The 56,073-nt window shown below is 70.7% G+C and carries 54 protein-coding genes and 2 pseudogenes (2 of these 56 running past the window's edge); 30 read left to right on the forward strand and 26 right to left on the reverse strand.

Features of this window, described 5'->3' with window-relative positions; translation table 11 throughout:
* The 8 genes from K7G61_RS21820 to K7G61_RS21855 form a co-directional block, all read right to left on the reverse strand.
* Positions 1-211, reverse strand: partial view of a hypothetical protein gene (locus K7G61_RS21820; RefSeq protein WP_225848611.1) — the 5' portion only. 206 nt of this gene lie to the left of the window's left edge; only the first 211 of its 417 coding nucleotides appear in the window; it begins with the start codon at positions 209-211; the stop codon falls past the left edge of the window.
* Positions 212-254: 43 nt separating this feature from the next.
* Positions 255-1,046 carry a hypothetical protein gene (locus K7G61_RS21825; RefSeq protein WP_225848612.1) on the reverse strand — a complete coding sequence of 264 codons (792 nt, stop codon included), beginning with the start codon at positions 1,044-1,046 and terminating at the stop codon, positions 255-257.
* Positions 1,043-2,791, reverse strand: coding sequence for an ABC transporter ATP-binding protein (locus K7G61_RS21830; protein WP_225848680.1), 1,749 nt, complete (start codon positions 2,789-2,791; stop codon positions 1,043-1,045). Before K7G61_RS21830 ends, K7G61_RS21825 begins: the two co-directional genes overlap by 4 nt.
* A 125-nt stretch (positions 2,792-2,916) precedes the next feature.
* Positions 2,917-4,146: a cupin domain-containing protein gene (locus K7G61_RS21835; RefSeq protein WP_225848613.1), complete on the reverse strand. Its 1,230-nt coding sequence runs from the start codon at positions 4,144-4,146 to the stop codon at positions 2,917-2,919.
* A gap of 126 nt (positions 4,147-4,272) precedes the next feature.
* Positions 4,273-4,440: a hypothetical protein gene (locus tag K7G61_RS21840; RefSeq protein WP_225848614.1), complete on the reverse strand. Its 168-nt coding sequence runs from the start codon at positions 4,438-4,440 to the stop codon at positions 4,273-4,275.
* A gap of 148 nt (positions 4,441-4,588) precedes the next feature.
* Entirely contained in the window at positions 4,589-4,759 is a 171-nt protein-coding gene (locus K7G61_RS21845) for a hypothetical protein (protein WP_225848615.1), read from the reverse strand.
* Positions 4,760-5,159: 400 nt separating this feature from the next.
* Positions 5,160-5,402, reverse strand: coding sequence for a site-specific integrase (locus K7G61_RS21850; protein ID WP_263984678.1), 243 nt, complete (start codon positions 5,400-5,402; stop codon positions 5,160-5,162).
* Positions 5,403-5,638: 236 nt separating this feature from the next.
* Positions 5,639-6,184, reverse strand: a complete 546-nt coding sequence (locus K7G61_RS21855) for a hypothetical protein (protein WP_225848617.1) — start codon at positions 6,182-6,184, stop codon at positions 5,639-5,641.
* 152 nt (positions 6,185-6,336) lie between these two features.
* Between K7G61_RS21855 and K7G61_RS21860 the strand changes: the two genes are divergently transcribed.
* The gene (locus tag K7G61_RS21860; RefSeq protein WP_225848618.1) at positions 6,337-7,332 is read left to right on the forward strand and encodes a winged helix-turn-helix domain-containing protein; all 996 of its coding nucleotides are present in this window, start codon (positions 6,337-6,339) and stop codon (positions 7,330-7,332) included.
* Positions 7,333-7,580: 248 nt separating this feature from the next.
* Here K7G61_RS21860 and K7G61_RS21865 read toward each other — a convergent pair whose 3' ends face one another.
* On the reverse strand, positions 7,581-8,231 hold the full coding sequence (locus K7G61_RS21865; protein WP_225848619.1) for a TetR/AcrR family transcriptional regulator: 651 nt from the start codon (positions 8,229-8,231) through the stop codon (positions 7,581-7,583).
* A gap of 105 nt (positions 8,232-8,336) precedes the next feature.
* Between K7G61_RS21865 and K7G61_RS21870 the strand changes: the two genes are divergently transcribed.
* Entirely contained in the window at positions 8,337-9,251 is a 915-nt protein-coding gene (locus K7G61_RS21870; RefSeq protein ID WP_225848620.1) for an alpha/beta fold hydrolase, read from the forward strand.
* Positions 9,252-9,366: 115 nt separating this feature from the next.
* Positions 9,367-9,764 (forward strand): annotated as a pseudogene (locus K7G61_RS21875) (SAM-dependent methyltransferase); the annotation flags it as partial.
* 162 nt (positions 9,765-9,926) lie between these two features.
* Here the strand turns inward: K7G61_RS21875 and K7G61_RS21880 are convergent.
* Positions 9,927-10,301: a cupin domain-containing protein gene (locus K7G61_RS21880; protein ID WP_225848621.1), complete on the reverse strand. Its 375-nt coding sequence runs from the start codon at positions 10,299-10,301 to the stop codon at positions 9,927-9,929.
* 67 nt (positions 10,302-10,368) lie between these two features.
* Here K7G61_RS21880 and K7G61_RS21885 point away from each other — a divergent pair, with 67 nt between their 5' ends.
* Positions 10,369-10,809: a MarR family winged helix-turn-helix transcriptional regulator gene (locus K7G61_RS21885; protein WP_225848622.1), complete on the forward strand. Its 441-nt coding sequence runs from the start codon at positions 10,369-10,371 to the stop codon at positions 10,807-10,809.
* A gap of 318 nt (positions 10,810-11,127) precedes the next feature.
* Complete coding sequence (locus tag K7G61_RS21890) at positions 11,128-12,393, forward strand: DNRLRE domain-containing protein (RefSeq protein WP_225848623.1); 1,266 nt, start codon at positions 11,128-11,130, stop codon at positions 12,391-12,393.
* 149 nt (positions 12,394-12,542) lie between these two features.
* Here the strand turns inward: K7G61_RS21890 and K7G61_RS21895 are convergent.
* A pseudogene (locus K7G61_RS21895) lies at positions 12,543-12,742 on the reverse strand (DUF397 domain-containing protein).
* Between K7G61_RS21895 and K7G61_RS21900 the strand changes: the two are divergent.
* Positions 12,714-12,863, forward strand: a complete 150-nt coding sequence (locus tag K7G61_RS21900) for a hypothetical protein (protein ID WP_225848688.1) — start codon at positions 12,714-12,716, stop codon at positions 12,861-12,863. The pseudogene K7G61_RS21895 and the gene K7G61_RS21900 overlap by 29 nt on opposite strands.
* Before the next feature lie 66 nt (positions 12,864-12,929).
* Here the strand turns inward: K7G61_RS21900 and K7G61_RS21905 are convergent, their stop codons facing one another.
* On the reverse strand, positions 12,930-13,493 hold the full coding sequence (locus K7G61_RS21905) for a hypothetical protein (RefSeq protein WP_225848624.1): 564 nt from the start codon (positions 13,491-13,493) through the stop codon (positions 12,930-12,932).
* A 115-nt stretch (positions 13,494-13,608) separates the two neighbouring features.
* Here K7G61_RS21905 and K7G61_RS21910 point away from each other — a divergent pair, with 115 nt between their 5' ends.
* Positions 13,609-14,862: a helix-turn-helix transcriptional regulator gene (locus K7G61_RS21910; RefSeq protein WP_225848625.1), complete on the forward strand. Its 1,254-nt coding sequence runs from the start codon at positions 13,609-13,611 to the stop codon at positions 14,860-14,862.
* Between the two features lie 172 nt (positions 14,863-15,034).
* On the opposite strand, the gene K7G61_RS21915 is transcribed toward K7G61_RS21910, so the two are convergent.
* Positions 15,035-15,235 carry a hypothetical protein gene (locus K7G61_RS21915; RefSeq protein WP_225848626.1) on the reverse strand — a complete coding sequence of 67 codons (201 nt, stop codon included), beginning with the start codon at positions 15,233-15,235 and terminating at the stop codon, positions 15,035-15,037.
* A gap of 229 nt (positions 15,236-15,464) precedes the next feature.
* Between K7G61_RS21915 and K7G61_RS21920 the strand changes: the two genes are divergently transcribed.
* Both K7G61_RS21920 and K7G61_RS21925 read left to right on the forward strand, forming a co-directional pair.
* Positions 15,465-16,976 carry a glycoside hydrolase domain-containing protein gene (locus K7G61_RS21920; protein ID WP_225848681.1) on the forward strand — a complete coding sequence of 504 codons (1,512 nt, stop codon included), beginning with the start codon at positions 15,465-15,467 and terminating at the stop codon, positions 16,974-16,976.
* Between the two features lie 208 nt (positions 16,977-17,184).
* The gene (locus K7G61_RS21925) at positions 17,185-18,636 is read left to right on the forward strand and encodes an FG-GAP-like repeat-containing protein (protein WP_225848627.1); all 1,452 of its coding nucleotides are present in this window, start codon (positions 17,185-17,187) and stop codon (positions 18,634-18,636) included.
* Between the two features lie 444 nt (positions 18,637-19,080).
* Here the strand turns inward: K7G61_RS21925 and K7G61_RS21930 are convergent, their stop codons facing one another.
* Positions 19,081-19,530 (reverse strand): helix-turn-helix domain-containing protein, encoded by a 450-nt coding sequence (locus K7G61_RS21930; RefSeq protein WP_225848628.1) that lies wholly within the window; start codon positions 19,528-19,530, stop codon positions 19,081-19,083.
* Positions 19,531-19,618: 88 nt separating this feature from the next.
* Here K7G61_RS21930 and K7G61_RS21935 point away from each other — a divergent pair, with 88 nt between their 5' ends.
* Both K7G61_RS21935 and K7G61_RS21940 read left to right on the forward strand, forming a co-directional pair.
* The gene (locus K7G61_RS21935) at positions 19,619-20,062 is read left to right on the forward strand and encodes a VOC family protein (RefSeq protein WP_225848629.1); all 444 of its coding nucleotides are present in this window, start codon (positions 19,619-19,621) and stop codon (positions 20,060-20,062) included.
* 9 nt (positions 20,063-20,071) lie between these two features.
* Entirely contained in the window at positions 20,072-20,410 is a 339-nt protein-coding gene (locus K7G61_RS21940) for a hypothetical protein (protein ID WP_225848630.1), read from the forward strand.
* Between the two features lie 319 nt (positions 20,411-20,729).
* Here the strand turns inward: K7G61_RS21940 and K7G61_RS21945 are convergent, their stop codons facing one another.
* From K7G61_RS21945 to K7G61_RS21960, 4 genes are all read right to left on the reverse strand, one after another.
* Positions 20,730-22,073, reverse strand: a complete 1,344-nt coding sequence (locus tag K7G61_RS21945; RefSeq protein ID WP_225848631.1) for a pectinesterase family protein — start codon at positions 22,071-22,073, stop codon at positions 20,730-20,732.
* A gap of 90 nt (positions 22,074-22,163) precedes the next feature.
* Complete coding sequence (locus tag K7G61_RS21950; protein WP_225848632.1) at positions 22,164-23,423, reverse strand: glycoside hydrolase family 28 protein; 1,260 nt, start codon at positions 23,421-23,423, stop codon at positions 22,164-22,166.
* A 736-nt stretch (positions 23,424-24,159) separates the two neighbouring features.
* A complete protein-coding gene (locus K7G61_RS21955; protein ID WP_225848682.1) occupies positions 24,160-27,156 on the reverse strand; it encodes a cellulose-binding domain-containing protein in 2,997 nt (998 codons plus the stop codon).
* A gap of 570 nt (positions 27,157-27,726) precedes the next feature.
* Positions 27,727-28,098 (reverse strand): hypothetical protein, encoded by a 372-nt coding sequence (locus K7G61_RS21960; RefSeq protein ID WP_225848633.1) that lies wholly within the window; start codon positions 28,096-28,098, stop codon positions 27,727-27,729.
* Positions 28,099-28,429: 331 nt separating this feature from the next.
* Between K7G61_RS21960 and wrbA the strand changes: the two genes are divergently transcribed.
* The 4 genes from wrbA (at position 28,430) to K7G61_RS21980 (ending at position 31,812) form a co-directional block, all read left to right on the forward strand.
* A complete protein-coding gene (gene wrbA, locus K7G61_RS21965) occupies positions 28,430-29,035 on the forward strand; it encodes an NAD(P)H:quinone oxidoreductase (protein WP_225848634.1) in 606 nt (201 codons plus the stop codon).
* A 111-nt stretch (positions 29,036-29,146) separates the two neighbouring features.
* Positions 29,147-29,941 carry an SDR family NAD(P)-dependent oxidoreductase gene (locus K7G61_RS21970; protein WP_225848635.1) on the forward strand — a complete coding sequence of 265 codons (795 nt, stop codon included), beginning with the start codon at positions 29,147-29,149 and terminating at the stop codon, positions 29,939-29,941.
* A gap of 255 nt (positions 29,942-30,196) precedes the next feature.
* Positions 30,197-30,898 carry a hypothetical protein gene (locus tag K7G61_RS21975; protein ID WP_225848636.1) on the forward strand — a complete coding sequence of 234 codons (702 nt, stop codon included), beginning with the start codon at positions 30,197-30,199 and terminating at the stop codon, positions 30,896-30,898.
* 110 nt (positions 30,899-31,008) lie between these two features.
* The gene (locus K7G61_RS21980) at positions 31,009-31,812 is read left to right on the forward strand and encodes a class I SAM-dependent methyltransferase (protein WP_225848637.1); all 804 of its coding nucleotides are present in this window, start codon (positions 31,009-31,011) and stop codon (positions 31,810-31,812) included.
* An 82-nt stretch (positions 31,813-31,894) separates the two neighbouring features.
* Here K7G61_RS21980 and K7G61_RS21985 read toward each other — a convergent pair whose 3' ends face one another.
* Positions 31,895-33,547 carry an IclR family transcriptional regulator C-terminal domain-containing protein gene (locus K7G61_RS21985; protein WP_225848638.1) on the reverse strand — a complete coding sequence of 551 codons (1,653 nt, stop codon included), beginning with the start codon at positions 33,545-33,547 and terminating at the stop codon, positions 31,895-31,897.
* 165 nt (positions 33,548-33,712) lie between these two features.
* On the opposite strand from K7G61_RS21985, the gene K7G61_RS21990 reads away from it, so the two are divergent.
* Genes K7G61_RS21990 through K7G61_RS22025 form a run of 8 tightly spaced genes read left to right on the forward strand, consistent with a single transcriptional unit; the run spans position 33,713 to position 41,639 of the window.
* The gene (locus K7G61_RS21990; RefSeq protein ID WP_225848639.1) at positions 33,713-34,501 is read left to right on the forward strand and encodes a CoA transferase subunit A; all 789 of its coding nucleotides are present in this window, start codon (positions 33,713-33,715) and stop codon (positions 34,499-34,501) included.
* Complete coding sequence (locus tag K7G61_RS21995) at positions 34,498-35,178, forward strand: CoA transferase subunit B (protein ID WP_225848640.1); 681 nt, start codon at positions 34,498-34,500, stop codon at positions 35,176-35,178. The genes K7G61_RS21990 and K7G61_RS21995 overlap by 4 nt, the downstream gene beginning before the upstream one ends.
* Positions 35,175-36,371 (forward strand): thiolase family protein, encoded by a 1,197-nt coding sequence (locus K7G61_RS22000; RefSeq protein WP_308190678.1) that lies wholly within the window; start codon positions 35,175-35,177, stop codon positions 36,369-36,371. The genes K7G61_RS21995 and K7G61_RS22000 overlap by 4 nt, the downstream gene beginning before the upstream one ends.
* A 33-nt stretch (positions 36,372-36,404) precedes the next feature.
* A complete protein-coding gene (gene pcaH, locus K7G61_RS22005; protein ID WP_374204199.1) occupies positions 36,405-37,166 on the forward strand; it encodes a protocatechuate 3,4-dioxygenase subunit beta in 762 nt (253 codons plus the stop codon).
* Positions 37,163-37,744 (forward strand): protocatechuate 3,4-dioxygenase subunit alpha, encoded by a 582-nt coding sequence (gene pcaG, locus K7G61_RS22010; RefSeq protein WP_225848641.1) that lies wholly within the window; start codon positions 37,163-37,165, stop codon positions 37,742-37,744. The genes pcaH and pcaG overlap by 4 nt, the downstream gene beginning before the upstream one ends.
* A gap of 31 nt (positions 37,745-37,775) precedes the next feature.
* Entirely contained in the window at positions 37,776-39,146 is a 1,371-nt protein-coding gene (gene pcaB, locus K7G61_RS22015) for a 3-carboxy-cis,cis-muconate cycloisomerase (protein ID WP_225848685.1), read from the forward strand.
* A gap of 8 nt (positions 39,147-39,154) precedes the next feature.
* Positions 39,155-40,447 carry a 3-oxoadipate enol-lactonase gene (gene pcaD / locus K7G61_RS22020; protein WP_225848642.1) on the forward strand — a complete coding sequence of 431 codons (1,293 nt, stop codon included), beginning with the start codon at positions 39,155-39,157 and terminating at the stop codon, positions 40,445-40,447.
* Positions 40,437-41,639 carry a 4-hydroxybenzoate 3-monooxygenase gene (locus tag K7G61_RS22025; protein ID WP_225848643.1) on the forward strand — a complete coding sequence of 401 codons (1,203 nt, stop codon included), beginning with the start codon at positions 40,437-40,439 and terminating at the stop codon, positions 41,637-41,639. The genes pcaD and K7G61_RS22025 overlap by 11 nt, the downstream gene beginning before the upstream one ends.
* Positions 41,640-41,682: 43 nt before the next feature.
* Here the strand turns inward: K7G61_RS22025 and K7G61_RS22030 are convergent, their stop codons facing one another.
* On the reverse strand, positions 41,683-43,038 hold the full coding sequence (locus K7G61_RS22030; protein WP_225848644.1) for a DUF1593 domain-containing protein: 1,356 nt from the start codon (positions 43,036-43,038) through the stop codon (positions 41,683-41,685).
* A gap of 473 nt (positions 43,039-43,511) precedes the next feature.
* On the opposite strand from K7G61_RS22030, the gene K7G61_RS22035 reads away from it, so the two are divergent.
* Both K7G61_RS22035 and K7G61_RS37340 read left to right on the forward strand, forming a co-directional pair.
* Entirely contained in the window at positions 43,512-45,080 is a 1,569-nt protein-coding gene (locus tag K7G61_RS22035) for a DUF1593 domain-containing protein (protein ID WP_225848645.1), read from the forward strand.
* A gap of 217 nt (positions 45,081-45,297) precedes the next feature.
* Positions 45,298-47,031: a cellulose binding domain-containing protein gene (locus K7G61_RS37340; protein WP_374204201.1), complete on the forward strand. Its 1,734-nt coding sequence runs from the start codon at positions 45,298-45,300 to the stop codon at positions 47,029-47,031.
* A gap of 114 nt (positions 47,032-47,145) precedes the next feature.
* Here K7G61_RS37340 and K7G61_RS22050 read toward each other — a convergent pair whose 3' ends face one another.
* The 5 genes from K7G61_RS22050 to K7G61_RS22070 all read right to left on the reverse strand — a co-directional run bounded on the left by K7G61_RS22050 (position 47,146) and on the right by K7G61_RS22070 (position 50,632).
* Positions 47,146-48,081 carry a PDR/VanB family oxidoreductase gene (locus tag K7G61_RS22050; RefSeq protein ID WP_225848646.1) on the reverse strand — a complete coding sequence of 312 codons (936 nt, stop codon included), beginning with the start codon at positions 48,079-48,081 and terminating at the stop codon, positions 47,146-47,148.
* Positions 48,078-48,260, reverse strand: coding sequence for a hypothetical protein (locus tag K7G61_RS22055; protein ID WP_225848647.1), 183 nt, complete (start codon positions 48,258-48,260; stop codon positions 48,078-48,080). Before K7G61_RS22055 ends, K7G61_RS22050 begins: the two co-directional genes overlap by 4 nt.
* Positions 48,257-49,279: an aromatic ring-hydroxylating dioxygenase subunit alpha gene (locus tag K7G61_RS22060; RefSeq protein WP_225848648.1), complete on the reverse strand. Its 1,023-nt coding sequence runs from the start codon at positions 49,277-49,279 to the stop codon at positions 48,257-48,259. Before K7G61_RS22060 ends, K7G61_RS22055 begins: the two co-directional genes overlap by 4 nt.
* Before the next feature lie 110 nt (positions 49,280-49,389).
* Positions 49,390-50,184 carry an IclR family transcriptional regulator gene (locus K7G61_RS22065; RefSeq protein WP_225848649.1) on the reverse strand — a complete coding sequence of 265 codons (795 nt, stop codon included), beginning with the start codon at positions 50,182-50,184 and terminating at the stop codon, positions 49,390-49,392.
* Complete coding sequence (locus tag K7G61_RS22070; protein ID WP_225848650.1) at positions 50,174-50,632, reverse strand: MarR family winged helix-turn-helix transcriptional regulator; 459 nt, start codon at positions 50,630-50,632, stop codon at positions 50,174-50,176. The genes K7G61_RS22065 and K7G61_RS22070 overlap by 11 nt, the downstream gene beginning before the upstream one ends.
* Positions 50,633-50,708: 76 nt before the next feature.
* On the opposite strand from K7G61_RS22070, the gene K7G61_RS22075 reads away from it, so the two are divergent.
* The 5 genes from K7G61_RS22075 (at position 50,709) to K7G61_RS22095 (ending at position 55,588) form a co-directional block, all read left to right on the forward strand.
* Positions 50,709-51,656 (forward strand): SDR family NAD(P)-dependent oxidoreductase, encoded by a 948-nt coding sequence (locus K7G61_RS22075; RefSeq protein ID WP_225848651.1) that lies wholly within the window; start codon positions 50,709-50,711, stop codon positions 51,654-51,656.
* 14 nt (positions 51,657-51,670) lie between these two features.
* Positions 51,671-52,540, forward strand: coding sequence for an amidohydrolase family protein (locus tag K7G61_RS22080; RefSeq protein ID WP_225848686.1), 870 nt, complete (start codon positions 51,671-51,673; stop codon positions 52,538-52,540).
* 11 nt (positions 52,541-52,551) lie between these two features.
* Positions 52,552-54,048: a long-chain fatty acid--CoA ligase gene (locus K7G61_RS22085; protein WP_225848652.1), complete on the forward strand. Its 1,497-nt coding sequence runs from the start codon at positions 52,552-52,554 to the stop codon at positions 54,046-54,048.
* Positions 54,049-54,077: 29 nt separating this feature from the next.
* Positions 54,078-54,545: a MaoC family dehydratase gene (locus tag K7G61_RS22090; protein ID WP_225848653.1), complete on the forward strand. Its 468-nt coding sequence runs from the start codon at positions 54,078-54,080 to the stop codon at positions 54,543-54,545.
* Positions 54,546-54,637: 92 nt separating this feature from the next.
* Complete coding sequence (locus tag K7G61_RS22095) at positions 54,638-55,588, forward strand: PaaX family transcriptional regulator C-terminal domain-containing protein (RefSeq protein ID WP_225848654.1); 951 nt, start codon at positions 54,638-54,640, stop codon at positions 55,586-55,588.
* 75 nt (positions 55,589-55,663) lie between these two features.
* On the opposite strand, the gene K7G61_RS22100 is transcribed toward K7G61_RS22095, so the two are convergent.
* Positions 55,664-56,073: the end of a PaaX family transcriptional regulator C-terminal domain-containing protein gene (locus K7G61_RS22100; RefSeq protein WP_225848655.1), read on the reverse strand. Its footprint extends 487 nt past the window's final position; only the last 410 of its 897 coding nucleotides appear in the window; the start codon falls outside the window, past its right edge; the stop codon is at positions 55,664-55,666.

Raw genomic sequence — 56,073 nt, forward strand, 5'->3', positions numbered from 1 at the left:
GGGCGGAGCCGGTGTAGTTGCAGATCAGGAAGTACCGCTGGTTGTACGCGTCGTTCTGCAGGAAGAGGTGCCACCCGCCCGTGGTCGACGGGTCCGGGTTGCCGACGGCAGCGCTCGCGGACCCGCTGAGACCGAGGGCGGCGCCGCCGGCCAGGGCGACGGTGGCGGCCGTGAGGGCGGTGAGGCGCTTGGTCTTCTTCAGATTCAGCATGGTGTGCTTCTCCTTGTGTGGGTGATGGGGCGCCGGGCCGCGGTCATCCCGCCCGCCCGGCCTCCTGATTGCGGTTCCGGCCGAGTCCGAGCAGCAGCCGGGCGGGCCCGGGCTTCGGGAAGGCCGAGACCGCGTCGGTACGAAGTCGGGCCAGTTGGCCGTCCAGCGCCGCGTCAGGAGCCCGGCCCTCGGTGAACAGCCGTTCGTCATGGGCGAGTTCGATGGCACGGTCGAAGACGTCGTGCTGCTCCTCGGTGAGCGGCCCGCAGGCCACCCGGGCTCGCCGCAGCGCCTCGATCCAGAGCCGGCTGCGTACGTCGGGGGGTGACTCGGCGAAGATGGCGCGTTGGTACGCGACCGGTCGCTCGGTCACCTTCTCGTAGTCGCGCGGGAGTTCGTCCCGGTGGGCGGCGGCCCACTCGGCCGCCTCGCGGTTCTCCCGGGCCGCGGCGACGGGCGCCTTCCCGGTCAGCAGCAACCGGGTGGCGACCAGCGCGCCCGCCACCAGCCGGATCGGGCCGCCGCCGTCCCCCCGCCGCAGCCGGCCCAGGGCCGCGACCACCGCGACGGTGCGCCGTGTCCCCAGCCGCAGGAGCAGCGGAAGGGCCATCGCCGGACCGGTCCAGCCGCGTACCTCCTCGCCGCGCACCCGCAGCAGTGTCGGCGCCCAGGGGGCGCTCGCGCCCAGCGCGTCGGCGCGCAGCCGGCGCACGTCGGGGCGGTCGAGCGGCACCACCCGCAGCCGTCCGTCGGCGGCCCCCGCGACCTCCCGGGAGATCGCCCGGCAGGTGCCGCAGGTGGCGTCGTAGGCCAGCAGGAACTTCGGGTCGGTCACCGGGATGCCTCCGTCATCGGCTCGGCGGCCCGGCCGTCGCGGGCCAGCAGACGTGCGTAATACCCCTGCCGGGCCAGCAGTTCGGCGTGGGTGCCCTGTTCGACGATCCGGCCGCCGTCGAGCACGACGATCAGGTCGGCCGAGCGGACCGTGGACAGCCGGTGCGCGATGGTGATGGTGGTACGGCCCGCCCGCAGCCGGTCCAGTGCCTTCTGGACCGAGCGCTCGGTACGGGTGTCGAGAGCGCTGGTGGCCTCGTCGAGCACCAGCACCTTGGGGTCGCGCAGCATGGTGCGGGTGATCGCCAGCCGCTGTTTCTCGCCGCCGGAGAAACGGTAGCCGCGCTCGCCGACCACCGTGTCGTAGCCGTCGGGCAGGGACTCGATCAGGTCGTGGATCTGGGCCGCCCGGCTCGCCGCGATCACCTCTTCCGCGGTCGCCTGCGGTCTGGCGAACCGCAGGTTGTCGCCGATGGTGGTGTGGAAGAGGTGGGTCTCCTGGGAGACCACCGAGACGATCGAGGCGAGGTCGGCGAGGTCCAGGTCGCGCAGGTCCGTGCCGTCGAGGGTGATCCGGCCGGAGGTCACGTCGTACAGCCGCGGGATGAGGTAGCCGAGGGTGGTCTTGCCCGCGCCGGTGGCGCCCACCACGGCCAGGTGGCTGCCGGCCGGCACGTCCAGGGTGACGCCGGACAGGGCCGGCCGGTCGCCGTAGCTGAAGTACACGTTCTCGAACCGCAGATGGCCGCGGGGCTCGGCGAGCCTGACCGGGTCGGCCGGCTCGGGCAGTTCGATCGGCAGGTCCAGGTACTCGAAGATCCGCTCGAACAGCGCCAGGGAGCTCTGCAGGGTGATCCCGACGCCCAGCAGTGAGACGGTCGGCCCGAACAGGCCCTGCTGCAACGTGGTGAACGCCACCAGGGTGCCGACCGAGACGGCCAGGTGATGGTCGTGCTCGGTGAAACCGGCGGCGCAGTAGACCGCGATCGGCATCGCGCCCATGATGATCTGCATCATCACCGCGCGCCAGCGGCCCGCCATGGACGACCGGATCGTCAGCCTGGTCAACTCGCCCGACTGCCGGCTGAACTGGTCGACCAGGGTCTCGGTCCTGCCCATCACCCGGCCGAGCAGGAACCCGCTCACCGACAGCGACTCCTCCACCAGCACCGACAGCAGGGCCTGCTGCTCCTGCCGCTGACGGACGATCGCCCGGCGCTGGTCGCCGACATTGCGGCTGATCACCGCGAAGACCGGCACCATCAGCAGGGACAGCAGGGTCAGCCGCCAGTCCAGCGCCAGCATCGCGACCAGGCTCGCCACGACGGTGGTGACGTTGCCGACGATGCTGCCGGTGAGCGTGGTGATGACGGCGCCCATGCCTCCGATGTCGTTGGAGATCCGGGACTGCACTTCCCCGGTGCGGGTGCGGGTGAAGAAGGCCAGCGGCATCCGCTGCAGATGCGCGTACACGGCGATCCGCAGGTCGTTCATCATGTTCTCGCCGACGCCGAGTGACACGTACGCCTGCCAGACGCCGATCGCGTTGGAGGCCAGCATCAGCGCGAGCATGCCGGCCGCCAGCAGCGCGAGCAGGCCGGTCCGCCCGTGCGGCAGCGCCTGGTCGAGGATGGCGCGCAGCAGGAACGGCGGCAGCATGCCCAGCACCGCCGAGCCGGCGATCAGCACCAGCACCACGGCGAGCCGGGCCCGGTAGGGACGGAAGAGCCGGAGGATCCGGCGCAGCGGAAACTGCGGTCGGGCAGGAACCGCCTCGCCGGAATCGGGCGTCGCCCCATCCGAAGAAGGCGCCGCCCCGTCGGAACCGGACCCCGCCTTCCCGGCCCCGGGGGTCGCGGCCACGGGCCCGCTCACCGGAGTGTGAGGAAGCCCTCGCCCAGCAGCGTCCGGACCAGCGTCCGGCGGCCGGGCGCGTCCAGTTCCCCCGGGATCGCGCCTTCGGTGAACCAGTCCGCGCGCTCGGCGATGAAGCGCACCTCGTCGGCGACCGCGGCCGGGAACCGGACGGTCTTGTTGTGGAAGTGCAGGCCGGCCACGCCGTCCTCGACAGTCAGCAGCCATTGCACTCCGGGGCGGCGGCGGACCTCGGTGTCCGTGCTCAGGCCGGGCATGTCCTCCAGGTCCTGCAGGTGGTGCCGCAGCAACGGGCTGCTCATGGAGACCGTCCGCTCCACCGCGCCGGCGGTCAGCTCGGCCGGGTCCAGCAGCTCACGCAGTGCGTCGATGAGTTCTCCGAGCTGCTGCCGCGCCCGGGCGCGGCGCGCGTCGTCCCGGGCGAAGCCGACCGGAAGAGTGCGGCGGAACCGGACGTCCTGGTCGAAGAGCCTGGACAGCCCGTCGCTCAGCACCTCGGAGGCCAGGACGGGGTGCACACCGAGGGTGACGTGCAGCGAGGCGGTCTCGTTCGCGGCGGCGGAGTGGTAAGTGCCGCGCGGCAAGTACAGCAGGTCGCCGCTGCGCAGCTCGAACTCCCGGGTCGGCTCCGGTCCCGGCCTCGACTTGTCGTTCGGGTGGTTGTAGAGCGGAAGTGGGTAGTCCGCCTCGGTGGTGCGCCAGACCTTGCTGCCGTACACCTGGGCCACGAAGACGTCGTGGGTGTCGTAGTGCACGCCGAAGCCCTGGGAGCCGGGCGGGGTCAGGTAGATGTTCGACTGAATCCGCACGCCCAGTTCGGCGCCGAGCGCGGAGGCCGACCGCGAAAGCGACGGCCAGCGCTCCTGGAGCGAGTTGATCACGACGGTGGAGCCGGCCCGGTACCGCTGGTAGAGCGACTCCAGCGCGTTGGCACGGTTGGCGCGGCCGGGTCCGCGGACCAGATCCGATACGGGAGTCTCCTTGCCGTCCACGACCACCCGGATGTCGTTGAGATCCGCTCCGGCGAGCGTGAGGACCTCGTCGATGGCGTCCAGGGTCAGCAGGTCCGAGTAGTAGTCCGCGTCGTCGCGCTGGATGAGCAGCGGGCGGCGTTCCCAGTACTCCTGCCAGAATTCCTCCAGCGCCAGCGGAGCGAGCAGCCGCGTCAGCTCGGGCATCGGGTAAGCGGGGGTGGTGGTGACTGCGGCGGGCAGCAGGTCGGTCATCGTCAGGGTCCCTTCCGGAGGAACTGGTGTCTGCGGGGAGCCCGGCCCGGTGCGTGCGACCGGGGCCGGGAGGCACGCCGGCCTGGATCGCCAGGCCGGCGCGACTACCACCGGGCTAGGACCTCACTAGCAGCGGGCGCCGCTGTTGGTGTCGTCCCAGCCGTCGTACAGACCGGAGTCGTTGGCGTTGTTGTCGTCCCACGGACCCCAGCTGCAGTCGAACGGGCTGACGATGTTGCTGCTGCTGTTGGTGGTGACGGTGATGTCACTGGCCTCGAGCGACTTCGTGGTCATCTCGTGCTCCTTCCTCGTGATGCGGTTCCGGTCATGACCGGTCCCGCGCCGGTTGGCGGCTGTCACAATTGCCGAGCTCCGGGCCGGGCGTCTTGCACGAATACGACCTGGCGATCCCGGACCGGCGTCCTACCGCGAAGGTCCGAACTCAGCAGGTGCTGCGGTCGGAGTCGTCCACGAACACCCCCGGCCAGTCGGAGCCGCCCGAGTCGTTGCTGTCGTTGTCGTCGGCGTAGCCGTAGCCGCAGTCGAACGGACTGATGACATTGCTGCTGTTGGTGGTGACGGTGATGTCCTTGGCGTCAAGCGATTTGGCCATCTCGTACCCCTGTCCCGTGTCGCAGTGCGCACCGACGGGTGCGCATCCGGATATCGGCGGTCAGCCTTTCCGATACCGAACCGGGTGTCTTGCACGAATCCGACCTGAGAGCCTGACGCTGGCGGGGATCTTGGAATCCGGAGCCGCCGATCATGACGGACAAGCCGAACAGGCGGTCCGTTTCCCCTCGTCAGGGGTCGGTGTGCGGGTTGATCGCCTGGTACTGCAACGGTGTCCGCCGTGACGGGTGGGCAGGTCTCTCAGGAGGCTCTCACGGAGAGGGTGGCACCGAGCGGCGGCCCATAACGAGGCGGGGCAGTGTCGTCACGCCGGTGCACGAAGCCCGCTGGCGGAGCATATCGCTCCAGCTCAGCGGGCTCCTTCGCGTCTACGGTGACTCTCAGCGGACCACCCGCGGATGCCGCTTCGAGCGATCTCGTGGGACCACTTTGGGACCAGGGGCGGTTTCGGGTGTCATCTGGGTGTGGGTTTCGGCGCCGCTCAGGTGCGCGGACAGGGCGGCCCCGGCCAGGTGGATCGAGCGCCGGTCGGGGTGCAGGTAGCGCTGAGTCGTGGTGAGCGAGCCGTGTCCGGCGATCTTGCGAAGGACGTGCAGGGGCACGCCGGCATCGGCCATCCACATCAGGCCCGTGTGCCGGAGGTCCAGTGGACCGAGGACCACCGCGCGGACTTCCGCTGACCGCTACGCCAGGCTGCTGCCCGAGAAGGGCGTCCGCCCCCAGCGGTTGCCCTTCTCGCAGCGGATACGGGCACGTTCCTCGCGCCGAGCGCCGAGCACCGAGCACGTCAGGGCGGCGGCGCTGCCCCGGCGCGGGGAACGGTGAAGGGCCCGGGTCGGACGGGTGAGCCGCGGAAGCGTCATTCCGGGCTCTCATAGAGCACCGTCGTCGCCGCGCTGTGCGCGGCCGCGGCGATGTCCGACGCTTCGGCGCTGACGGCGCCCGTCAGTTTTCCCATGGCCTGCGAGGCGCTGGTGCCCTGCTCGACCGCGTCCCCGCCCAGGTCCTTGGCCATCTGCTCCAGTTCGTTCTTCAGCGCCTCGCAGTTGCCCTTGGTCACGGCCGTGTAGCCCCGCATCATGTCGGCCACGGCGCCTTGCCAGGCCCCGCGGGTGGCGCTCGCGGCGTCCTCGAGCTTCTCCGCCGCCTGCTCCATCCAGTACGCCGCACCCCCCATCGGTGTCATGGGTCCGGGCGCGATGTACACGGAGATCTCCGCCACCCCGTTGCTGTCCCAGTCCAGCTGGCCCAGGGGAACGTCGAACACCGAGCTTCCCCAGCCCTGCTGGTGGTTGGACGGATCGCCGCCCCCTCCACCGGCAAGTTCGAGGAGTGCCCGGCGCAACAGGTCCAGCGACTGGTAGGCCTGGTAAAGATCACGGTCATGCAAGAAGTCGCCGCCCATGGCACCTCTCCTCCGTAAGTGGCTGCTTCCCCTGGCGGCCGCAAGGTCCGGCTGTCCCACAACGGCGCCTGGCCGCCGACAAGCCCTCACCGCCCGCGCACAGTTGCCGACCCACATGGGAAACCGCCCGGCCGGACACACGGGGAGAGACTGTGGCCTACCTCATTCATTTCACGACTGAGGATCTGGCGCGGACGAAGGTGACACAGGCGGCGCTGCCGTTGATGGAATTGGACCTTGCAGCGCGGGCGTTGCAGGACCGCAGCCGGCCCGTGCGTCTGGACGCCTGGCGCCAGGAAGCCCGCGGACGTTTGAGTGTCCATGGGCGCATGGCGCTGTCGCTCATGCCGCCAGTGGGCTGGTCTCCCACTTTCCTGGACTCCTCGCTGAACGGATCGCCCGAGGAACTCCTCCAGCAGATGCGGGCCACTCCTCGCCGGCGAATCCGCAGCGAGCTGGAACTCCTCGTCCATCGGCAGGGGATTCCGGACTGGGCCAGGCAATTACCGGAAGAACGCGACCTCCAGGAGCAGCTGTACCAGGGCATGGACAATCTGTGGCACGTCCTGCTGGCCCCCCACTGGCCGGCTGTCACCGGCGTCGTGAACGCGGACCGCTCGCTGCGGATGCGCCAGTTCGCGGAGGGCGGCGTGGAGAGCGTACTGGCTCACACCAATCCACGATGGATGCGCTGGAAACCCCCGGTCCTGGAGATCCGCATGGCCAACGGAATAGACCACGATCTCCACCTGGGCGGCCGGGGGATACTCTTGGCTCCCTCCGCATTCGCCACCCGGACCCTGATCGAGGACGACATCGATCAGCAGCCGATCCTCACCTATCCGGCCGCCGGTGATCAGCCACTGCGGCAGCTGACCTCGCTGGGCCCGGGCGCGGTGTCCGCGGCCCCGCCGGGGCTGGCGGCGCTTCTGGGCCATACGCGGAGCGCCGTCCTGTATGCGATAGCCGAACATCCGGCCTGCAGCACGAAGGAACTGGCCGCCCTCGTGGGGATAGCTCCTGCCAGCGCCAGCGAACACACCACGGTTCTGCGTGGCGCCCGCCTCATAGAGACGCAGCGGCACAGAAACAGCGTCCTCCACACTCCCACCGCCCTCGGCGTCGCCCTGCTGAACGCTCAAGTCTGACAACGCACCCACCGCGACGCAGCAGTTGAGCGGCGAACCGCCGCCCCCCTTGGAGAAACCCTCCGCCACGCCCGTGGCGCCACCGGCCGCGTGCCGGGCCCGGTCCTGTCGAACCGCTGCGCCTCGCCAGGTCCTGGGCGAAGTTGAGCGAGGTCCGGTTTCCGCCGATCTCGCTGCTTTGATGTGAGCCAGGGCGGTCGGGGTGCCGGTGCTCGGGTCCTCGGTCGTGCGATGAGGCTGCGGTGGAGTCAGCCCAGCACTCCGGTGAGGGCGCGGGTGAGCACGGTGGCGAACCGGTCGTGGGAGGTGTGTTCGGGCTGGGTGGCGGCGAGCATTGCGGCGATGCGGGGGTGGGTGCCGGTGGTGGCCGCGTGACGCAGATAGGAGGACTGGCGCTGGGCACCGGGGTCCGATGCAGCCAGTTCGTTCTGGACGAACAGCGCGGTCAGCGCGTTCAGTACGGCGAATGCCTCGAGTTTGTGGGCGGGCTCGGCCGGATGGTCGGCGAGTACGTCGAGTAGGTGTTCAAGCAGGTCGATCCCGTGCGGGCCGAGGGTTGGACGCGTGACGACCAGGATCGGCAGCCAGGGGTGGCGTCGCATGATCCGTCGGGCCTGGTGAGCGATCTCCAGAAGGTCCGCCTGCCAGTCGCCGGTTGGGGCGGGCAGGTGGTATTCGCCGGCGGTGCTGTCGATCATCAGGTCGAGCAGGTCGTCGCGGGTGGCCACATAGCGGTAGAGCGAGGCGGCACCGGTGCCAAGGGTCGCGGCAAGGCGGCGCATGGAGACGGCATCCAGGCCCTCCCGGTCGGCCAGTTCCACTGCGGCGGCGGTGATTTCAGCGCGGCTGCGCTCGGCCGGGCGTCCGACCGGTGCCTGTTCCGGCCGCAGCCAGATCACTGGTTCTTGCTGTCCCGCCACTGTCACCTCCCGCGTTGCCACTACTCTACATTTCCGAGTACGGTGTTCGCGAACGGCGTTTGCAATCGATTGGAGAGAGTCGCAATGCCGCGCTTCGCGTACAACGACGAAATCCAGATCGCCTACGAAGACCTCGGCGGGGCGGGCGGCGACCCCCTGCTGCTGGTGATGGGACTGGGAACCTCGCGATTCTGGTGGCCGGACGGACTGGTGGAGGAACTGGTCCACCGCGGCTTTCACGTCGCGGCCTACGACCACCGTGACGCCGGCCAATCCACGCACCTGCCCGACCGGCGTGAGGGCCCACCGGTCGCAGCCCTACTGCGCCATGCGCCCCCGGCCTACAGCGCCGAGGACCTGACCGACGATGCGGTCGCCGTTCTCAACGCACTCGGCTGGGAGCGCGCCCACCTCTTCGGCCACTCCATGGGCGGGCTCGTAGCGCAGCGCATCACGATCCGCCATCCACAACGCGTGCATACCCTCACCACATCCTCGGCCGTGCCCAGCGACGTCAAGGGACTGCGTGTCCTGCGCTACCTGCGCTTGGCACCCCTGGCCCGCTTCGCCAGGTTGCATTACCCCGAGACCCCGCAGGGCAACCTGGCCCTGGCCCTGGCCGTCGCCCGCATCCTGGCCACACCCGGCCAGCACATCGACGAGTACGACGTGCGTGAGTTCGTGAACAAAGAAGCCGCGCACCAGGTCGCCAGCTTCCGCGACCAGAAAGCCCAGAGCCGCCAGATCGGTGCGAAGTGGCACGGCGGCCCACTCGCCCGGATCACCGCACCGACCCTGGTGCTGCACGGATTGCGAGACCCACTGCTGCGCGTGTCCGCCGCACGCGACATCGCCGCTGCCGTCCCCGGCGCCCGCCTGCGCACCCTGCCAGAGGTCGGGCACTTCCTCGTCGGCGACATCTGGGCCACTTACGCCGACGAACTGCGTGCGCTCGCCGACCACGTCCACGACCAGCCACCCACCCTCTGTGAAGACTGAAGACCACGCGGTGGCCGCGGGTCACGGAGTGGACCCTGCCCGCCGGCAGGAGGCGTTCGAGGTCCTGATGTTCCAGATGGCAGGCCGGTTCGCGCGGGTCGAACCGCGCCGCCGGGTGCGGACCTCGTACTGGCGGGCGCGCGGCAAGCTGGACGTGCCGAAGGAGCGGTTCATCTCGTACGGGCAGACCAACGTTCCACGCCCGCCCTGTACGGCTGGACGGGCTGGAACCCCCAGGAGCAGGCCTACGCCCTGCTCGCGTACATCGCCTCCCACGAGTCCATGAGCGCCGAGGAGCTGACCCCGTTCCTCGCCGGGCTGCTGGAACTCCAGCCGTGGCTCGACCAGTGGCACGACGACTTCGACCCGGCGTTCAGCGGCTCCCCGGCCGCGTACTTCCGGGGCGAACGCCAGGTGGAGCAAGGCAGGCACGGCCTCACCGACGACGGCCTGCGCGCCTGGCGACCGGCCGCGGCCACCCGTGGCCGCCGGACCGCGGCAAAGCCTCAGTAGTCTGCGTCGTAAATCCTTCGGGGGTTGATCAGGCGGCCGGTGCGACGATGGATTCTTCGTGTCGGTCGGTGAGCGTGTGTCGGTCGAGCCAGGCCGGCAGATCGTCCCCCGGCGGGAAGAGCCGTTGTCGACGATCCGGATGACCACTGGTTCTCGGTGGGCTCAATGAGTCCAGGGCGGTGTGATAGTGCCGCCGTCGGCCAGCTCGGCGCTGAGCCCGACACGTGTGGTGACCCACATGTGCGCGGGCTGGTCGGTGGTATTGGCGACCGCCAGTTCGGAGCCCGCCGGAGCCACCGCAGCGTCACCGACACCGAGTTCGGCGCTCTCGCCGCCGATGGTGAACCGGAGGCGACCGGACAGCACGTAGAACGCCTCTTCGTGACTGATCGTGTGGGCCGGACCCACTGTTCCGGCCGGGACCTCGCCGCGCCAGGCGGCGAGGTCCCGGCTGCCTGTGGCCGGACGGACGTAGGAAACGAAGCGGGCACCGTGGATCTCGTGCGCGACGGCCTCGCCGCTGCGGATAAAGGGCACACCGGCCTCCTCTTGGACAAGTTTCTTGTCTATAAAGACAAGCAGCTTGACGAGTTATAGTCAACCCATGGATGACGCTCTGGCCTTCTCCGCACTCGTGCTGGCACTCTCAGGACAGTTGGTGCAGGAGATCCACGCCCGCGTGTCCCAGCAGGGATTCGAGGACCTACGGCCGGCACACGGCTTCGCCTTTGCCCGCATCTCCCTGGGTGACGCCACCACGGCCAACCTGGCCGAGCACCTCGGGGTGACCAAGCAGGCCGCCGCCCAGCTGGTCGAGGAACTGGTCCGCAAGGGATACGTGGTGCGGCATCCACACCCCCACGATGCCCGCGCCCGGCTCTTGGGGCTGACCGAGGCCGGCTGGGCCGCCACACGCGCCGCCGACCAGGCAGCCCGCGCTGCCGTCGCACCATGGCGAGAAGCGCTGGGCGAGGCGCGCTTCAGCGAACTTGTCGCCGACCTGGCCCGGCTTACGCCACCGGGGCCGATCCGCCCCGCCTGGTGAGGAGCCGACCACTTGGCCCGGCGGCCTGCGTGACGTAAGCGCCGACCGGCACGAGCCCGAACAGCAGCCCTGGACCAGGGCAGATGGGGCGGCTGCAGGACGAGGCCGCTCTGCGGGAACGCGCCCCGCGGCGTTCGCTAGGATGCTGATCCTTCGTTCGCATGTCCGGTCGCAGCGCTGGGCTTCGGCGCCGGAGCGGACACTCGGGTCTCACGTTCGGCCGCGCCGCCGCATGCGACAGGCCGGAAGCGGGGGGCGTGGATGCAGGACACGGAGCGGGCCGGACGAACCTGGCGCCGCCGCGGGAGCATCGCCAGGATGACGGATGGGCTGCCCTGGTGGCAGGCCATCTTCGTCCTGGCGCCGTGGGCGCTGGGGCCGGTGGCCGGCTCGCAGTCCGGCGCCAAGTTCGGCGGCGGGTTCATCGGCGCGGTCCTCGCCGGGGGAGTCGGCGGCGCCATTGGTGGCGGGGCCGCGATGGTCTGCTCGAAGCTGGCCCGCCGTCCGGGGAACGCGGGGCTCAAAATCATCGCCCTGTCCTGCGTCGGCGCGCTCGCCTACGGCACCTTCTTCACCGTGGCCGACCTGGTGAGCAGTGCGCTGCCTCCGGTGCCCGCGTCAGCCGCCTCTCCACCGCCGGGGTGGCCGAGCCCGGCGGGCGCCGCGCCGGCGGCTACGCAGACGCCGGAGTACAACCCGACAGCGCCCGTCACCCCGCCTTGGATGCGCCAGCCGGTCAGCCTGGACCCGCCGACCGTCCTCCACGCGACTGGCGCGGAACTGCACTGGCCCGCCGTCTACGACGGCTCGTCTCCGGCGAGCGGCCCCGCCGACCTCGAGGTGTATCGCGGCCCGCAGGCGGACTTCACACCGTCGCCCGCGACGCTGATAGCCAAGCTCGACGCCAAGGCGTCCGGTTTCGTCGACAGGACCGCGCCTGCGGCGAGCGGCTCACACCTGGACCACTATTACTACATGGTCGCCGTGCGCACGAAGGACGACGGGCTGATCATCGGCAACTTCCAGTTCGCGCAGCTGCCCCCACGCGGCGAGACCGAGGTCCTCGTGCCGGCCACCGCCGCGGCGACACTGAACTCGGCCTACCCGGAGGTCTCGAACCCGGGCCTCACCGGAGTCAATCCTGACATCGCCGGCCACGGGGCGGGCCGTGGGATATTCCGGTTCGGCCCGATGAGCGAGGTTCCCCGCGGCGCGCACGTGTCCAGCGTCCACCTGGGCGTGGCGTGCAACGGCAGCGACCCGGGTCCGCTCGAAGTCCACGCCTTGACGCGATCCTTCACCGAGCGGGCGACGTGGCACAACGCGGCGCCCGGCGTCGCGTGGTCACATCCCGGTGGGGACTACGCCGGTCCCGCCGCACGCAGCCTGCCCACCGCGGGCTTCTGCCTGTGGGACGTGACGTCGATCGTGCACCGCTGGAGCGTCTCGCCGAAATCGGAGCACGGACTGCTGCTGCGGTTCACCGACGAGTCGTCCTCGTCGCCGCACGGCGGGTTCAACGACGGGTCCATGCGTCCGGGCGAGGAGCCACAGCTCCTGGTCACGTATACGCGCGGCTCCTGACGCAGTGCGTCCAGGCGCCGCGCGCGACCGGCCGCCCGGTCCGGCGGGCACGTCCACCGGACCAGGAGCCGCGCAGGGACAGGACGCGGGCGAGACGTCAGCGGCTCCCGTACTCCGTGGACTACGGGAGCCACCGCGGCATATGCCGCTCAGACGTCGAGTCGGCCGTTCCTGACAGCCGACACGAAGGCCGTCCAGCTCGCCCCGGGAAGATGAGGGCCGGGCCTTGCGGGTTCTTGCTGTCGCGTACGGCCAGGATGCCGTCGAAGTCGTCGCAGACCTCGACGCACGCGCCGCCGTCCTGGTTGCTGTAGCTGCTCTTGCGCCACGTCGCAGCGTTCAAGTCGATGGAGGGCGGCCGGGAGTGGGACGCCGTACCGGAGCGGGTGGAGCGCGTCGGTCCCGCGGAGCTGCTGCGGGCCCGGGTCGCCGAGGCCAACTCCCGCAGCAGTCGCGGGACTCCGGGGTAGCAGCCGGGCGAGGTGCGGCGGTTTCGGGGCAGGCGGACGCCTACGTGAGGGTCGCGCGTGGCATGCTCACGGTGGGGTCTCCATCACACGGCGAGCACACCGGGCGAACTTCTCCCGGCTCAGCTCCACCGCGTCGACCGCGTCTTCGAGGCCGGTGCGGTACCCGCCGTCCGGCACCTCCCCTTCGCGCATCCCGCGGAGCGTCCTTTCGAGGTACGTCCGCAGGGACCGCACGTCCGACCACACGTTCACGGCCTGCGCGGCCACGGATTCCGGCCCCATCAGATCGAGCCGCGCCTGTGCCTTGTAGAGGGCGTCCACCGCGGTACCGAGTTCCTCGACGGCTGCGCTCAGGACAGCGGCCGGAGGCGGGGCGTCCCGCGCGGAGGCCACCTCTGCGTCCTGGTGCGCGACCCTGTGCAGCACGCCGTCGACCGGCTCCGCCGCCGCCATGAACAGCAGGTACGCCTCCCGGCGTTCGCTCCGCAGCGCGCGACCGTGATCGACCGTTCCCTGGTCACGTGCCTGCCGCCGAGTGGCCGCATACGTCAGCACCGAGGTGCACAAGGTACCCACGACGCCCACTCCGGCTCCCGCCAGGGCCGCCCATCCCGGATCCACGCGGTCCATGGTCCTGCGGTATCCGGCCGGGCGCATCCTTTTCCCCGGATCCTCACCCCTCCTAGACTGGAGGGACAAATGTCACACATGGGTGATCGCGGGCCATGGCTTGGAGGACACACAGGTGGCCACAGCAGCACAGGACCCGTCGGGCGTCGATCCGGAGGATCCGGCGGAGCGGTTCGCCTCCGAGTTACGAGCCCTCCGCAGCTCCGCAAGCGGCCCGACGTACCGTCAGATGGCCGCGCGCACCGACCAGTCGCCCAGTGCGCTGTCCAACGCCGCGAAGGGCGGGCGTCTGCCGCCCCTCGACGTCGCCCTGGCCTATGTTGATGCCTGCAACGGTGATCGCACGGAATGGGAACGACGGTGGCGGGCGGCGAAGGCCGGGCTCGCCGCGGCACCGGCACCGACGTCACCGCCGGAACCGGCACCGAGACGGCGGTGGGCGGTCGTTGCCGCCGTCGGTGCCGTCGCGCTGGCGCTGTCGGTCGCCGGGGTGGTTCTCGCGGGCGGGCCAGGCCACAAGCCGCCGCCTTCGGACACCGCGGACCGCTCCCCCCGCTTCTTCGCCGACGACGATGCCTTCAACCAGCGGCATCCGCATCCCCAACTGGCGCCCGACTCCGCGCGGATGGTCACCGACCTGCTCGGCTCGGGCCAGGTCGAGGTGTACAGCGGCACCGCCGGCTTCCGGGTGTACCGGGCCGACGCCGGCACCCCGACGTACGAGATCACCCCGCGGGAGCACGTCGGTCAGTGGGGGCCCAACCCCTTCGAAGGCGTCGGCTTCCCCTGGGACTCCTCCTGGAAGGCGCCGCCCCCGGACCGCGAGTGGGCGGTGGTGATCACCCCGGACGGGCGGTCGCTGGAGTGCCTGCGGATCGAGGTGCACGAGGGCAGGCCGAGCTGTGCATGGGGAGCCGTGTCCGACACCCGCGGCTCGTCGGTCTCCTTGAAGGGACTGGCCACCGGCAGCGGCCTGTCCCGCCTCGCCGGACTGATCACCCGCGCCGATTGGAAGGCCAGCCGCATCGATCACGCCCTGAGCTTCGGCGCTCCGGACAACAACAGCCGGCCTGTGCTCCCGGCGGTGCAAAGCGACGGCAGGGCACAAGGCCGCTGGAGCGAGGGGCAGTTCATCTGGCTGGACCCCGCGTACGACATCGACGCCGACACCTCGCTCAAACCGTACGAGCGGATGATCGCGAAGGCGCTGCAGGAGTACGGCGCGTTCGACGTCAAGAACGCCGGGAGGTTCAGCTTTCTGTCCGAGTACGGATCGAAGCCGCCGGGCAGCGACGACGCCTACCCGCTCCTCACCGACATCAAGTTCGCGGCGTACCTGCGGGTGGGCACGATCGCGCCTGCGCCGTAAGGGCGCGCGGTCGGGGGCCGTCCCGGGCCAGGAGGCTGCGAGGAGTTCTACCTCCGCATCGACGTCGGCGACGTGCTCCAGGGGTACATTCAGACGCCTACCTTCTATGGCACCGGCTGGACCCGGCACGACTGACCCATCCGGGTCATGTCGACGGGGGCGGGTTCGTCGGTCAGGCGGCCGAAGCGCTGGGGGTGGCGGGGAGGTGGATCTGCAGCAGGTACCACCACAATGTGTCGGCCTCGCGGCTCCGGCCTTTGACGACGGCGTAGAGCTGCCGGCCGCCGGTACGGTAGGCGGCCGTCAGGCGGTCGGCCTTGCCCCGCGTACCCCGTCCTTGCCCATGTGTCGCCTGCTGCGGCCGGCCGGCCATTTCACTGGGGCGCCCCCTGTCACACGCCCAAGGACGGACCTAGGACGAGTCCAGGGCTCGCAAAGCTAGCTTCGCCTCACACCGACCGGCAGCGCACACACCAGCCCCGGCAGCCGCCGCGTTGTGACGGAAACGCCTGAAGAGCCGTCGCCGTACGGGAGGGCCACGCCGGGGATCTCCCGCTTCACCCCAAGGAATCCCAAGCCGAGGGAGCGTTCAGTTGAACAACATGAGCCGACGAAGATTCCTGATGACGACATCAGGGGCGCTGGCAGTCACCGCTTTTTCCAGCCTCGAGTTCACCCAACCGGCCGACGCGGCGTCCGCCACGCTGGGCCTGGACTTCACCACGGGAGGCTCTCCGTCCGCGAGCACGATCGCTTCGGCCGGCTACTCCTTCGTCTCCAGGTACCTCAGCGACTACCCGAGCAAGAACCTGACACCGTCCGAGGCGAACTCGTACCGTTCCGCGCACATCGACATCATCGGCAACTGGGAGAACGACGGCCTCCAGTCGTGGCAGAATTCGCCTCCCGCGACCTCCGCTGCCTACGCCCAAGGGGCATCACACGCCAGAACCGCGCAACAGCAGGCCGCGGCATGCGGCATGGCGCCGAGCAGGCCGATCTACTTCAGCATCGACTGGGAGATGCCCTCAAGTCAGCAGTCCGCGCTGAACGCGTACTTCGACGGCGTGGCGTCGGTGATCGGCCTGGCGCAGACCGGCGCATACGGCGGCTACTACCAACTCCAGCGTCTCTTCGGCGCAGGCAAGATCGCCTGGGGCTGGCAAACCTATGCGTGGTCCTACGGAAACTGGGATCCGCGCGCCCAGCTCCGCCAGATCCAGAACGGCGTCTACGTCGGCGGGGCCGAGGTCGACAAGGATCAGGCCATGGCGTCCGACTTCGGCCAGTGGGGCGCCGGCATCGCCCGCCTCGTCGCCGGTGACTTCCGCGACACCGGACACGTCGACGTCGCGGGGATCGACGCGAACAACAACCTCAAGCTGTACGCGAACGACGGCACCGGCCGCTTGACCGATTCGGGCATCTACATGCTCGGCAGCAACGGAGCCTGGGGCGGATTCAAGCGACTTGCCGCGGGCTACTTCGTCAATCGCGGCGACTACACACAGCTCGACGTGGCCGGGATCGACGCGAGCAACAACCTCAAGCTGTACACGAACGACGGCACCGGCCGCTTGACCGATTCGGGCATCTACATGCTCGGCAGCAACGGAGCCTGGGGCGGATTCCGAAGCATTGTCGCCGGCGACTTCCGCAACAGCGGGCTCAGCGACATCGCCGGGATCGACGCGAACAACAACCTGAAACTGTACACGAACGACGGCACCGGCCGCTTGACCGATTCGGGCATCTACATGCTCGGCAGCAACGGAGCCTGGGCAGGGTTCCGAACCATCGTGGCCGGCGACTTCCGCAACGCGAGAACCATCGACGTGGCCGGGATCGACGCGAACAACAACCTGAAACTGTACGCCAACGACGGCAAGGGCCGTCTGACCGATTCGGGCATCTACATGCTCGGCAGCAACGGAGCCTGGGGCGGATTCCGAAGCATTGTCGCCGGCGACTTCCGCAACAGCGGGCATACCGACATCGCGGGGATCGACGCGAACAACAACCTGAAGCTCTACGCGAACGACGGCACCGGCCGCTTGACCGATTCGGGCATCTACATGCTCGGCAGCAACGGAGCCTGGGCAGGGTTCCGCTGACCATGCCGGCCGACTGCCGCCACGCCGGTGAACCGTCAGCACGTAGGGACTTCGTCTTCCGGCGTGGCCCCCTGCCGAAACGGCAGCACATCAGTTGATGAAGGGAACCATGAAACACATCCTGCCACTTGGCATGAGCGCTTTGCTCGGGGCGGTTGGTCTGGCCGTTCTGCCGACCGCGCCGTCGGCGCACGCTGCGACTCCTGCGGTGCGCGCACTCCGTGTGATGCCGCTGGGTGACTCGATCACCGTGGGCACCGGCAGCGCGACGTGGTCGTCCTATCGTCTCCCGCTGTGGAACCTGGTCGGCGCTCAATCGCGGTACACCGTACGGTATGTGGGTTCCCAAGCCGGTGGGCAGTTGCCCGATCTCAGCCATGAGGGCCACTCCGGTTACATGATCGACGACATCCGCGCCGGGATCGACCAATGGATCGGCGCAGCGCACCCTGATGTCGTCCTGCTGCACATCGGCGTCAACGACCTCGACCGCGGTACGGACCCGACCCACGCTGCCGACCGCCTCAAAACCCTGGTCGACCAGATCTTCGCCGATGAGCCAGGTGTCGCAGTGATCATGGAGGGAGTGATCCCGACCACCCAGGGGCTGCAGGTCCCACCGTCCGAGTACAACTCCCGGGCTTGGCAGTTGCAGTCCGTCGAGGCGCAGGCCGGGCACACGTTCCGGTACGTGGACGCGCCCGCGCTGACACCGTCGCAGATGTACGACCGCCTGCATCCCAACGACAGCGGCTACAGCCTGATGGCCCGGGCCTTCTACACCAGCCTGGACCAGGCTTTCACCGACGGTGCGGTGGTCGGTTCCGCACCGCCGGACGCCGCGAACGACTCGGGTGGTCTCGGCCGGGTGCGGTATGCGGACTTCGACGGTGACGGAAAGAGCGACTACGTCACGATCAGCAGCAGCGGCGCGGTCAATGTCTGGCTGAACCGCGGCGGTGACGGCCACGGCGGCTGGCAGTCTCTGGGTCAGGTCGCCGTCGGCGCCACCACAGACCAGACCCGCGTCAGGCTCGCGGACTTCGACGGCGACGGCAGGGCCGACTACGCCGTCGTCAACCCGAATGGTTCGATGCAGGTCTACCTCAACCGCGGCGGCGACGGCCACGGCGGCTGGCAGTTCCTCGGCCAGGTCGCCGTCGGCGCCACCACGGACCAGACCCGCGTGAAGCTCGCGGACTTCGACGGCGACGGCAGGGCCGACTACGCCGTCGTCAACCCGAATGGTTCGATGCAGGTCTACCTCAACCGCGGCGGCGACGGCCACGGCGGCTGGCAGTTCCTCGGCCAGGTCGCCGTCGGCGCCACCACAGACCAGACCCGCGTGAAGCTCGCGGACTTCGACGGCGACGGCAGGGCCGACTACGCCGTCATCCAGACCGACGGCTCCGTGCAGGTCTACCTCAACCGCGGCGGTGACGGCCACGGCGGGTGGCTGTCACTCGGACAGGTCGCCATTGGTGTCACCACCGACCAGGACCGGATCCAGTTCGCCGACTTCAGCGGCGACGGAAACGCGGACTACATCGACACCGACCCCTCGTCCAACTCCGCCGGCGTCTACCTCTGGAACGGCGGTGACGGCCACGGCGGCTGGAACTACCTCGGCCAGGTGGCCGCCGGAGTTCCCATCGCCTGACCCCGCCCGCTGCCGCAGCGCCGTCCGAGGATCTCGTCCTCGGGCGGTGATCTGCTGGTAGGCCGGACCGTCCGGCGTGACCGAAGTGGACTGGCACGGCGTCGACACGGAAGACTGCGGCACCGGGGTCTCCTGATGTCGCTCGGTGATTCAACAGCAACGAGCTGTTCAGGAAGCCCCACTCGCATGCGCCCAGCGGTCCGCGACCACCCGAGTCCAGCCGAAGGTGTGTTCCAGGTCGAATCTGCGCAGGTAGGACCGCCACAGTTGGTCGAACGTGGCCGGGGTCGGCTCCGGGGCGTGAGGACCACAGCCACAGGGATGCGTTTGAAGGAGTCTTCCATCATCGTGGTGCTCAGCCCGGCGTCGGCCTGCTTCTCCTCGTGCGTGAAGGGCCCCGGTCGAAGGTCACGACCTGGAAGTCGGTGTCATGTGCTTTGGTCGTCAGGCCGAACCCGGGCCTGGGAGGAGGTCGACGTCGTCGGCGTGCATCGGCTCTCCGCAGTGACTGCAGCGCGGGTCGACGTGGCCGATCTGCCCGCAGGCATGGTGGCGGTACAGGACGGGAGGGCCGGCTTCGCCGGCGAGCCAGCGGTCACCCCATCGCGCCATCACCATGAGCATCTCGACGAGGTCGGCGCCCTTGGCGGTGAGGTGGTACTCGTAGCGGGGGCGGGCGTCGTAGGGCTGCCGCTCCAGCACACCCTGCTCGACCAGGTGGTTGAGCCGTTCGGTGAGTACCTTGCGGGAAATCCCGAGGTCGGCCTGGATGTGGTCGAAGCGGCACACCCCGGCCCACACGTCGCGCAGGATCAGCGGCGACCAGGGCTCGCCGATCACGTCCAAGGTGCGCGCGATGGAACACGCCATCTCCCCGAATCGCGTTCGCTGCATGACGGGAGTCTAGCAAGTAGGGTTCCCTTACGGAACTGAGGGTGCTACCTTCCTCAGCGTCTCTTGAAGAAACCTCGATAGGGGTCCCATGACATTCGTAAAGCGCTTCGACCACGTCGGCATCACGGTCGCCGACCTCGACGCCGTGACGGCGTTCTTCGTCAGCCTCGGTCTGGAGGCCGATCGGAAGATGGCCGTCGAAGGCGAGTTCCTGGACACGGTGATCGGCATGACCGACGCCCGCACGCAGATCGTGATGCTGCGACCGCCCGGCGGAGGTACGACGCTGGAACTCTCCAGCTTCACGCGGCCGGACCACCTCCCGGGTTCGCCTGCCGCACCGGCCAACGAACTGGGCCTGCGCAACGTCGCCTTCGAGGTGCACGACCTCCAAGCCGCGGTCGACCACGCCGCAGCCGACGGCTACGGCCTGGTGGGAGGTATCGGCGAATACGAGGGCGTGTGGCGGATGGCCTACGTCCGCGGGCCCGAAGGAATCATCGTCTCGCTGGCCGAGCGCATCGAAAAGTAGGGAGACATCATGAGCACGACCGTGACCGACGAACAGATCCGGGCTCTGGCCGCGACCGCGAAGCCCTACAGCCTGGCGCTCCTCCAGTGGGGGCCGCAGCGGACCATGGACGGCGCGGACGCGATCGAACTCGAACACCAGCGACGCATGGTGTCGCTGCACGCCGAGGGGGTGATCGCGATCCTGTGCCCGGTCACCTCCGACACCTTGGCCGGCGTCGCGATCATGACCGTGCCGACCGAGGAAGCCGCGCAGATCATGGCCGGCGACCCCTGCGTGCGAGCCGGGATGATGCGCTGCGAGGTCCACCCCTGCCACGGCTTCCCCGGAGACGCCCTCCCCGCATGAACGATCCCGGCCAGAGCAATCTTCTCCGCACCAAGTTCGGCGGGGCCTGTCGCTCAGGCAGGGGGTCGCGGTGCGCTTTCACCGAGCCTGCCCGCCTGAGCAGGCAGCAGAGACCGCGTTGCACGCAACTGCCCCATGGAACCTTCTGGTTGCCTTCGCCCAGGTCTGGTCATCGTGCACGACCAACACAACGTCCCCGCGCCCGAGGTCACGAACTCACTGTTCTGACGGAACGTCATTCCGCTATTACCCAGCTCCGGATGGCGAAAGGGTCAGTTCGGACGTGGGTGGCGTGGCTGCGACGGCTTGTGCCTGATCCTCAAGTGGGGTTCCAGCCGTCAGTGCCGGCGAGGTACTTCTGAGGGGTGTAGTTCGCCGCAGCCGAGGTGCTCATCTGCGGCCGGTTGCCGTTGATGGTGGCGCCGGCCCCAGTGTTGGCGTACTCGTCGAAACGCGCGTTCTTCCAACTGTTGGAGCTCATATCGACCCAAGGCTGCGCCGTGGCGATGGTGGCCGAGAGCGAATCCTGGCTGTAGAGCACCTGCGCGGCGGCGCCCCACGGTCGGCCGAGCTGAGTGACGTTGTCGGCCGCGCCGGTGATCGTCGACTTGTAGATCAAGATGCCGTAGGTGTTGCCGGACGGTGTGCTGGCCGCCGTGATCGGCCCCCCGGTGGTGCGCTTCTGGTAGATCGAGCAGTTACTGAACACCGCCACTGCACCGCCGAAGATGAAGTCGACGGTGCCCTCCACGTAGGAGTTCACGTAGTAGGCGCGGTACTTGTTGACCAGCAGGGTGTCCTGGTTGCCGAGGAACCGCACGTTGTCGAACACGGCGCGGTCGGCGTCGACGTCAACGGCTACGGCCTGAGTGCCCACCCCGTAGTCGTTGGACAGCGTGAGGTTCGTGGCCTTGAAGTCGTGTCCGTAGACGAACGCGGTCGAGCTGCCCTCGGTTCCGTAGCCCGCGCTCGCGCCGTGGTTGTCCACGATGACCGTCTGGTTCGCCGCGGAACCGAGCCCCTGCAGCGTGATATAGGGCTTGTTCGACGGGATGGTCACGACCTCCCGGTAGGTGCCCGGCTTGATGGTGATGACCACCCGGCTGGTGTTGTTCGCCGGGACGGCGTCGATCGCGGCTTGCACGGTGGTGTACTGGCCGGTGCCGTCGGAGGCGACGGTCGGTGTGCTGGGCGTCGTCGACCCAGCGAGGTGCAGCAGGATCTGCATTCTGGCGATGTCGGCGCAGGTTTCCTGGATGATGGGGTTGCCACCGGCAGTGGAGCTGTTCCGGTCGCTGAGGCACTGGGAAGTGGCCGCGCCGACGATCTGGTACTTGCCGGGAGTGGCGGCCGAGGCGCTCAAGGTCCACAGCTGGTTGTTCTGGGCAGTGCCGCAGCCCCACTGCTGGAGCTGGGTGCCGGAGGTGGTGGAATTGCCGGGAACGTCGATGCACATTCCGGTGGCGACGTTGACCAGGTTGTACTTCCCGGCCGAGGGGACGAGCCGCCACTGCTGGTTCGTCGCCCCGGCGGCACACGCGGCCTGAGTCAGCAGTGCCCCGGGCGTGGTGTCGCCGACAGGCACCTGGACGCACTTGCCGCTGGCCCCAGGCACCAAAGTGTAGATACCGCCGGCCACCGGAGCCGTCGCTACGTGCGCCATGGCGACCGCTGTGCCGGTGGCAAAGGGCAGGACGAGCACAGCCGCGAGGCCGCTCAGCGCGGACCTTCGAATCCTGAGGGTCCTCATCGGTCAGCTCACCGTCGCATTGCTCTGCTTGATCCACGCCGGCCCCGAGGCGGGCGTGATGCTGACCGAGCTGGTGGCCACGGACGCGTTCCGCACGACCACGCCGGTCTTGGCGCTGATGTTCACCGAGGTGAGCGTCAGGCCGCTGATCGGCTGCTCGGGCACGCCGATGATCTGGCCGGCCGCGGTAGCACCCGTCGCTGTGACCTTGCTGATGGCGATGCCGTAGTAGTCCGGCGTGGTGCTGGTGACCGCCTGGGCCGGGTCGCCGTCGGCGGGGATGCTCGGGTAGTACGCCGTGATCAGGATCGGGGTGGCCACGCCGGTCATCGTGAGGTGCGTGTACGTCAGCGCGTGCACCGCACCGCCGCGGCCGCGGGCCGACTTGATCCGGATGCCGGAGGACGTGCCGGTCATGGTGTCGTCGTGCACCGAGACGTTGTAGACGCCACCGCCGGTGTAGCTGCCGATCGAAAGGCCGTGTCCGTGCAGGATCGTGTCGCTGGAGACGGTGATGTCGTGCGCCGGGCCGTCGCCGGCCGAGGAGTCGATCGCCACGTTGTCGTCCCCGCAGTCGATGGTGCTGTTGGTCAGCCTCACGCTGCTGGAGGACCAGATGTCGAATCCGTCGGTGTTGGGCGAGGTCGGCGGGGAGCTGATGTGCATGCCGTCGATCGTCACGTTGGTCGACTGCTTCATCGTCACATGCGCGTTCGGGGCGTTCTTGACGGTGATGTCGGTGAGCGAGGCGGTGCCGACCGACTGCAGGGAGATCATCGCCGGGCGCGGGGACAGGGGCTTCCCCGCCGCCTTCTCCGCCTCGATCTCCGCCCACCACGGCGCGCCCTGGCCGTCGATGGTGCCGCCGCCGTCGATGGTGACATCGCTCGCCTTGCTCGCCGTCAGCAGTGCGGCCAGGCCGGAGCCGGAAGTCGCATAGTCCGCGGCGTTCTGTGAGGCCAGTAGCGTGGCCCCTGCGTCGATCTGCAGCGTGATCCCGCTGGGAAGGGTGAGCGGGCCGGTCAGATACGAACCCGCGGTCAGCTCGGCGACACCGCCGTTGGAGCAGGCCGTGATCGCCTTTTGCAGCGCGGCGGTGTCCTTGGTCATGCCGTTGCCGGTCGCGCCGTAGGACTTCGCGGAGCAGACGGTCGCGGCGAGAGCGGGGTGGGCCAGTGCCGGGAGGAGGCCGGCCGCCAGGGCCGCCGAGGTGATGGCGACCCTCAGCGCCGGCTTCGGCCGGCTTCTTGTGAACGTGAGCATGTCAGAGGACCCTTCGTAGCGTTGTGGGGGGAGTCGCTCCTGGGAACTGCTGCGGAAGTTATCCGACCTTTCCGAGCGGGTCAAGGAAGTTGTCCGACCTTTCCGAGAGGGATCAAGGAGCCTCCGGGTCATTGATCTATCTCCAACTGGCCCTGCAGGGCCAGTAGTTGGCGTGACTGACGAGTGAAGCCGCCGGTAGACGGGGTCACGGCCAGGATCACCCCTGCCACCAGAGGCCGCGCCCGACTCGCCGCCTGCCCCGGCATCGGCACAACCACTGCGTACCGTTGCACCACCCAAGGCCGCTTGAGGACCCTGCGGCCGGGCATGCGGCCGCCCCGTCGCGCAGGGAGGCACTCCAAGCTACGGTGCTCCCCACATCAACATTGATCGGATCTTTCATGCCGTGGTGTGGGCTGGCAATTACCACGTTGCCGCAACGTGCGACGCGGTTCCGGTGTGTGCGTTATGGGTTGAGGCTTGGCTCGCACGACTTCGGCTTCCGTGCCCATCGACGCCCTCGGCTCGCGAACGCTTGAGAGAGCGCAAGTCGTCCGTGAGCGTCTGCCACCGAAACGGGGTGAACGGGGTCTGCACGGTGAGTGGCCCTGGCTCGCTTTTGGTGGTGACGGATCGTGGTGCGGGCGCGAACCCCGCGGGGCGCCGCAGCGACCCCGGTGTCCGCCGCGCGGGGACGCGGTGGACACCGGGGGTTACGGCGAGTGCTGGTCCCGGATCAGTTGCAGGCGGTTCCGTTCAGGGTGAAGGCGCTGGGCGAGGTGTCGTTGCTGGTGAAGGTGCCCTGGAATCCGAAGGAGGTGCTGGCGCCCGGGGCGATGGCGGCGTCGTAGTCCACGTTCACCGCGGAGGCCGTGGCACCGGACTGGGTGACGGTGGCGCTCCAGGCGCTGGTGACCTTCTGGTCACCGGGGAAGGTCCACTTCAGCGTCCAGCCGTTGATCGCGGAGGTACCGGTGTTGTCGATCACCACGTTGGCGGTGAACCCGCCTGTCCACTCGGAGGCACGCTGGTAGTCCACGTGGCAGGTCCCGCCGCCGGATGATCCGCCGGTCACCGTCCAGGTGAAGGAGGTGGAGCCCGATGCACCGGTCGGGTCGGTGACGGCGACGGTCACGGTGAACGTCCCCGCCTTGGTGGGGGTGCCGGAGATCAGGCCCGAGGAACTGATCGACAGCCCGGCCGGCAGGCCTGTCGCCGCGTACGTCAGCGTCTGGCCCGAGGCGGAGTCGGTGGCGTGCACCTGCACCGCGGTGACCGCGGTGCCGACCGTCCCGGACTGGCTGCCCGGGTTGGTGACGGTCACGGTGTTGCTGCCCGCGGACGGCAGAGTGTTGCCGCTCAGGCCGATCGTGACACTGCCCAGCTGCTTGTAGGCGGTCGCCCGGGTTCCGGTGACGGAGGCGAAGGGCAGGGAGGTGGTGAGCGCGCTCGGCCGCTCGACCAGGTAGGTCTGACCGGTGGTCACCGGGACGCTGAGCGTGGAGTTCGTGGTCGGCGAGACGACGACGGCGCCGGTCGAGCCGTTGACGACCTCGGCCTGCTGTCCGGACCAGGGGTTGCGCACGGTCATCGTCGTGGTGCTGCCGGCCTCGATGGCGGCGGTGGCCAGGGTGCCGCCCTCGACCTGGACGTCGACCTTGGAGCCGCCCTGGACGAAGACCTGGCCCGAGCCGTCCCAGCCCGAGGGCCACGCGGGAGCGAAGCGCAGCGTGCCGTCGTAGTCGGTCGCGAACGCCTCGTCCAGCGTCGCGGCCACGTTGGAGATCTGCTCGATGTACGGCTCGTCCGGGGAGCTGGTGTTCCACGCGGCCAGTCCCGAGGGGTAGATCTGGTACTTCTCGGTGTTCGCGACGAGTTGGGACGAGACCTCGGACGCCAGGTCCAGCCGCGCCGCCTGGATCGAGTCGTACGCCCAGTCGTGGCTGTTGACGTAGCTGCGGTGGCTGTAGGTGCGCTTCGCCAGGGCGGTCAGGTCGTCGCCGTTGACGACGGTCTTGTCGCCGATCAGGTTGTAGGGCCAGACCGGTTCGAGCCCGATGTTCTCCGAGTTGTGGGTGCTCGCGGTCGGCTCGTACGAGTTGCCGATCACGTCGGTGCCGGAGGAGTCCGCGGACGGGCCGAGCAGCTTTGAGTGCGTGCTCTGGTCGGTGCGCGCGTACGGTTCGACGTGCGTCAGGGCGGTGCGCAGCTGCGAGACCAGCGAGGAGTCGGTGCCGAGCAGGGTCGCGGCGTTCACCGTCGCGGTGAACAGGGCCTGGTCGGCGGCGATGTCGGTGGTCGGGTCCTTCACCGCCCACTGGGTCTCGTGCGCGTTGGCCACCGCGTGCAGGTAGCCGTCGGAGCCGACCGACTGCCAGGCCAGCAGGAAGGTCGCCGCCTGCTGGAGCACCGGGTAGTACTTCTGCAGGAAGGCGCGGTCACCGGTGTCCTGGTACTGCTGCCAGATCCACAGCGCGATCTCCGCGCCGCTGGTGATGGTCTCCGCGTTCCAGCTCGGGCTGGAGGCCGTCGCGCAGGAGGCGTTGTTGGTGTTGTCGCCGCCGTTGTAGTAGCCGTTGCCGTTGAACCGCATGGTCTCCGGAACGCAGGCGCCCGGCTTGCCGTTCATGTTCGCGCTGGTCCACGACTCGATCGCCGGCAGGTCCTTGAGGTACATGTCGAACAGCGGCAGGTTCTGCGCGAACGCGCCGGAGTCGAGGTTGGCCTGGATCTGGCCGCGCAGGTTCCACAGCCAGTACCCGGCCGGATACCAGTCCTGCTTGTCTCCGTCGTACGCGTACAGGTCGGCGAGTCCCGCCTGGCTGCCCGGGTACTGGCCGGAGTGCATGATCCCGGCCTCGAGGTACAGGTAGAGGGTGTGCAGGTTCTCCATGTACTGGGCGGTGCCGTCGGAGGAGCTCGCCTCGATCAGTCCGCTGTGCGACCAGAAGTTGTTCCACCACGCGGACTGCGTCGCCAGCAGCGACGACTCGCTCGCGGTGGTGTCGGAGCCGATCAGGGTGGAGGCGGTGGAGTTCGCGCTGCCGCCGGTCCACGAGGGCGAGGCGACGATCACCCGGTACGAGCCGTTGCTGCTGGGGTTGAACGCCACCTGCACCTGCGTGGAGTTGACCACGGAGGCAGACACGTTCGACCCACCCGCGGTGATCGCGGCCATCGCCCCGAACGTCTGGTCGGAGTGCCCGGTCTGGGAGTTGTCCGACCACGACTGCGCCAGGCTCGCGACAGCGCCGGAGGCGGTCGCCGTGGGGTTGCGGCCGCTCCACAGGTTCACGGTGGCGGTCTGCCGAGTGCCTGGGGCGGCTCCGGTGACGTCCACGACCAGTTCGTCCTTGCCGGCCGGCACCCAGGCCGTGAGGGTCATGCCGCCGCCGGACTCGTGCAGGACCCCGTTGTACAGATCCAGGTAGCCGACGAAGTTCGAGGCCGAGGTCATCGCCGACAGGCCGGGGATGTTCAGCTGGCCCGGCGAGAGGCGCTTGGGCATCGTGTCACTGCGGTTGAGCTGCGCGGTGAAGCCGTTCGCGGCCCACGTGGAGACGCCCAGCGCCCCGTTGCCAAGCGGCAGGAACTGGTTGGCCGACGAGTTCGCCTTGCCGATCACCACGTTCGACCGGGAGACGATTCCTCCGATGTTCTGGGAGAAGGCGCCATTGTGCCAGGCGGTTGTCACCGTGGCAGCGGCAGCCGGCGACTGCGAGCCGACTGTCACCGCCAACAGTGGCGTGACGAGGGTAAGCGCCGTGGCGGCAGCACGCCGCAACAGCCTTGGACGGTGGGACACGAGTCCTCCTGACGCGTCGCAATGGTGTGGGGGGGATGCGACACAACCGTCGACACATCGGATGTGTTATAGCGCAACTGCCGCCGGCCGTCCAGAGAAGCCGGCCCAGGGGACGACATCACACACCCGTAGATACCTAGGATGTATGTCGCCAGCAGTCGTCACCGGACCGCCTGACGGCCCGTTACCCGCGGCCCGCGGCAGACGGAACGCACGATATTTTCACCGTCCGAGAGAAGGCACCTGAACAGCGGCGGGGCGCGAAATCCGGCGGACATCGGTCCGTTGCGGCACCGCACCACCCTTGCCATTCCGGACCGGTACTGCCACGCTTCCTGATCGATGCGGCACAACCCCACAACAGAACACCCGATCTATCGAGCCAGGGGTGACCAGCCCCGGTGCCGCCTCCCGCGAGCGCCGGGCACGGCCGGCCGCCGCCCGTCGCGGCGCCGCCCCCGCCGGTTCTGACGCGTCCACCCGGTCCGGGCTCCCGAGTCACGGGTCGACCGCGGCCACGCGCACGGCCGCCGCGAGTCGGCCGTTCGGGCCCTCGCGACCGGCGGGCGCGATCGAGCATGGATGGCAGTTGCCGCATGCGTTCGGCGCGGAGGTTGTCGCCGGCCTGCGGGCCCTGCGGGCGTCGCCGTACTCGGCAAGGGTCTGAGTGGCGGACGCGGGGTCAATGCCCCTGCCTGCCGAGGCAAGCAGGGAGTCGATCCACTCCTGCGCCCATTCCGGCGTGGGATGCAGCGAGATACGGGGTGGCGGCAGCGGCATGAGGGCCGCGTGGTCACGGGCCGCCCGCTCGCCGATGACCTCCCGGTGCGTCCTGTGGATCTGGGACCGCCGCTGCGGCACCCAGGCCATGAAGGCGGCGTCCGTCTCCTCTGTCGTACCGGTACCCGATGCGACTCATGTGGGGCAGCCGGCCCAGGCCCGTTCTCCTCATGGGTTCAGCGCGGTCCCCCGGTCGCGAACCGGACATCGTGCTGCTACGCCGAAGCCCTGTCCCAGTGGTCGGCACTTTTGGTTGCGCCACGCCGATGTGGTTTGTCCGCAGAATTCCGCAAACTCTACGTTTGAATGGTGCACCGACTGCCAGTCGTCGGCCCACTGGCGCGTCCCCGGACGTCACAGCGGCCGTGCGAGGGGTTGGCCGGGGCAGTCCGCCGTCTCCGTCAACGTAGGAGTACTCGTCATGGCCGTACGTGTTGCAGTCGTCTACTACAGTGCCACCGGGAATGTGCACGCGCTGGCTGATGCCGTGGCCAAGGGGGCCGCGAGCCGTGGTGCCGAGGTGCGTCTTCGGAGGGTCCCCGAGCTGGCCCCGGACTCGGCGATCGACGCGAACCCGGCGTGGCGGGCGCATGTGGACGCCACGAAGGACAGCGTCCCTGAGGCGACCTTGGCCGACCTGGAGTGGGCGAGCGCGTACGCCTTCGGCACCCCGACCCGCTACGGCACGCCCTCGGCCCAGCTGAAGCAGTTCATCGACACGACCGGTGGGATCTGGCAGGCCGGTGTGTTCCACAGCAAGCCGGCGACGAGCTTCACCTCGTCGATCAACCGCCATGGCGGGCAGGAGTCCACCATCCTGTCGCTCAACAACGTGTTCTACCACTGGGGCTGCATCATCGTGCCGCCCGGCTACACCGACCCGCTGCTTTTCGCTGCCGGCGGCAACCCCTACGGAACTTCGTGGCCGAGCGGCGGCGGTGAGTTGCCCGATCAGGCGACCCTGGACGCCGCGAACTACCAGGGGCGGCACCTCGCCGATATCGCAGGGCGCCTCACCCAGGCGTAGCCCCACGAGGACGGACCTCGTTCCTGGCAGCATGGGCGCATTTGCGACGATTACGACGTAATGTGAACGTCACCAAAGGCGTGGACCGATCGATCCGGAACGAGGATTCCCATGGAACTGCACCTCAAGGACAAGGTCGCCGTCGTCACCGGGGCCAGCAAGGGCATCGGCCTGGCCGTGGTCGAGCGGCTGGCCGGGGAGGGTGTCAAGGTCGTGGCCGGCAGCCGCACGTCCTCACCCGAGCTGGAGGCCCTGGCGGCCGGTCATGACGTCACCGTCGTGTCGGTCGACCTGTCGACCGCCGAGGGCGCCGAGCGCTTGGTCCGGCAGGCAGTGGAGCGCCACCGGCGCCTGGACATCCTCGTCAACAACGTCGGGGCCGCTGAGCCCCGCGAGTCGTTCCTCGCGGTCAGCGATTCCGAGTGGCAGCGAATCTTCGACCTGACCTTCTTCAGCGCCGTACGCGCCAGCCGCGCGGCGCTGCCCCACCTGGTCGCGGCGGGCGGTGCGGCCATCGTGAACATCAGCTCGATCAACGCCCGTCTGCCCTTCCCCATGGTGGTCGACTACTCGGCCGCCAAGGCCGCGCTGACGAACCTGAACAAGTCGCTGTCGGAGGAGTTCGCGCCCCAGGGCGTACGCGTCAACGCCATCGCCCCTGGGCCGGTCCGAACCCCGTTCTGGACCGCGCCGGGCGGCTTCGCCGACGCCACCGCCGCGGCTGCCGGCACCACCGCGCAGGAGGCGCTCGACGTGGTCGTCCCGCAGAACATGGGCATCAGTTCGGGCCGGATCACCGAGGCCCACGAGGTCGCCGACCTCGCCCTCTTCCTCGCCTCGCCCCTCGCCGCCAACGTCACGGGCACGGAGATCCTCATCGACGGCGGGCAGGCCAAGACGCTCTGACTGTTCGCCGTCCCGGGTCTGGGCACCGCCCGCCGGCCCGGCAGCCATGAGGTGCGCCGTGGCCGGGCGGAGTACGAGCCCTGCCCAGGTGTCGTTCTCCCGCGCCGGGCCGTCGCGATGATCGCGGGGGCTCGGCCGAGGTAGGCCGATCGCCGCAAAGGCGTGCGCCACGATGGGCCGTACGCTGTCCCGGGGTCCGGCATGCGGTAGTAGTCGTGGCGTGACGAACACGAGGTTGAACGGATCGGCTCGGCCATGACCGGGCCTCCCCCTGGTTCCGGCCCGGTCAGACCGCCGCGGCTGGAGGAGGTCGGCGAGGCCGCGTCGGCCTGGATCACCCTGCTGACCACCGAGCACTACAATCTGCAGACCCAGCGTGCCGCCACGATCGGCGAGGTCAACGGACGGGCCAGCGTCTTCCTCGGTGCCGTGTCGGCCGGCCTCATTTCCCTGGGATTCTACGGTCACGCCGGACGCAGCGCGGGGACCACCGCGTTTTACGCGCTGGTGCTCTCCTCACTGGCGTTCCTGGGCGTGGTCACCTTCCTGCGGTGCCTGGAAATCTCCATCGACGACCGGCAGTTCACCCTCCGCATCACCAACCTGCGGGCTCTTTACGCGCAACTGGTGCCCGAGCTGTCCTACACCCTCCTCGATTCCGCCGGCGCCGAACAGGCCGTGGTCATGCTCACCCCTCGGCGGCAGCCGTTCCAGCGGATGCTGAGCGTCGCGGGCAGTATCGGCGTCATCGCGAGCGTCCTCATCGGTGCCGACGCCGGCGTCCTGGCGTTCGGACTCGGCGCCCCGCCGGCCGCGGCCCTTCCGATCGGGGCAGCGGCCGGGCTGGCCGCGCTGTACGCGAGCGTCCGGTTCCAAAGTGCCCGCTGGCGCGGCTCCTACTCCTCCGAGCCCACCCGCGGGAACGTTCAGGGCTTCTCGTCCGGATCAGGGGACTGACCGCGGGGAGAAACCGGCGTGTTCGTGCCGCGCGACCGGGCAAAGCGGGTGATCACCTTCAGCCGGAGATTATCTTCTCATCTCGCAACGTTTGGTCTACTATCGGCGAAATGAGCGCAGACGATGCGAATCGGCGGTGGACGCGGTCCATGCCCGAGGCCTACGAACGCCACCTGGTGCCGGTCCTCTTCCGTCCTTTCGCGTCCGACATGGCGGTCAGGGCGGCGGCGCTGCGGCCCCGTACGGTCCTGGAACTCGCCGCCGGTACCGGGGCGTTGACCTCGGCCCTGCTCACCGCGCTGCCCACGGCCTCGATGGTGGCGACCGACCTCAACGAAGCCATGGTCTCCGCCGGATCGGCACGGGAGCCGCGTGCACGGTGGCGGCAGGCGGACGCCCAGGCGCTCCCTTTCGAGGACGGCGCCTTCGACCTCGTCGTGTGCCAGTTCGGGGTGATGTTCTTCCCCGACAGGCCCTCGGCCTACGCCGAGGTGCGCAGGGTCCTGGGCCCGCGGGGGCGGTTCCTGTTCAGCAGCTGGGGTCCGCTGGCCTCGCACGCGTTCGACGTCGCCTTCCAAGCCGCCCTGGAGGAGTCCATGCCCGGGCAGGCGCCTGCGTTCCTGCGGGACGTGCCGCACGGTTACACCGATCCGGACGTGGTCGCCGCGGACCTCGCGACCGCGGGACTGACCATGGCCACCGCCGAGGAGGTCACGCTGAAAGGCGTCGCGGAGTCGGCCGCCTCCGTCGCCACCGGGCTCCTGACCGGCACACCGGTGAGTGCCGCCCTGCGGGCCCGCGAGGACGCGCAGGCCATCCGGGCCGCCGTCACCCGGAAGATGACGGACCGTCTCGGCGCCGGCCCCGTGACGGCGCCGATGACCGCGACCGTCTATACGGCCCATCCGGCATGAGTCTCCCCGGCCGGGGAGCACGGCCGGGGAGCACGGCCGGGGAGACGGAGGGAGCCCTTACGGCGCCGGAGCGCCGCCGGGCCTACCCGATGGTCAGCGGCTGGAGGGCGCAGGTCAGGGCGATGTCCGCGGTGATCCGGCCGGCTGCCGCGCGCAGGGCGGGCAGGACGGTCTCCCGGGCCTGTTCGGCCGATGTGCGGCCGGCGTGGAGGGAGACGTTGACCGCGGCCGCCACCTGGCCGCCCGGGCCGTGCACCGGCACGGCGATCGAGCGCAGGCCCTCCTCCAGTTCCTGGTCCACCAGCGCGTAGCCGTCGCTCGCCGTCCGCTCCACCACGGCCGTGAGGCGGTCCGGATCGGTGAGGGTGCGGTCGGTGAGCGGCTTGAGGGCGGCATGGCGCATCCACTCCTCGCGCCGCTCGGGCGGAAGGCCGGCGAGCAGCACCCGTCCGAGCGAGGTGGCGTGGGCCGGGAAGCGCGTGCCGACCGTGACCGCGACGCTCATGATTCGGCCCGCCGCGACGCGCGCGACGTAGCGGACGTCTTCGCCGTCCAGCACAGCGATCGAGGCGGATTCGCGCAACAGGCTCACGAGAGCCGCCAGATGAGGCTGTGCCAGCTCGGCCAGCGACCTCGCGGACAGCGGCGAGTAACCGAGGTCGAGCACCCGGGGCAGCGGGGCGAACCGGTGGCCGCCGGCGTCGGTCGTGACGTAGCCGAGCCGCTGGAGCGTCAGCAGTGAACGGCGCGCCGTGGCCCGGGGCAGGCCGGTGGCCCCGGCGACGGCGGACAGCGTCATGCCGCCCGGGGCGCCGAGCGCGGCCATGACGGTCAGTCCGCGGGCCAGTGACTGCAGGTATTCGGGCCCCAACTCCTGTTTCGGATCGAGGGAGCGGTCGTGCCGCGGGGCCGCGGCCGGCGGCCCGGAGCCGACCCGGGCGAGCGCCTGCCCCATCCGTCCTGCGGTGCGCAGCATGCGCTCCAGGGCGTGGTCGCGCAGGTCCCGCGCGGAGTGCCGGCTGGTGTGGCTGACGACGCTGAGCGCGGACACGGTCCGGCCGTCCCCGTCGCGCACGGGCACGGCCACGGCGACCAGTCCCGGTTCGATCAACTGGTCGTCGAGCGACCAGCCGCGCTCGCGTGCCCGCGCGGCGCGGGCGCGGAACTCCGCCTCGCCCGGCCGCCCCTCGCCGGCGGGGGGCGGCAGGACGGCGGGAAAACCCGTGTCGTACGGGTCGGCGCGCGTGCGGGCCAGCCAGTCGGCGTACGTCGGCTCGTCCCAGTCGGCGGCGAACAGCGGTCCGGGGGCGCAGCGCTCGGCGGGCAGGGCGTCCCCGGTGCGGAACGCGACGGACAGGGTGCGGCGGCGCGTGGTCTGCACGACGAAGCGCACCGCGTCGCCGTCGGGGACGGCCAGCGAGACCGACTCGTCCAACTCGTCGGCCAGTGCGGTCGCGAGCGGGCCCAGGGCGCCGGGGATGCCGCTGGAGCGCAGGTAGGCCAGACCGAGTTCGATCAGCGGCGGGGCGAGCGCCAGGGCGCGGTCCTCCTCGCGCAGGTAACCGAGCCGGACCAGGGTCGTGGCGATCCGGTCGACAGGGGAACGGGCCAGTCCGGTCAGCCGGACCAGCTCGCTGGGGCGCAGCCGTCCGCCGGGGGCCCGGGCGAGCGCTCGCAGTACGGCGATCCCGCGCTCCAGCGGGCCGACGGACGAGTCGGCGGTGGTCGGCGGCATGTTCCCTCCTTGTCCCGGAACCGTACCGGTCCGGGCGCGTGCCCCTGGTCCGGGTGCGCGGCTCTTGACAGCTTCCGGACCCGGGCGGACACTCACCGCACCCACATTAGCGAATTATTGTTCACTGGGCGAACACATGCCCCGGATCGTGCAAGGGATGGGCGGATGGACAAGGTGGTGGGGTCGGCCGACGAGGCCGTGGCCGACATCGGCCACGGCTCCTCGCTGGCCGTCGGCGGCTTCGGGCTCAGCGGCGTCCCGGACGTGCTGATCCAGGCCGTGTACCGGCGGGGCGCCGAGGGACTGCGGGTGGTCTCCAACAACTGCGGTGTGGACGGCGGGGGCCTGGGCATCCTGCTCGCGGCCGGGCGCATCGTCCGGGTCACCGGCTCGTACGTCGGCGAGAACAAGGAGTTCGCCCGCCGCTACCTGTCGGGCGAGCTGGAGCTGGAACTCACCCCGCAGGGCACCTTGGCCGAGCGGCTGCGGGCGGGGGGCGCCGGCATCCCCGCCTTCTTCACTCCCGCCGGGGTGGGCACCCTCGTCGCCGAGGGCGGCCTGCCGTGGCGCCACCACCTGGACGGGTCCGTCGCCGTGGCCTCGCCCGCCAAGGAGGTGCGCGAGTACGACGGACGCGAGTACGTCCTGGAGCGGGCCATCACCACGGACTTCGCCCTGGTCCGCGCCGCGCGGGGCGACCGGCACGGCAACCTCGTCTTCCACGGCGCCTCCCGCAACTTCAACCCGCTGGCGGCGGCGGCCGGGCGGATCACCGTCGCCGAGGTCGAGGAGCTGGTCGAGCCCGGCGGGATCGACCCGGACCAGGTCCACCTGCCCGGCGTCTTCGTCCAGCGCGTCGTGGCGCTCACGCCGGAACAGGCGTCCGCCAAGGGGATCGAGAAGAAGACGCTGACCCGGAACGGGACCACGAGGACGGTGAGGACGGCCCCATGAGCTGGACCCGCGACGAGATGGCCGCCCGCGCGGCCCGCGAACTGCCCGACGGCTCGTACGTCAACCTCGGCATCGGCCTGCCCACGCTGATCCCCGACCACCTGCCCCAGGGCGTCGACGTGGTCGTCCACTCCGAGAACGGCATCCTCGGCGTCGGCCCCTATCCGGCCGAGGACCAGGTCGATCCCGACCTGGTCAACGCGGGCAAGGAGACCGTCACCGTCCTGCCCGGCGCGGCCTTCTTCGACTCCGCGCTGTCCTTCGCGATGATCCGCGGCGGCCACATCGACGTCGCCGTGCTCGGCGCGATGCAGGTCTCGGCACGCGGGGACCTGGCGAACTGGACCGTACCCGGCAAGATGATCAAGGGCATGGGCGGTGCGATGGACCTGGTCCACGGTGCCCGCAGGGTGGTCGTGCTGATGGAGCACACCGCCAAGGACGGCAGCCCCAAGATCCTGGCCGAGTGCACCCTGCCGCTCACCGGCCGCCGCTGCGTGAACCGCGTCATCACCGACCTCGGCGTCCTCGACGTCACCGATCAGGGCCTGCGCCTGGTCGAACTGGCCCCCGGCGTCAGCGCCGGGACGCTGCGCGAACGCACCGGCGCCGATGTCCTCGACCCGCCGGACTCGCCGCGTACGCGGGGCGTGGGCGTTCCTGGAGCGACGCGGTGAACGCGCCCCGGCGCATACGCGATGTCTACGTCGTCGACGCCGTCCGCACGCCTTTCGGCAAGTACGCGGGGGCCCTGTCGCACGTCCGCCCGGACGACCTGGCCGCCGGCGTGATCAGGGAGCTGCTGGCGCGCACCCCACGGCTGGACCCCGCCCGGGTGGGCGATGTGGTACTCGGCAACGCCAACGGCGCCGGTGAGGACAACCGCGACGTCGCGCGGATGGCCGCGCTCCTGGCCGGGCTGCCCGTCGGTGTCCCCGGCGTCACCGTCAACCGGCTGTGCGGCTCCGGGCTGGAGGCCGTCGTCCAGGCGGCGCGCGCCATCGCGGTGGGCGACGCGGACGTCGTCGTCGCGGGCGGGGTGGAGTCGATGAGCCGCGCCCCCTGGGTGCTGCCCAAACCGGAGCGCGCCTTCCCCGCGGGGCACCAGGAGCTGTACTCGACCACTCTCGGCTGGCGGATGGTCAACGAGCTGATGCCGAAGGAGTGGACCGTCCCGCTCGGTGAAGGCGCGGAGCTGATCGCCGCACACCACGCGATCAGCAGGGAGGAGCAGGACCTCTTCGCGCTCGCCAGTCACGAGAAGGCCGCCCGGGCCTGGCGGGACGGCCTCCTCGACGGCGAGGTCGTCGCGGTCGGCGGGGTGGACCTGCCGCGTGACGAGTGCGTCCGCGACGGCGGTACGCCCGGGACCATGGCCCGTCTGCGGCCGTCCTTCCGCACCGACGGCACGGTCACCGCGGGCAACGCCTCCCCGCTCAACGACGGCGCGGCGGCCCTGCTGCTGGCCGGCGAGGACACGCTGGCGGAGCTCGGCCGCGAGCCGCTCGCACGGATCCGGGCGAGCGCGGTCAGCGCGGTCGAGCCGCAGTGGTTCGGGCTCGGCCCCGTCGAGGCGAGCCGCCGCGCCATGGCGCGGGCCGCGGTCGGCTTCGACGAGCTGTGCACCGTCGAGCTGAACGAGGCCTTCGCCGCCCAGGCGCTCGGCTGCCTGGCCGAACTGCCCGAGCTCGACCCGGCCAAGGTCAACCCGCGCGGCGGCGCGATCGCGATCGGTCACCCCCTGGGAGCGTCGGGCGCGCGCCTGGCCGGCTCCCTCGCCCACCAGCTCGCCGCCCACGGCTCGGGCACGGGCCTGGCCGCCCTGTGCATCGGCGTGGGGCAGGGCATCGCGCTCGTCCTGGACCGCTGAGTTGCCGCCCGCGGCTTCCCAAGGAGGTATGACATGAGCGAACTCACCCATCAGGACGTCATCGACGCCGAGATGGCGGCGGTCCGGCCGGACGGCGGCGCGCACCCGTCGCGGTCGTACGGCCCCTACCGCAGCACCGCGCTGCGCCATCCCGTACAGCCGCTGGTGGTGGTCGAGGACCCCGAGGCGGTGGAGCTGACCGGGCCGGTCTTCGGGCACACCGACGTGACCGCGCTCGACAACGACCTGACCCGGCAGCACCCCGGTGAGCCGCTGGGCGAGCGGATCACCGTCACCGGCAGGGTGCTCGACAGCGGCGGCCGTCCGGTGCGCGGCCAGTTGGTCGAGATCTGGCAGGCCAACGCCTCGGGCAGGTACGCGCACCAGCGCGACCAGCACCCCGCGCCGCTCGACCCGAACTTCACCGGCGTGGGGCGCTGCCTGACCGACGGCGAGGGCGGGTACGCCTTCACCACGGTCAAGCCGGGCGCGTACCCGTGGCGCAACCACCTGAACGCCTGGCGCCCGGCCCACATCCACTTCTCGCTGTTCGGCACCGCCTTCACGCAGCGCCTGGTCACCCAGATGTACTTCCCCGGCGACCCCCTCTTCCCGTACGACCCGATCTACCGGTCCGTCACCGACCCCGCCGCCCGTGAGCGGCTGGTCGCCGAGTACGTGCACGAACTCTCGCGGCCCGAACAGTCGCTGGGCTACCGCTTCGACATCGTCCTGGGCGGCCCGAGGGCCACCTGGACCGAGCAGCAGGACCGGCAGGGGGACGACGCCGCATGAACGAGAAGGTCACCGCCGGGCAGATCACCCCCTCGCAGACCGTCGGCCCCTTCTACGGCTACGCCCTGCCGTTCACGGGCGGGGGCGACCTCGCGCCGCCCGGCGACCCGCGCGGGATCACACTGCACGGGCGGGTCCTGGACGGGGAGGGCGCCCCAGTGCCCGACGCGCTGCTGGAGTTCTGGCAGGCGCACCCGGACGGCTCACGGACCGGCGCCCCCGGTTCGATGCGCCGCGACCCGGTGACCGGCGCGGTACTCGGCCGCCACGGCGTCGACTTCACGGGCTTCGGGCGCGTCTCGGTGGACGCGGACGGCCACTACGCGCTGCGCACCCTGCCACCGCCTCCCGACGCGCCCTACATATCTGTCGCGGTGTTCGCCCGGGGCCTGCTGCTGCACCTGTACACGCGTGCCTACCTGCCCGGAAGGCACGAGGACGACGCGCTGCTGCGCGGTCTCCCGCCGGAGCGCCGCGCAACTTTGCTGGCCGTGCCGGAGCGCGAGGGCGTCCACCGCTTCGACATCCGCCTGCAGGGGGGAGCCGGAGAGGAGACGGTCTTCCTTGAGTTCCGCTGACCTGGCCGCGAACGGTGCCGCGGGCGAACCGGTGGCTGGTCCGGCCGGTCCGGCGCCGGAGGTCCCCGCCGATGTCGGGCTGCTGTCCCCCGGGTGGGCCGGCTCGCCCGTGGAGGCCGCGACCGGCGACCACGCCTTCCTGCAGGCCATGCTCGACGCCGAGGCCGCGCTGGCCCGCGCCCGGGCCGAACTCGGGCTCACTCCCGCATGGGCCGCCGATGCGGTCGGCGCGGCGGCCCGCGCGGACCGCTTCGACGCCCGCTCGATCGCTCTGCGCTCGCCGGCCGGGGGCAACCCGGTGATCCCGCTGGTCGCCGACCTCACCGAGGCCGTCGGGGGCGACGCCGCCGCCCACGTCCACCGGGGCGCGACAAGTCAGGACATCCTGGACTCCGCGCTCATGCTGGTGGCCGCGCGCGCCCGCCGGCTGATCGTCGCCGATCTCGACCGCAGCGCCGCCGCGCTCGCGGCCCTGGCCGCCGCGCACATCGCCACGCCGATGCCGGGCCGCACGCTCACCCAGCACGCGGTGCCGACCACCTTCGGGCTCAAGGCCGCGGGCTGGCGGCACCTGGTCCTGGACGCCCGGGACCGGCTCGCCGCCGTCGAACTGCCCGCCCAACTGGGCGGCGCCGCGGGCACGATGGCCGCCTTCGGGGACCGGGCGCTCGATCTCGGCAGCGGTTACGCCCGGCGGTTGGGCCTCGCGGAACCGCTGCTGCCGTGGCATGTGCTGCGCACTCCCGTCGCGGAGCTGGGCGCCGCCCTGGCCCTGGCCGGCGGCGCGCTCGGCAAGATCGCCGCCGATGTGCTGGTCCTGTCCCGTACGGAGATCGGCGAGCTGGCGGAGGGCGCCGGCGGCGGCTCGTCGGCCATGCCGCACAAGGCCAACCCCGTCCGGGCCACCCTCATCGCCTCGGCCTCGCGGCGGCTGCCGCAGCTCGCGGCGGTGCTGTTCGCCTCGATGGCCGCCGAGGACGAGCGGCCGGCCGGCGCCTGGCACACCGAATGGGAGGCGCTACGCGAGGCGCTGCGCCTGACCGGTGGAGCGGCGCGCCACGCCGCGGAACTGACCGCGGACCTGCGGGTGCACGAGGGCCGGATGCGCGCCCACCTCGGCGCGACGCGCGGCCTGATCGTCTCCGAGCGCCTGGCCGCGGCCTTCGAGCCGCTGGTCGGGCGGGCCGAGGCGCGCCGGCTGCTCACCCGCGCCTCACGGGCGGCCGCCGCCGACGGCTTGGAGCTGCGTGAGGCGCTCGCCGGCGACCCGGCCCTGGCCGGCCTGATCGCACCGGAACGGTTGCGGGACCTGCTCGACCCCGCCGGCTACCTCGGCGCGGCCCCGGCGCTCACCGACCGGGCCCTGCGCCGCACACCGCGGCCCCAGTCCTCCGACCGGTAGGAACCGTGATGTCATCACCAAAACCACTGGAACCGACGAAACCGCCGAAGGCCCCGAGCGGTCCGCCGGCGCTCCACCACCGCGCGGACGGCCGCGAGGACGCGCCGCCGCTGCTCCTCGGCCCGTCGCTGGGCACCTCCGTGCGCCTGTGGGACGCGCTCGTCCCGGCGCTGTCCCGCGGGCACCGGGTGATCCGCTGGGACCTCCCGGGCCACGGCGGCACGCCCGCTTCGGCGCTGCCGGACCCCCGGCCCGGCCGGACCACCGTCGCCGACCTCGGCGGGCTCGTGCTCGCCCTCGCCGACGCGCTCGGCGTGGAGCGCTTCGCCTACGCCGGCGTCTCCCTGGGCGGCGCGGTCGGCATCTGGCTGGCCGTCCACCACCCCGACCGGGTCGCCTCGCTGACCGCCGTGTGCTCCTCCGCCCGCTTCGGCGAACCGGACGGCTGGCGGGAACGGGCAGCGCTGGTACGGCGGGAGGGCCTGGAGCGGCCGACCGCCACCGCGCCCGGGCGCTGGTTCACCCCGGCCTTCGCCGAGACGCACACCGCCGCCGAACTGGTGGCGGATCTGCGCGCCGCCGATCCGGCCGGCTACGCTGCCTGCTGCGACGCGCTGGCCGCCTACGACATGCGCGCCGAGCTCGGCCGCGTCCGGGCGCCCGCGCTCGTCGTCGCCGGCCGCGAGGACCCCGCAACGCCCCGGGCCCACGCCCGCGAGCTGGCCGACGGCATTCCCGGCGCGGCTCTGGTCGAGATCCCCGGCGCCTCGCACCTCGCCCCCGCCGAGCGGCCCACGCGGGTGCTCGGCGCGCTGCTCCCCCACCTCGGCCCGGCGCCGCGCGCCCTCGCGACGACCCACGACGAGGCGCACGCTGCGGGCATGGCGGTGCGCCGCGCCGTCCTCGGCGACGCGCACGTCGACCGGGCGGTGGCCGGGACCACCCCGTTCACCGCGCCGTTCCAGGACCTGATCACCCGTTACGCCTGGGGCGAGATCTGGACCCGGCCGGGCCTGGACCGGTACACCCGCAGCTGCGTCACCCTCACCGCCCTGGTCGCCCTCGGCCACCACGAGGAACTGGCCATGCACGTCCGCGCGGCACGTGCCAACGGCCTGACCGCCGAGGAGATCGGGGAAGTGCTGCTGCAGACCGCGATCTACTGCGGTGTCCCCGCCGCGAACTCCGCCTTCACCGTCGCGAGCCGCGTCCTGGCCGAACTCCCCGACACCGCGGGGCCCACCGGACGCGGCGAAGCCGCCGGACCCGCTGACCGAGAAAGGCCCACCGATGAACCGTAGCGAGCCCGCCCGTACCACCGTCGGCATCGTCGGCGGCGGCCCCGCCGGGCTGCTGCTCGCGCGGCTGCTGCACCGGGCCGGTGTGGACTGCGTGGTCCTGGAGAGCAGGGACCGCGGCTACGTCGAGCAGCGCCAGCGTGCCGGGATCCTGGAGCAGGCCACCGTCGACGCCCTGCGCGCCAGCGGCGCCGGCGACCGGCTCGACCGGAAGGGCCTGGTCCACGACGGCATCGAACTGCGCTGGGACCGGCGCGGCCACCGGATCGACTTCCCCTCCCTGACCGGAGGCCGCAGGGTCTGGGTCTACGCCCAGACCGAGGTCGTCAAGGACCTGATCGCGCTGCAACTCCACGACGGGCCGCCGCTGCTGTTCGGCGCCACCGCCGAGTCGGTCAGCGGCGCCGATACCGACCGCCCCGTCATCCACTACGTCCACGAGGGCCGGCGGCGCAGTCTCGCCTGCGACTGGGTGGTCGGCTGCGACGGCTTCCACGGCGTCGTCCGCCGGGCGGTACCCGGGAGCGAACTGCGCACCTTCGAACGCACCTACCCGTACTCGTGGCTCGGCGTCCTGGCCGACGTCCCGCCGTCGTGCGACGAACTGATCTACGCCCACTCACCGCGCGGTTTCGCCCTGCACAGCATGCGCTCCACGACGGTCAGCCGGCTGTACCTCCAGGTCCCCAACGGCACCGAGCCGTCGTCCTGGAGCGATACGCGGATCTGGGAGGAGCTGGAGGCGCGCTTCGCCGTGGACGGCGACTGGCGGCTGGAGCGCGGCCCGATCACGCAGAAGGCGGTGCTGCCGATGCGCAGCTTCGTCACCGAGCCCATGCGCTGGGGCCGTGTGCTGCTGGCCGGCGACGCCGCCCACATCGTGCCGCCCACCGGGGCGAAGGGACTCAACCTGGCGGCAGCGGACGTCATCGTGCTGGCCAGGGCGCTGGCCGCGCTCCACGACACCGGCTCCACGGCGCTGCTGGACGCCTACTCCGACACGTGTCTGCGCAGGGTGTGGCGGGCCGAGCACTTCTCCTGGTTCATGACCACCACCCTCCACGCGGACCCCGGGCAGGACGGCTTCACCACCCGTCTCCAGCTCTCCCAACTGGACCGCATCGCCGCCTCACCGCACGCCGCCGCCGAACTGGCCGAGAACTACACCGGCCTGCCCCTCGTACCCCCGTCCTGAGCGAGCACGGCAGCGGCAGGAGGCCGGCGGACCGCACGGACGCTCAGTCGCGTGCGGGCGCGGTGCAGCGGTCCATCCGTTCGGCGAACTCACCGAGGTAGTCCGCCCGCCATTGGCTGACGTGCTTCGCGCCGGCCCAGGGGCCCTCGGCGAAGGCCGGATCCTGGTCGTCGGTCCACCAGCGGGGGTGCACCGAGGACGGCGTGCCGGCGCGCTCCGCGGGCGGTGGGACGGCCGTGACCGCACCGGTCAGGCCGTCCAGGGCGGGGTGATCGCTCCGGATGACGTACGGCCACACCTTCGGATCACGCGGGGAGAAACGGAACCGCAGCGTGCTCCCCTCGTTCACGGCGGCCGGGAACGGGCCCTGGACCCGGTTGTCGATCACCATGTGCGCGGTGTTGTCCGGTCCGTAGCCCTCGGGAACGGGCAGCGCGAACTCGACGACGCCGTAGACCTCCGCGGTGTCCTGCGCGGTGGTCAGGCGGTCGAAGACGGTCTTCCTGCCGTCCCATACGCGGACGTAACTGCCGCCCCAGCTCGGCCGGGTCGGGTTCCGGGTGCCGTTCAGGTACCAGACCACGGACGGGCTGTCGCCCATCTTCAGCTGCGCCGACCGCGCGGCGAAGAAGTCGCCGAGGGCGCCGTGCCCCGCGACATGTTGTGCGACGAAGGCGGTGCCGCCCCACTCGCCGCTCTGGTCCCCGCCGGTGAAGAAGCCGCGGTAGGTCGCGTTGGACTCGATCATCCACAGCCCGGGATGGTGGGTCTCGATGTAGTTGTAGGCGTTCACGGCCCACAGCTTGTTCGGGCCGCCGATGTAGTACACGCGCAGCTTCGGCAGGATGTCGGGGGCATCGTGCAGTGCCTGGGCGAGGTCGTCGATGCCGCCCCACACCAGGACGTCGAGTGGTCGGGTGTCCCTGCGCCGTGCGCACTCCACGATCCATCGGGAGCCTTCGGTCGGCGCGCTGTGGCCCGGGTCGGCGGCCGGGTCGTGCGCGCCCTGCTTGCTGATCGCGCGCAGCCGCCCGGGGGACGGGTAGTGCGGGGAGTACGTCCTCAGATGGGGGTGGTCGTGTTCGTAGGCGTCGATGACGCGCAGGATGTCGTCCTTGGTCCCCGGGCCGAACGGTGAGGACACCAGCCCTTCGATGTCGAAGCGGTCGGCGTGGAGCAGGAGATGCACCATGGACTGGAAGTCGTCGAAGTCCGTACCGCCGATGTCCGTGGACACCAGCAACCGCGGGCGGCTCTGGTCACCGCCCGCGCCGCGGGTCCCCGGCCGCGCCGCGGCGTAGGCACCCGTAGCGGTCGCGCCCGCGAGCCCCGTTCCGACCAGGGCGCCTGCCGCCGACCGGGCCGCCTGCCCCAGAAACTCACGCCGTCTCATCGCCATTGCCGAAAACCTCCCGGGAGGAGTGAGGTGTGCCGTGCCGGCGGGTCGCCCCGTTCGCCGCACGGCCGCATGAGGTCGTTTCGCCGCATGGTGAGCGGGATCGGGTGGCGACGGGAGGCGTGGGCGCCGCGTTGGACGTCGTCGGTCATGATGGCGACGGGAGTGACATGGGGCAATAACCACCCACGATCGAATATATATTCAGACCGTCCGTATCCCCCACCCCCGAGCATCTGCGCGCAGACACGTTCTGAATATCTATTCTCTGATGAACAGTTATTGCCTGACGTCACTCCCGTCGCCATCATTGCCGACGACGTACGCAGCGGCGCCCGTGCCTCCCGTCGCCATCGACGCGGGCAGCTACGGCCCCGGCCGGCCGACCGGCGCACAGGAGGCCGACGGCACCGCGGCGTTCCCCCGACACACGTCACGCGCCCCACCACGGCCGTGACGAGGCAAGGAGCCAGCCGATGCCCCGACCGGAAGAGCCGCGTCCCGCCGACGGAACCCCTGCCGCCCGACGATCGCGGCGGGCATGGGCGGTGCTCCCGGTGGCCCTCACCGCCCTCGCGGCCGTGCTGTCCGTGGATCCCGCCTACGCCGGTACCGCCCAGCACGACGACTGCGGTCCTTCCACCGGCGCCGCGGCAACCGCTCTCGCGGACCTGACCCATGCCGCCGTTCCGCGGCCCCGGGTCATCGTGACGACCGACGGCGAGATCGACGACAAGGCGTCCTTCCACCGCTTCCTGCTCTACAGCGACGAGTTCGACGTCCAAGGTCTCATCTACACCAGCTCACGGTTCCACTGGGCGGGCAACGGAAGCACCATTCCCTCCCACGGCCACTGGGGCGGGACCACCTGGATGACGGACATGATCAACGGCGGCTACGCGCAGGTGTATCGGAACCTGGCCGCACAGGATCCGCGCTACCCCACACCCGCACGCCTGTCCGGCGTCGTACGAGTGGGCAACATCGAGAACGTCGGCGACATGGCCGCGGACACCCCGGGTTCGGACCTCATCAAGCAGAAACTGCTCGACGACCGGCCCGGACCCCTCTGGCTCGATACCTGGGGCGGAACCAACACCATCGCACGTGCCCTGAAGTCCATTCAGGACGAGTACTCCGGCACCGCGGCCTGGCCGGAGATCTACCGCAAGGTGTCGCGGAAGGCCTTCGTCTACGTCATCCTCGACCAGGACACCACCTACAAGGACTACATCGCGACGAACTGGCCGGACATCCGGTTGATCATGAACAACGACCAGTTCCAGCCGATGGCCTACAAGTGGAAGAGCCGCGTCCCCGCACCGCTGCAGACCTACTTCCAGGGACCCTGGATGACGGGGAACATCGTCCAGGGACCCCTGGCCCAGGACTATCCGGTCGGGCCGATCCACGCGGGCGGCAGCGACTTCGGTCCGGGAGAGTTCATCTCCGAGGGCGACTCGCCGTCCTTCATGAACGAGATACCGACCGGCCTGCGCAGCGCCGAGGACCCGACGTACGGAGGATGGGGCGGCCGCTTCGCCCAGGTGGGACCGCACCTGTGGACGGACCTGCCGGCATACCTGGGGCAGTCCGGTGACCAGGTGCGTGACCTCGACCCGTACACCGGGGCGGACGACAGGGCCTACCCCCAGGCCCGCTGGACCGACGCCTTCCAGAACGACTTCGCCGCACGTGTCGCCTGGACGACGGCCCCCGACCACGCGCACGCGAACCACGCGCCCGTCGCGTACGTACCGCCCGGCCGGCTCGACATCGACGTCAGGCCGGGGCAGACGGTGCACCTGAACGGCATCGCCGCGGATCCCGACGGCGACGCCTGCACGAGCACCTGGTGGCAGTACCGCGAGGCCGGCACTTACCCAGGGGCGGTCCCGGTCACCGATTCCGCCACGCCGCACCCGTCGTTCACCGTGCCGGACGGCGCACGGCCCGGCCAGACGATCCACCTCGTCTTCCAGGTGACGGACAAGGGAACTCCGCCGCTGACCGGCTACCAGCGGGTCATCGCGACGGTGAGGTGACAGCGGAAACGGGAGCACTCCCCTCCGGCGGGCAAGGATTGACGGTGTCACCTCAACGCCATAAGATATGATACATCGCGTATCTGACGCTATGTCAGCAATTGTCGATCACATGCCGATCCGCCGGATACGCCGCACGTGCACCAAGATCACACGCACTTGCTGAAACTGCCCTCGCGGCAGTCCCCCCACATCACCTCCAGAGAGAGGTCCACGCATGATCAGGCACACTCCCGCCGTCTCGTCACGGCGCGAGAGGACCGGCGTCACCATGAAGAGGAAGGCGTTCGCCGCCGTGGCGGTGGCCGCGCTCGCCTCGGCGGGCGCCCTGGTCGCGGTCGGCTCGCCGGTCTCGCAGGCGGCGGCTTCGACCGTGTCCCCGGCGCTGAACAGCAACGCCCTGTACGTGGCGCCGGGTGGAAGCGCGAGCGCTCCGGGCACGCAGTCCTCCCCGACGACGCTCGCCAACGCGGTCACCAAGATCTCCGCGGGCGGCACGATCTACATGAGGGGTGGCACGTACAACCTCTCGTCACCGATCGAGATCCAGGCCGGCAACAGCGGCAGCTCCGGCGCGCTGAAGGAGATATCCGCCTACCCCGGTGAGACACCGGTGCTCAACTTCTCCGGCGAGGACGCGAGTTCGTCCGACCGCGGGATCCAGCTCAACGGCAGCTACTGGCACCTGTACGGCCTGACCGTCGAACACGCCGCCGACAACGGCATCTTCGTCGGCGGCAGCCACAACGTCGTCGAGCGCGTGGTGACCGCCTACAACCGCGACACCGGACTGCAGATCTCCCGGCCCGGCTCCAGCACCCCGCAGTCCCAGTGGCCGGCGAACAACCTGATCATCAGCTCCGAGTCGCACGACAACCGCGACTCCACCGGCGAGAACGCCGACGGATTCGCCGCCAAGCTCACCGTGGGCTCAGGGAACGTGTTCCGCTACGACGTGTCCCACAACAACGTCGACGACGGCTGGGACCTGTTCACCAAGCCCGAGACCGGTCCCATCGGCCCCGTGACCATCGAGAACTCGCTCTCCTACGACCAGGGCACCCTCTCCGACGGCAGCGGAAGCTCGAACGGCGACAAGAACGGCTTCAAGCTCGGCGGCGACAGCATCCCGGTCAACCACATCTTCCGGAACAACATCGCCTACGGCAACGGCGCCAAGGGCATCGACTACAACAGCAACCCCGGCACCATAACCGTGTCGAACAACGTCAGCGTCAACAACAGCCAGAGCAACTTCTACTTCGCCGCCGGCACCTCGGTGTTCCGGAACAACACCTCCTGCCGGTTCAGCAGCGGCAGCGCCAACGACAAGATCGTCGGCAACACCGACGGCTCCAACCAGTTCTGGTCCGGCTCCAACGGGTCCCGCTGCTCCAACTACAACGGCGGGCTCGGCTGGCACTTCGCCTCCGACGGCAGCCTTGTCGTCACCTTCGGCGGCACGCAGGTGACAGGCGGCACCACCACCGGGGGCACGACGACCGGCGGCAGCACCACATCGGGCGGCACCACCACCGGCGGTACGACCACCGGCGGTACGACCACTGGTGGCACCACGACGGGCGGGACCACCACATCGGGCGGTACGACGACCGGCGGCACCGGCGGGTCCGGCTGCAAGGTCACGTACACCCCGAGCACCTGGCCCGGCGGGTTCACCGCCAACGTGACCGTCGCCAACACCGGCTCCACCGCCGTCAACGGCTGGAAGGTCGGCTTCACCCTGCCCTCGGGACAGGCCGTCACCAGCGCCTGGAGCGCCACCATCAGCCCCACCTCCGGCTCGGTGACCGCCACCAACGTCGACTACAACGCCCAGATACCCGCCGGCGGCAGCCAGTCCTTCGGCTTCCAGGGCACCTACACCGGCAGCACCTACACCCAGCCCACGAAATTCACCCTCAACGGCACCGCCTGCACCACCGGTTGAGCCCCACCTGAACCATCGGCTGAGCCGGCGGTTCAGCCCCGCGGCCGGGATCCCCACCGGATCCCGGCCGCATCGCGGTCACCGCCCGGGAAGCCGGACGTGCCTGCCGTGAGGTCACAGGTCCAGGGTCAGACGGCCGCCGGGGACACGGCAGCGGGAGACGCAGATCATCATCGTCTCGTTGGCGGCACGTTCCCCGTCGGTGAGGACGCAGTCGCGGTGGTCGGCCTCGCCGGAGAGGATGTCGGTCTCGCAGGTGCCGCAAGTGCCTTCCGTACAGGAGTACAGGACGGACACGCCCGCCTGCTGAACCGTCTGCAGGATGCTGCGGCCCGGCGGTACGGTCAGCAGCATCCCGGACCGGGCGAGTTCGACCGTGAAGGCCGTATCGCCGCTGGTGTCGGCGGCGGAGGCGGGGGCGGTGAAGCGTTCCAGGCGCAGGACGGAGGACGGGACCCGCGACTGAACGGCTTCCAGCAGCGGCGCCGGGCCGCAGGCGTAGACCAGTTCGCCCGGACGGAGCCCGTCCAGGTAGCTGTCCAGGGGGAGGTGGCCGGTGACGAGGGTGACGCGCCCGTCGGGGTGGCATCGCGTCAGTTCGTCGACGAAGGCCATGGAAGCGCGGGAGCGTCCGCCGTACAGCAGGGACCACTGCGAGGAGGCGGCCGTCGCGGCGGCCAGCATGGGCAGGATCGGGGTGATGCCGATGCCTCCGGCGACGAAGCGGTGGCGTGGCGCCGGCTCCAGCGGGAAGTGGTTGCGCGGGCCGCGGGCCCGCACCCTGGTTCCGGGCCGCAGGGAGGCGTGGACGAAGTCCGAGCCGCCCCGCCCGTCCGCCTCGCGCAGGACGGCGATCCGCCACTGCCGCGCGCCGGGCGCGCCGCACAGCGAGTACTGGCGCTCCAGGCCCTCGGCCAGCAGCAGGTCCACGTGCGCGCCGGGCTGCCAGTCGGGCAGGGCCCGGCCGTCGCTGCGGCGCAGCGTCAGGGACACCACGCCGACCGCTTCCTCGCGCCGGTCGGCGACGGTCAGTTCGATGGTGTCGTTCACCGGGGGACCTCCTCGCGGGTGGGGTGGTCGGGGTGGGCGTGCATCCAGTCCCACATCTCGACGGGGTCCTGGCACTCGTGCTCCGCGCCGCAGTGGCAGGTCCCGAGCAGGACGTCGGTGCCCGGGAGCCAGCGGACGCGCAGGACGGCCGGGGTCGAGGACGGGCGCCCCGCGCTCATCGCGCGGCCGGCTCGGCCAGCCGGGCCAGGATGCGCCTGGCCGCCAGGCCGCCGGTGTCGATGTTGATGCTGAGTTCCTGGTAGCCCTCGGGCTCGGTGTCCAGGCAGCGCTGCAGCAGGTTGAGCGCGTCCACGTCCTGCATGACCACGGTGTGGTTGAAGTCCCTCAGGAAAGTGGTGACCTCCTCGTCCTCGACCGCGAAGTTCCGTGAGACGGCCCAGAAGTCGTAGACCTTGCCCGGCGCCGAGGGCGTGATCGCGTAGGTGATCTCGGTGCGGAACAGGGGGGTGTCCTGGCCGGTCGGGCTGATCCGGCTGTGCAGCAGGTACAGGCACGGCGCGAAGTACTCGATGTCCTGCAGCCGCTGGATGCGGCCCTCGATGCCGGTCGAGCGGGCGTAGAAGGGCGGGCACTCGGCGTCGGGCATGTGCCGGGAGACGCGCACGACACCCGCCTCCTCGTCGACCTCGGTCGTGATGGGGGTTTCGGCGACTTCCGGTGTGCCGATGTAGCCGCCGTGCAGGTAGGTCTCGTGGGAGAGGTCCATCAGGTTGTCGACCAGCAGGCCGTAGTCGCAGTCGATGGGCTCCATGCCGCTGACGGTGACCCAGCCCTCCTCGGCCAGGTGCGGGGCGCGCGGAATGCCGGCGGGATCGGCCTGCTCGGGGTCGCCGAGCCAGACCCAGACGAAGGAGTCGACCTCCGCCACCGGCCAGGAACGCACGCGCGCGGTACGGGGAACGCGCTTCTGGCCGGGGACGAAGACGCAGGTGCCGGTGGTGTCGTAGGTGAAGCCGTGGTAGCCGCAGACCACGTTGTCACCGTCGAGGCGGCTCGCGGACAGCGGGTAGCGGCGGTGCACGCACCGGTCGGAGAGGGCGACCGCCTCACCCTCCCCGGTGCGGTACAGCACGAGGGGTTCGCCCAGCACGGTGCGGCCCATCAGGTCGCGGCCCACCTCGGCGGACCAGGCGGCGACGTACCACTGGTTGCGGGCGAAGGCTGAATGCGTGGTCATGGCTGAAGTCCCGTCCCTGTACGGCGGAGCGCCGGTGCTCCGCGTGGGGCCAGGTTCCTGACCGCGCGCGGCCCCGGACAACAGGACTTCCGTCTGACGGAAGCCCGGGCTCAATTGGATACGGGTTGCCAGCCGAGGGCCCGTGAGATGCCGCGGCCGGCCACGCGGACGGCGGGGACGAGCGCGGGTGTCGGCGCGCCCGCGGCCGGCACGACGACCGATACGGCGGCGACAACGTCGCCGCGCGGGCCGCGCACCGGCGCGGCCACCGACAGCGCGTCCTCGGTGATCTGGCGGACGCTGACCGCGCAGCCGGTGCGCCGCACCTCGGCCAGCATCCGGCGCAGCCGGGCGGGGTCGGTGACGGTGAAGGGGGTGAACGCGGCCAGTTCCCCGGCGCAGTAGCGGTCCTGCAGAGCGGCGCCCCCGTGGGCCAGCAGCACCAGGCCGACCCCGGTGGCGTGCAGCGGCCAGCGGGCGCCGACCCGGCTGTGCACGCCCACGGCGGAGCGTCCCGAGATGCTCTCGGTGTAGACGACCTGCAGGCCGTCGCGCACCGCGAGCTGCACGTTCTCGTGGGTGGTCTCGTACAGGTCCTCCAGGAAGGGCATCGCGGCCTGGCGCAGGCCCACCCCGCGCGGGGCGAGCGCGGCGACCTCCCACAGGCGCAGGCCCACGTGGTAGAGGCCGTCCTCGGCGCGTTCGAGCGCGCCCCAGCCGGTGAGAGCGCCGACCAGCCGGTGTGCGGTGGGCAGGGGCAACGCGGCCCGCCGGGCGATCTCGGTGAGTGTCTGGGCGGTGTGCGCCTGGTCGAAGGAGCCGAGCACGTCGAGCAGCCGGTCGGCGGCCGTTCGCAGGGCGGCGCGGGAGCCGGGCCGGGAACCGGATGCCCGGTCAGCCGCCATCGGCCGGGTTCTCCGGCGGTTCGGCGATCCGCAGCAGCAGGCGGTGCAGTGTCCGGCGCTCCTGCGCGTCCAGGGGCGCCAGCAGTTCGTCGGTGACCCGGGCGCCGTCCTGTTCGCTCTCCTGGAGAAGGCGCTGCCCGGCCTTGGTGAGCACCACTATCCGGTTGCGCCGGTCGTTCGGGTCGGGCCGGCGTTCGGCCAGGTCGAGCCGCTGCAGGTCGTCGACCAGGCTGACGATGGCGCTGGGGTCGTAGCCGAGCCGGTCGCTCAGCTCCCGCTGCCGGGCCCCTTCCACCGCGGAGAGGTAGCGCAGCACGGCGTAGTGCCGCAGGCGCAGGCCGTGCTGCTCCAGGCTCGCGTTGAACAGGCTGCCGGAGCGCAGGCCCAGGCGGTACAGCAGGTATCCGGTGTCGGCGTGCAGGCCGCGCATCCAGGGTGCGTCGCTCATGGTGGCATCATCCCGCAGAACAACAGTAGAGGACAACTATTGACACCAACAATGATTGCTCTTAGCTTCTTTCTCCATGAGCGCTGAACCCACCACCCGCCCCTCCCCCGATCTCACCGGCAAGGTCGCCGTCGTCACCGGCAGCGGACGCGGACTCGGCCTCGCCTACGCCACGGCACTCGCCCGGGCCGGAGCGGCCGTCGTCGTCAACGACCTCGACGCGAAGGTCGCCGAGCAGGCCGCGCGGACCGTCGTCGAAGCCGGCGGCCGAGCCGTCGCCGAGGCGGTCGCCGTCGGCAGCAGCGAGGCCGCCGACCGCCTGGTCGCCCGTGCGGTCGGTGAGTTCGGGCGCCTGGACGTCATGGTCACCAACGCGGGGATCCTGCGCGACCGGGTGCTGTGGAAGATGACGGACGAGGACTTCGACGCCGTCATCGCCACCCACCTGCGAGGCACCTTCACCTGTGCCCGGGCCGCCGCGGTCCGCATGCGCGAGCAGGGCGAGGGCGGCACCCTCGTCCTGGTCGGCTCCCCGGCCGGACAGCGCGGCAACTTCGGCCAGACGAACTACGCCGCCGCCAAGGCCGGGATCGCCGCCATGGTCCGCACCTGGTCCATGGAACTGGCGCGCTCGGGCATCACCGTCAACGCGATCGTGCCGGTGGCGGCCACCGCCATGACCGAGACCATTCCCGCCTTCGCCCCCTTTGTCGAGCGGTGGCGGCAGGGGGAGCCGCTGCCCGACTTCCTGCGCAAGGGCGAGGGCTTCGGCACTCCCGAGGACTGCGCCGCGCTGCTGCCGTTCCTCGCCTCCGACGCCGCCCGTGACGTCACCGGCCAGTGCATAGGCATCGGCGGCGACCGGCTCACCCTCTGGTCGCACCCGCAGGAGACCGCCGTCGCCTACTCCGACGGAGGCTGGACCCCGCAGACGCTGGCCGCCGGCTGGCACGGCTCGGTCGGCCGCGAGCCGCAGTCGGTCGGCATTCCCGCGCCGCGCGTCCCCGAGGGGGAGGGCGCGTGAGCGGCGGCCGGCCGATGGATCCCGAACGGCTCGTGGCCATCGACGTGCACACCCACGCCGAGGTCTCCGCGCGGGGGAACGCGTCCCTGTCCGCCGAACTCGACACGGCCTCCGAGGCGTACTTCAAGGTCGAGGGCAAGCGCAAGCCCACCCTCCCCGAGATGGCCGCCTACTACCGCGAGCGGAACATGGCCGCCGTCGTCTTCACCGTCGACGCCGAGCACGCCACCGGCACCCCGCCCGTCCCGAACGAGGAGGTGGCCGAGGCCGCCGCCGCCAATCCCGACGTCCTCATCCCCTTCGCCTCCGTGGACCCGTTCCGCGGCAAGGCGGGCATCCGTCAGGCGCGGCGGCTGGTCGAGGAGTACGGCGTGCGCGGCTTCAAGTTCCACCCCAGCATCCAGGGTTTCTTCCCCAACGACCGGATGGCCTACGGACTCTACGAGGTCATCGAGGAGACCGGCACCGTCGCCCTCTTCCACACCGGCCAGACCGGCATCGGCGCGGGCGTCCCCGGCGGGGGCGGCATCAGGCTCAAGTACTCCAACCCGATGCACGTGGACGACGTCGCCGCCGACTTCCCGCAGCTGAGGATCATCCTCGCGCACCCCTCCTTCCCCTGGCAGGACGAGGCACTCGCGGTCGCCACCCACAAGCCCGGCGTGCACATAGACCTCTCCGGCTGGTCGCCCAAGTACTTCCCGCCGCAGCTCGTCCAGTACGCCAACTCGCTGCTGCAGGACAAGGTCCTCTTCGGCTCGGACTACCCCGTGCTCACTCCGGACCGCTGGCTCGCCGACTTCGCCAAGCTGCCCGTCAAGGACAGCGTCAGGCCCAAGATCCTCAAGGACAACGCCGCTCGGCTGCTGGGACTCACCTCCTGAAGGAGCCTCACATGCGCAACGAGGGCATCGGGTCCTGGCCCGCCCGCCGGGCCCGCAAGACCCCGCACCGCACCGCGCTCGTCCACGACGGGCACAGCCTCAGCTACGCCGACCTGCACGAGCGCAGCACGCGCCTGGCGCACGCGCTGCGCACCGCCGGCGTCCGCCGCGGCGACCGCGTCGCCTACCTGGGCCCGAACCACCCCGCCTACCTGGAGACCCTCTTCGCGACGGGCCTGCTCGGCGCGGTCTTCGTCCCCCTCAACACCCGCCTGGCCGCCCCCGAGATCGCCTACCAGCTCCAGGACAGCGGCGCCCGCGCCCTGCTCCACGCCCCCTCGTACGCCGCGCTCGTCCCGGCCGCCGTCCCGCTGACCGTCGAGACCGGCCCCGCGTACGAGGAACTTCTCGCCGCGGCGGCCACCGAGCCGATCGACGAGAACGTCACCCCGGACGAACTCTGCCTCATCATGTACACCTCGGGGACCACCGGCCGCCCCAAGGGGGCCATGCTCACCCACGCCAACCTCATCTGGAACGCCGTCAACGTCCTGGTCGACCACGACCTCACCGCCGACGAGCGGGCCCTGGTCTCCGCTCCGCTCTTCCACACGGCCGGGCTGAACATGCTCACCCTGCCCGTCCTGCTCAAGGGCGGCACATGCGTCCTCGTCGAGTCCTTCGACCCGGCGGCCACACTGGCGCTGATCGCGAACCACCGGATCACCTTCATGTTCGGTGTCCCCACCATGTTCGACCTCGTCGCGCGGCAACCCGGCTGGGCACAGGCGGACCTCTCCTCGCTCCGGCTGCTGACCTGCGGCGGCGCTCCGGTCCCGACCGCGCTCATCCGCACGTACCAGCAGCGGGGGCTCACCTTCCTCCAGGGCTACGGCATGACCGAGGCCGCGCCCGGCACACTGTTCCTCGACGCCGAGCACTCCGTCAGCAAGGCCGGCTCGGCCGGGGTGCCGCACTTCTTCAGTGACGTCCGCGTGCTCGGGCCCGACGGCCTGCCCGCCGCGGTGGGCGAGGTGGGCGAGGTGGTCGTCCGCGGCCCGCACGTCGGCCCCGGCTACTGGGGCCTGCCGGAGGAGACCGCGGCCGCCTTCCGCGACGGCTGGTTCCACAGCGGCGACGCGGCCCGCGTGGACGCGGACGGCTACATCACCATCGCCGACCGGATCAAGGACATGTACATCTCGGGCGGCGAGAACGTCTACCCGGCGGAGGTCGAGCACGCCATCCTGGCACTGCCCGGCGTGGCCGAGTGCGCGGTCATCGGCGTCCCCGACGCCCGCTGGGGCGAGACCGGCCGGGCCTTCGTCGTCCCGGCGGACGACGCGGCGCTCGTGCCCCGGGAGCTGCTGGCCGCGTTGAACGGCAGACTCGCCAAGTACAAGATCCCCACATCGGTGGTGCTGGTGGAACGGCTCCCGCGCACCGCCTCGGGAAAGCTTCTCAAGCACCTGCTCCGCGCAGAAGAGCACCGGCCGCACGACGGCTGACGGCCCCGGAAAGGCAAGGACCACCCACCATGACCACGCTCCCCACCACCACCGTCCACGGACTCGACGAGCTCAAGGCGCTCGCCGGCGCCGAGTTGGGCACCAGCGACTGGATCGAGATCACCCAGGAGCGCATCGACGGCTTCGCCGACGCGACCGGCGACCACCAGTGGATCCACACCGACCCCGAGCGCGCCGCCACGGGCCCCTTCGGCGCCCCGATCGCCCACGGGTACCTGACGCTGTCCCTGTTCATCCCGCTGTTCACCAGCCTGCTGGAGGTGGACGGGGTCAGCACCAAGGTCAACTACGGCCTGAACAAGGTGCGCTTCCCCTCCCCGGTCCGCGTCGGCTCCCGCATCCGCCTCACCGCGCGCCTGACGGAGGTCGAGGAAGTGCCCGGCGGTCTGCAGATCACCGTGGACGGCACCATCGAGATCGAGGGCGCCACCAAGCCGGCAGCGGTGCTGCAGAGTCTGTCGCGGTTCTACGCCTGAGCGGCCTCGGCCTCTCGCGCGAGTGCCCGGGCAGCGCCGGCCGGACCACGGCGGCCGGCCGGCTCTCCCGCGACCCCGGATAAGCTGTCGCCATGCCGATGGAGAAGCCGTCCCTGGAGAAGCCGTCCCTGGAGGCGCTGGTCCTGCGACGCGCGGAGGAGGGAAGCGCCCTTCCACGCCAGCAGACGGGGGCGTCGCCGCAGAGGCTGCTGACGACGCTGCTGGGCGAGTACTGGCTGGACAGCACGGCGGGCCTGCCGATGGGCGCGCTCATCGGCCTGCTGGCCGAGTTCGGCATCAGTGAGACCAGTGCGCGGGCGACGGCCAACAGGCTGGTCAAGCGGGGTGTCCTGGCGGCCGAGAAGTCCGGGCGGCAGTCGTACCTGCGGCTGAGCGACATCGGCCGGGAGGACAGCCGCCAGAAGAACGCCAGCATCATGCGGTTCGGCGCCGGGGTCGAGGACTGGGACGGCATGTGGACCGTCGCGGCCTTCAGCGTCCCCGAACAGGAACGTCATCTGCGCCACCGCGTGCGCAGCTACCTGCGATGGCTGGGCTTCGCCCCCCTGTTCGACGGACTGTGGGTGTCCGCGCACGCCCGCCCCGAGACGCTCACGCCCATCCTCCAGACCGCCGGTGTCGACAACTTGACGGTGCTGAGGGCTTCCGAGGCCGGCGGCGACTCCCCGCTGAGGGCATGGGATCTGGACGGCCTCGCCGCGTCGTACCGGCGCTTCCTCACCGACCAGCGGGAGTCGCTGGCACGGATGCGAGCCGGAACCATCACCCTGAGCGGCGCGCTGGTCGGCCGCACCAAGGTCTTCGACGCCTGGCGTGTCTTCCCCGGCATCGACCCGGGCCTGCCGGACAGGCTCCTGCCCGCCGACTGGCCGCGGGCGCAGGCCCGTGAGGTCTTCACCGCTTTGTTCGACGGGCTGGGACCACTCGCGGTGCTGCGGTTCCAGCAGGTCGTCGCGGAATACGACAGCGCTCTGGCCGAACTGGCCGAGCACCGCACGACCGCCGTGTGGGCAGCCTACTGAGAGGCGAGGCCGCTCGCGGCGAGCCGTTCGCACCTGCCGGGAGCGGCCTCGCACCGCGGGCGTCGTCGGCGCCGGTCAAGGCCGAGGCGCCGCCGGGGCCGCGGGCGCGGACCGGTCCAGGGACTGGAAGCGGGCCTGCGCGGCGGCGTCCTCGTCGTGCACGGCCATGATCTGCTTGACCCGCGTCTCGGCCGGCGGGCCAAGGGCGTTGTACGCCTGGGTGAACAGCGAGCGGGCCTGCCGGCGCGGCCAGTCGGCCGGCATGTGGTCGTTGGGGAGGCCGGGGTCGATGCCGGGAAACCGCCGGTAGGTGTCCATGAGACGGGTGCGTGCGACGAGCGCCTGCCGCGGGGTGACGCGACCGGCCCGTGCCTGGGCCAGCAAGGGACGCGTCTCGTCGATGAAGGAGGCGTACACCTCGGACAGCGCGTCCAGGTCCCAGGCGGCCAGTGGTGACCGCTCGGCCGTGAGGTCGCTGGTGCCGC

The organism is Streptomyces sp. HPF1205, assembly GCF_020400825.1.
GTDB lineage: Bacteria > Actinomycetota > Actinomycetes > Streptomycetales > Streptomycetaceae > Actinacidiphila.

Coding starts and splice junctions, on each gene's coding strand:
- K7G61_RS21835 (WP_225848613.1), bottom strand. CDS start 4,146: ATGACCGACCTGCTGCCCGCCGCAGTCACCACCACCCCCGCTTACCCG.
- K7G61_RS21840 (WP_225848614.1), bottom strand. CDS start 4,440: ATGACCACGAAGTCGCTCGAGGCCAGTGACATCACCGTCACCACCAAC.
- K7G61_RS21845 (WP_225848615.1), bottom strand. CDS start 4,759: ATGGCCAAATCGCTTGACGCCAAGGACATCACCGTCACCACCAACAGC.
- K7G61_RS21850 (WP_263984678.1), bottom strand. CDS start 5,402: ATGTGGATGGCCGATGCCGGCGTGCCCCTGCACGTCCTTCGCAAGATC.
- K7G61_RS21855 (WP_225848617.1), bottom strand. CDS start 6,184: ATGGGCGGCGACTTCTTGCATGACCGTGATCTTTACCAGGCCTACCAG.
- K7G61_RS21870 (WP_225848620.1), top strand. CDS start 8,337: ATGCCGCGCTTCGCGTACAACGACGAAATCCAGATCGCCTACGAAGAC.
- K7G61_RS21885 (WP_225848622.1), top strand. CDS start 10,369: ATGGATGACGCTCTGGCCTTCTCCGCACTCGTGCTGGCACTCTCAGGA.
- K7G61_RS21890 (WP_225848623.1), top strand. CDS start 11,128: ATGACGGATGGGCTGCCCTGGTGGCAGGCCATCTTCGTCCTGGCGCCG.
- K7G61_RS21905 (WP_225848624.1), bottom strand. CDS start 13,493: ATGGACCGCGTGGATCCGGGATGGGCGGCCCTGGCGGGAGCCGGAGTG.
- K7G61_RS21915 (WP_225848626.1), bottom strand. CDS start 15,235: ATGGCCGGCCGGCCGCAGCAGGCGACACATGGGCAAGGACGGGGTACG.
- K7G61_RS21920 (WP_225848681.1), top strand. CDS start 15,465: ATGAGCCGACGAAGATTCCTGATGACGACATCAGGGGCGCTGGCAGTC.
- K7G61_RS21930 (WP_225848628.1), bottom strand. CDS start 19,530: ATGCAGCGAACGCGATTCGGGGAGATGGCGTGTTCCATCGCGCGCACC.
- K7G61_RS21935 (WP_225848629.1), top strand. CDS start 19,619: ATGACATTCGTAAAGCGCTTCGACCACGTCGGCATCACGGTCGCCGAC.
- K7G61_RS21940 (WP_225848630.1), top strand. CDS start 20,072: ATGAGCACGACCGTGACCGACGAACAGATCCGGGCTCTGGCCGCGACC.
- K7G61_RS21945 (WP_225848631.1), bottom strand. CDS start 22,073: ATGGCGCACGTAGCGACGGCTCCGGTGGCCGGCGGTATCTACACTTTG.
- K7G61_RS21950 (WP_225848632.1), bottom strand. CDS start 23,423: ATGCTCACGTTCACAAGAAGCCGGCCGAAGCCGGCGCTGAGGGTCGCC.
- K7G61_RS21960 (WP_225848633.1), bottom strand. CDS start 28,098: ATGGCCTGGGTGCCGCAGCGGCGGTCCCAGATCCACAGGACGCACCGG.
- wrbA (WP_225848634.1), top strand. CDS start 28,430: ATGGCCGTACGTGTTGCAGTCGTCTACTACAGTGCCACCGGGAATGTG.
- K7G61_RS21970 (WP_225848635.1), top strand. CDS start 29,147: ATGGAACTGCACCTCAAGGACAAGGTCGCCGTCGTCACCGGGGCCAGC.
- K7G61_RS21975 (WP_225848636.1), top strand. CDS start 30,197: ATGACCGGGCCTCCCCCTGGTTCCGGCCCGGTCAGACCGCCGCGGCTG.
- K7G61_RS21980 (WP_225848637.1), top strand. CDS start 31,009: ATGAGCGCAGACGATGCGAATCGGCGGTGGACGCGGTCCATGCCCGAG.
- K7G61_RS21985 (WP_225848638.1), bottom strand. CDS start 33,547: ATGCCGCCGACCACCGCCGACTCGTCCGTCGGCCCGCTGGAGCGCGGG.
- K7G61_RS21990 (WP_225848639.1), top strand. CDS start 33,713: ATGGACAAGGTGGTGGGGTCGGCCGACGAGGCCGTGGCCGACATCGGC.
- K7G61_RS21995 (WP_225848640.1), top strand. CDS start 34,498: ATGAGCTGGACCCGCGACGAGATGGCCGCCCGCGCGGCCCGCGAACTG.
- pcaH (WP_374204199.1), top strand. CDS start 36,405: ATGAGCGAACTCACCCATCAGGACGTCATCGACGCCGAGATGGCGGCG.
- pcaG (WP_225848641.1), top strand. CDS start 37,163: ATGAACGAGAAGGTCACCGCCGGGCAGATCACCCCCTCGCAGACCGTC.
- pcaD (WP_225848642.1), top strand. CDS start 39,155: ATGTCATCACCAAAACCACTGGAACCGACGAAACCGCCGAAGGCCCCG.
- K7G61_RS22025 (WP_225848643.1), top strand. CDS start 40,437: ATGAACCGTAGCGAGCCCGCCCGTACCACCGTCGGCATCGTCGGCGGC.
- K7G61_RS22030 (WP_225848644.1), bottom strand. CDS start 43,038: ATGGCGATGAGACGGCGTGAGTTTCTGGGGCAGGCGGCCCGGTCGGCG.
- K7G61_RS22035 (WP_225848645.1), top strand. CDS start 43,512: ATGCCCCGACCGGAAGAGCCGCGTCCCGCCGACGGAACCCCTGCCGCC.
- K7G61_RS37340 (WP_374204201.1), top strand. CDS start 45,298: ATGATCAGGCACACTCCCGCCGTCTCGTCACGGCGCGAGAGGACCGGC.
- K7G61_RS22055 (WP_225848647.1), bottom strand. CDS start 48,260: ATGAGCGCGGGGCGCCCGTCCTCGACCCCGGCCGTCCTGCGCGTCCGC.
- K7G61_RS22060 (WP_225848648.1), bottom strand. CDS start 49,279: ATGACCACGCATTCAGCCTTCGCCCGCAACCAGTGGTACGTCGCCGCC.
- K7G61_RS22065 (WP_225848649.1), bottom strand. CDS start 50,184: ATGGCGGCTGACCGGGCATCCGGTTCCCGGCCCGGCTCCCGCGCCGCC.
- K7G61_RS22070 (WP_225848650.1), bottom strand. CDS start 50,632: ATGAGCGACGCACCCTGGATGCGCGGCCTGCACGCCGACACCGGATAC.
- K7G61_RS22075 (WP_225848651.1), top strand. CDS start 50,709: ATGAGCGCTGAACCCACCACCCGCCCCTCCCCCGATCTCACCGGCAAG.
- K7G61_RS22080 (WP_225848686.1), top strand. CDS start 51,671: ATGGATCCCGAACGGCTCGTGGCCATCGACGTGCACACCCACGCCGAG.
- K7G61_RS22085 (WP_225848652.1), top strand. CDS start 52,552: ATGCGCAACGAGGGCATCGGGTCCTGGCCCGCCCGCCGGGCCCGCAAG.
- K7G61_RS22090 (WP_225848653.1), top strand. CDS start 54,078: ATGACCACGCTCCCCACCACCACCGTCCACGGACTCGACGAGCTCAAG.
- K7G61_RS22095 (WP_225848654.1), top strand. CDS start 54,638: ATGCCGATGGAGAAGCCGTCCCTGGAGAAGCCGTCCCTGGAGGCGCTG.